The sequence below is a fragment of the Telluria mixta genome, assembly GCF_029223865.1.
In the GTDB taxonomy this organism is placed as follows: Bacteria; Pseudomonadota; Gammaproteobacteria; order Burkholderiales; family Burkholderiaceae_D; genus Telluria; species Telluria mixta.
Genome location: NZ_CP119520.1, coordinates 3082823 through 3140493, shown reverse-complemented (window position 1 = coordinate 3140493; position 57671 = coordinate 3082823). Strand labels below are relative to the sequence as shown.

43 protein-coding genes (2 of these 43 running past the window's edge) are annotated in these 57671 nt (G+C 66.7%); 22 read left to right on the top strand and 21 right to left on the bottom strand.

Annotation, left to right across the window (positions count from 1 at the left end; all coding sequences use genetic code 11):
- Nucleotides 1–721, bottom strand: the 5' end (the start) of a protein-coding gene (locus tag P0M04_RS14010; RefSeq protein ID WP_259449868.1) for a TonB-dependent receptor. Its footprint begins 2153 nt before the window's first position; 721 of the gene's 2874 nt are visible here — the first part of the coding sequence; its start codon is at nucleotides 719–721; the stop codon falls past the left edge of the window.
- Between the two features lie 528 nt (nucleotides 722–1249).
- Between P0M04_RS14010 and P0M04_RS14005 the strand changes: the two genes are divergently transcribed.
- From P0M04_RS14005 to P0M04_RS13995, 3 genes are all read left to right on the top strand, one after another.
- Complete coding sequence (locus P0M04_RS14005) at nucleotides 1250–3079, top strand: glycoside hydrolase family 13 protein (RefSeq protein WP_259449867.1); 1830 nt, start codon at nucleotides 1250–1252, stop codon at nucleotides 3077–3079.
- Between the two features lie 116 nt (nucleotides 3080–3195).
- Complete coding sequence (locus P0M04_RS14000) at nucleotides 3196–6120, top strand: MGH1-like glycoside hydrolase domain-containing protein (protein ID WP_259449866.1); 2925 nt, start codon at nucleotides 3196–3198, stop codon at nucleotides 6118–6120.
- On the top strand, nucleotides 6120–7193 hold the full coding sequence (locus P0M04_RS13995; RefSeq protein WP_259449865.1) for an alpha/beta hydrolase: 1074 nt from the start codon (nucleotides 6120–6122) through the stop codon (nucleotides 7191–7193). The genes P0M04_RS14000 and P0M04_RS13995 overlap by 1 nt, the downstream gene beginning before the upstream one ends.
- 1 nt (nucleotide 7194) lies before the next feature.
- Here the strand turns inward: P0M04_RS13995 and P0M04_RS13990 are convergent, their stop codons facing one another.
- The 4 genes from P0M04_RS13990 to P0M04_RS13975 all read right to left on the bottom strand — a co-directional run bounded on the left by P0M04_RS13990 (nucleotide 7195) and on the right by P0M04_RS13975 (nucleotide 11421).
- Nucleotides 7195–8844 carry a methyl-accepting chemotaxis protein gene (locus tag P0M04_RS13990; protein ID WP_281042415.1) on the bottom strand — a complete coding sequence of 550 codons (1650 nt, stop codon included), beginning with the start codon at nucleotides 8842–8844 and terminating at the stop codon, nucleotides 7195–7197.
- Nucleotides 8845–8954: 110 nt separating this feature from the next.
- Nucleotides 8955–9470 (bottom strand): GNAT family N-acetyltransferase, encoded by a 516-nt coding sequence (locus P0M04_RS13985; protein WP_259449864.1) that lies wholly within the window; start codon nucleotides 9468–9470, stop codon nucleotides 8955–8957.
- A complete protein-coding gene (locus tag P0M04_RS13980) occupies nucleotides 9470–9952 on the bottom strand; it encodes a GNAT family N-acetyltransferase (protein ID WP_259449863.1) in 483 nt (160 codons plus the stop codon). The genes P0M04_RS13985 and P0M04_RS13980 overlap by 1 nt, the downstream gene beginning before the upstream one ends.
- Nucleotides 9953–10131: 179 nt before the next feature.
- Entirely contained in the window at nucleotides 10132–11421 is a 1290-nt protein-coding gene (locus P0M04_RS13975; RefSeq protein WP_259449862.1) for an amidohydrolase family protein, read from the bottom strand.
- Nucleotides 11422–11632: 211 nt separating this feature from the next.
- On the opposite strand from P0M04_RS13975, the gene P0M04_RS13970 reads away from it, so the two are divergent.
- The 4 genes from P0M04_RS13970 to P0M04_RS13955 all read left to right on the top strand — a co-directional run bounded on the left by P0M04_RS13970 (nucleotide 11633) and on the right by P0M04_RS13955 (nucleotide 18389).
- Nucleotides 11633–12490: a phasin family protein gene (locus P0M04_RS13970; RefSeq protein WP_259449861.1), complete on the top strand. Its 858-nt coding sequence runs from the start codon at nucleotides 11633–11635 to the stop codon at nucleotides 12488–12490.
- Nucleotides 12491–12594: 104 nt separating this feature from the next.
- On the top strand, nucleotides 12595–14346 hold the full coding sequence (locus P0M04_RS13965) for an ABC transporter ATP-binding protein (protein ID WP_259449860.1): 1752 nt from the start codon (nucleotides 12595–12597) through the stop codon (nucleotides 14344–14346).
- Nucleotides 14336–16138, top strand: a complete 1803-nt coding sequence (locus P0M04_RS13960; RefSeq protein WP_259449859.1) for an ABC transporter ATP-binding protein — start codon at nucleotides 14336–14338, stop codon at nucleotides 16136–16138. The genes P0M04_RS13965 and P0M04_RS13960 overlap by 11 nt, the downstream gene beginning before the upstream one ends.
- 244 nt (nucleotides 16139–16382) lie before the next feature.
- Entirely contained in the window at nucleotides 16383–18389 is a 2007-nt protein-coding gene (locus P0M04_RS13955) for a diguanylate cyclase (RefSeq protein ID WP_259449858.1), read from the top strand.
- 139 nt (nucleotides 18390–18528) lie between these two features.
- Here the strand turns inward: P0M04_RS13955 and P0M04_RS13950 are convergent, their stop codons facing one another.
- The 3 genes from P0M04_RS13950 to P0M04_RS13940 are packed head-to-tail and all read right to left on the bottom strand — an operon-like array spanning nucleotide 18529 to nucleotide 20080.
- Nucleotides 18529–18882: a hypothetical protein gene (locus P0M04_RS13950; RefSeq protein WP_259449857.1), complete on the bottom strand. Its 354-nt coding sequence runs from the start codon at nucleotides 18880–18882 to the stop codon at nucleotides 18529–18531.
- On the bottom strand, nucleotides 18879–19154 hold the full coding sequence (locus tag P0M04_RS32780) for a hypothetical protein (RefSeq protein ID WP_307727173.1): 276 nt from the start codon (nucleotides 19152–19154) through the stop codon (nucleotides 18879–18881). The genes P0M04_RS13950 and P0M04_RS32780 overlap by 4 nt, the downstream gene beginning before the upstream one ends.
- A gap of 23 nt (nucleotides 19155–19177) precedes the next feature.
- Complete coding sequence (locus P0M04_RS13940) at nucleotides 19178–20080, bottom strand: LysR family transcriptional regulator (RefSeq protein ID WP_259449856.1); 903 nt, start codon at nucleotides 20078–20080, stop codon at nucleotides 19178–19180.
- Between the two features lie 90 nt (nucleotides 20081–20170).
- On the opposite strand from P0M04_RS13940, the gene P0M04_RS13935 reads away from it, so the two are divergent.
- Together P0M04_RS13935 and P0M04_RS13930 are read left to right on the top strand one after the other, a co-directional pair.
- Complete coding sequence (locus tag P0M04_RS13935; protein WP_259449855.1) at nucleotides 20171–20590, top strand: PACE efflux transporter; 420 nt, start codon at nucleotides 20171–20173, stop codon at nucleotides 20588–20590.
- Nucleotides 20591–20691: 101 nt separating this feature from the next.
- Nucleotides 20692–22482, top strand: coding sequence for an FAD-binding oxidoreductase (locus P0M04_RS13930; RefSeq protein ID WP_259449854.1), 1791 nt, complete (start codon nucleotides 20692–20694; stop codon nucleotides 22480–22482).
- Here the strand turns inward: P0M04_RS13930 and P0M04_RS13925 are convergent.
- The 6 genes from P0M04_RS13925 to P0M04_RS13900 form a co-directional block, all read right to left on the bottom strand.
- Nucleotides 22463–23302 (bottom strand): hypothetical protein, encoded by an 840-nt coding sequence (locus P0M04_RS13925; RefSeq protein ID WP_259449853.1) that lies wholly within the window; start codon nucleotides 23300–23302, stop codon nucleotides 22463–22465. The two genes, P0M04_RS13930 and P0M04_RS13925, sit on opposite strands and share 20 nt — an antisense overlap.
- Before the next feature lie 9 nt (nucleotides 23303–23311).
- On the bottom strand, nucleotides 23312–27037 hold the full coding sequence (locus tag P0M04_RS13920; RefSeq protein ID WP_259449852.1) for a tubulin-like doman-containing protein: 3726 nt from the start codon (nucleotides 27035–27037) through the stop codon (nucleotides 23312–23314).
- Nucleotides 27038–27055: 18 nt separating this feature from the next.
- Nucleotides 27056–27553, bottom strand: coding sequence for a hypothetical protein (locus P0M04_RS13915; RefSeq protein WP_259449851.1), 498 nt, complete (start codon nucleotides 27551–27553; stop codon nucleotides 27056–27058).
- Complete coding sequence (locus tag P0M04_RS13910) at nucleotides 27550–29025, bottom strand: hypothetical protein (protein ID WP_259449850.1); 1476 nt, start codon at nucleotides 29023–29025, stop codon at nucleotides 27550–27552. Before P0M04_RS13910 ends, P0M04_RS13915 begins: the two co-directional genes overlap by 4 nt.
- Complete coding sequence (locus P0M04_RS13905) at nucleotides 29022–30518, bottom strand: hypothetical protein (protein WP_259449849.1); 1497 nt, start codon at nucleotides 30516–30518, stop codon at nucleotides 29022–29024. The genes P0M04_RS13910 and P0M04_RS13905 overlap by 4 nt, the downstream gene beginning before the upstream one ends.
- A gap of 135 nt (nucleotides 30519–30653) precedes the next feature.
- On the bottom strand, nucleotides 30654–31136 hold the full coding sequence (locus tag P0M04_RS13900) for a DUF3828 domain-containing protein (RefSeq protein ID WP_259449848.1): 483 nt from the start codon (nucleotides 31134–31136) through the stop codon (nucleotides 30654–30656).
- Between the two features lie 101 nt (nucleotides 31137–31237).
- Here P0M04_RS13900 and P0M04_RS13895 point away from each other — a divergent pair, with 101 nt between their 5' ends.
- Genes P0M04_RS13895 through P0M04_RS13885 form a run of 3 tightly spaced genes read left to right on the top strand, consistent with a single transcriptional unit; the run spans nucleotide 31238 to nucleotide 36631 of the window.
- Nucleotides 31238–32275, top strand: coding sequence for a M29 family metallopeptidase (locus tag P0M04_RS13895; RefSeq protein WP_259449847.1), 1038 nt, complete (start codon nucleotides 31238–31240; stop codon nucleotides 32273–32275).
- 43 nt (nucleotides 32276–32318) lie between these two features.
- Nucleotides 32319–35726 carry a hybrid sensor histidine kinase/response regulator gene (locus P0M04_RS13890; protein WP_259449846.1) on the top strand — a complete coding sequence of 1136 codons (3408 nt, stop codon included), beginning with the start codon at nucleotides 32319–32321 and terminating at the stop codon, nucleotides 35724–35726.
- Complete coding sequence (locus P0M04_RS13885; protein ID WP_259449845.1) at nucleotides 35723–36631, top strand: response regulator; 909 nt, start codon at nucleotides 35723–35725, stop codon at nucleotides 36629–36631. The genes P0M04_RS13890 and P0M04_RS13885 overlap by 4 nt, the downstream gene beginning before the upstream one ends.
- A gap of 3 nt (nucleotides 36632–36634) precedes the next feature.
- On the opposite strand, the gene urtE is transcribed toward P0M04_RS13885, so the two are convergent.
- From urtE to P0M04_RS13855, 6 genes are all read right to left on the bottom strand, one after another.
- A complete protein-coding gene (gene urtE, locus P0M04_RS13880) occupies nucleotides 36635–37333 on the bottom strand; it encodes an urea ABC transporter ATP-binding subunit UrtE (protein ID WP_259449844.1) in 699 nt (232 codons plus the stop codon).
- A 2-nt stretch (nucleotides 37334–37335) separates the two neighbouring features.
- Nucleotides 37336–38124, bottom strand: a complete 789-nt coding sequence (gene urtD, locus P0M04_RS13875) for an urea ABC transporter ATP-binding protein UrtD (protein ID WP_259449843.1) — start codon at nucleotides 38122–38124, stop codon at nucleotides 37336–37338.
- On the bottom strand, nucleotides 38121–39245 hold the full coding sequence (gene urtC, locus P0M04_RS13870) for an urea ABC transporter permease subunit UrtC (RefSeq protein WP_259449842.1): 1125 nt from the start codon (nucleotides 39243–39245) through the stop codon (nucleotides 38121–38123). Before urtC ends, urtD begins: the two co-directional genes overlap by 4 nt.
- Nucleotides 39242–40828, bottom strand: coding sequence for an urea ABC transporter permease subunit UrtB (gene urtB / locus P0M04_RS13865; RefSeq protein WP_259449841.1), 1587 nt, complete (start codon nucleotides 40826–40828; stop codon nucleotides 39242–39244). The genes urtC and urtB overlap by 4 nt, the downstream gene beginning before the upstream one ends.
- Nucleotides 40829–40976: 148 nt before the next feature.
- The gene (urtA, locus tag P0M04_RS13860) at nucleotides 40977–42233 is read right to left on the bottom strand and encodes an urea ABC transporter substrate-binding protein (protein ID WP_259449840.1); all 1257 of its coding nucleotides are present in this window, start codon (nucleotides 42231–42233) and stop codon (nucleotides 40977–40979) included.
- Nucleotides 42234–42261: 28 nt separating this feature from the next.
- Nucleotides 42262–43371 carry a porin gene (locus tag P0M04_RS13855; RefSeq protein ID WP_259449839.1) on the bottom strand — a complete coding sequence of 370 codons (1110 nt, stop codon included), beginning with the start codon at nucleotides 43369–43371 and terminating at the stop codon, nucleotides 42262–42264.
- 151 nt (nucleotides 43372–43522) lie between these two features.
- On the opposite strand from P0M04_RS13855, the gene P0M04_RS13850 reads away from it, so the two are divergent.
- The 5 genes from P0M04_RS13850 to P0M04_RS13830 all read left to right on the top strand — a co-directional run bounded on the left by P0M04_RS13850 (nucleotide 43523) and on the right by P0M04_RS13830 (nucleotide 48643).
- Nucleotides 43523–44362 (top strand): phytanoyl-CoA dioxygenase family protein, encoded by an 840-nt coding sequence (locus P0M04_RS13850; protein ID WP_259449838.1) that lies wholly within the window; start codon nucleotides 43523–43525, stop codon nucleotides 44360–44362.
- A 49-nt stretch (nucleotides 44363–44411) separates the two neighbouring features.
- Nucleotides 44412–45692: a type II toxin-antitoxin system HipA family toxin gene (locus P0M04_RS13845; protein WP_259449837.1), complete on the top strand. Its 1281-nt coding sequence runs from the start codon at nucleotides 44412–44414 to the stop codon at nucleotides 45690–45692.
- Nucleotides 45693–45694: 2 nt separating this feature from the next.
- Nucleotides 45695–46255: a helix-turn-helix domain-containing protein gene (locus tag P0M04_RS13840; RefSeq protein ID WP_259449836.1), complete on the top strand. Its 561-nt coding sequence runs from the start codon at nucleotides 45695–45697 to the stop codon at nucleotides 46253–46255.
- Between the two features lie 62 nt (nucleotides 46256–46317).
- The gene (locus P0M04_RS13835; protein ID WP_259449835.1) at nucleotides 46318–47181 is read left to right on the top strand and encodes an NmrA family NAD(P)-binding protein; all 864 of its coding nucleotides are present in this window, start codon (nucleotides 46318–46320) and stop codon (nucleotides 47179–47181) included.
- Nucleotides 47182–47368: 187 nt separating this feature from the next.
- Complete coding sequence (locus tag P0M04_RS13830; RefSeq protein ID WP_259449834.1) at nucleotides 47369–48643, top strand: glucan 1,4-alpha-maltotetraohydrolase domain-containing protein; 1275 nt, start codon at nucleotides 47369–47371, stop codon at nucleotides 48641–48643.
- Between the two features lie 14 nt (nucleotides 48644–48657).
- Here P0M04_RS13830 and P0M04_RS13825 read toward each other — a convergent pair whose 3' ends face one another.
- Nucleotides 48658–49863 carry a GGDEF domain-containing protein gene (locus P0M04_RS13825; RefSeq protein WP_259449833.1) on the bottom strand — a complete coding sequence of 402 codons (1206 nt, stop codon included), beginning with the start codon at nucleotides 49861–49863 and terminating at the stop codon, nucleotides 48658–48660.
- 379 nt (nucleotides 49864–50242) lie between these two features.
- On the opposite strand from P0M04_RS13825, the gene P0M04_RS13820 reads away from it, so the two are divergent.
- From P0M04_RS13820 to P0M04_RS13800, 5 genes are all read left to right on the top strand, one after another.
- Nucleotides 50243–52603 carry a M1 family metallopeptidase gene (locus P0M04_RS13820; RefSeq protein ID WP_259449832.1) on the top strand — a complete coding sequence of 787 codons (2361 nt, stop codon included), beginning with the start codon at nucleotides 50243–50245 and terminating at the stop codon, nucleotides 52601–52603.
- Between the two features lie 70 nt (nucleotides 52604–52673).
- Nucleotides 52674–55007, top strand: a complete 2334-nt coding sequence (locus P0M04_RS13815; RefSeq protein ID WP_259449831.1) for a M1 family metallopeptidase — start codon at nucleotides 52674–52676, stop codon at nucleotides 55005–55007.
- Entirely contained in the window at nucleotides 55004–55489 is a 486-nt protein-coding gene (locus P0M04_RS13810; RefSeq protein ID WP_259449830.1) for a DUF6702 family protein, read from the top strand. The genes P0M04_RS13815 and P0M04_RS13810 overlap by 4 nt, the downstream gene beginning before the upstream one ends.
- Entirely contained in the window at nucleotides 55489–57477 is a 1989-nt protein-coding gene (locus P0M04_RS13805; RefSeq protein ID WP_259449829.1) for a TonB-dependent receptor, read from the top strand. The genes P0M04_RS13810 and P0M04_RS13805 overlap by 1 nt, the downstream gene beginning before the upstream one ends.
- A gap of 41 nt (nucleotides 57478–57518) precedes the next feature.
- A protein-coding gene (locus P0M04_RS13800; RefSeq protein ID WP_259449828.1) for a 2OG-Fe dioxygenase family protein crosses the window boundary here: on the top strand, nucleotides 57519–57671 show its start. 609 nt of this gene lie beyond the right edge of the window; the window shows 153 of its 762 coding nt (coding positions 1–153); it begins with the start codon at nucleotides 57519–57521; its stop codon lies off the right edge, out of view.

The following is a 57671-nucleotide window of genomic DNA, read 5'->3' as shown; positions in this document are numbered from 1 at the left end:
GGCCCAGGGCCACGCCGACGGTACGGTTGGCGAACTGGTCGATGTAGGTGATCGTGCTGCGGTAGCCCTTGCCGGTGCCGCCGCCTTCGGCTTCGTTCTTCTCACCGGTCCAGATGCGCTTGTAGCCGACGGCCACGGTGCGCTTGCCGAAGTCCAGCGGCAGCACGGTGCGCTGGTCGATCGTCGATGCGACGCCCTGGCCCATCAGCGTGGCGTCCGGCGACTTGTACACGGTGATCGTGCCCAGCATTTCTGCCGGATACAGGTCGAAGCGCACGCCGCGGCTGTCGCCGGCGGATGCCTGCTCGCGGCCGTTCAGCAGCGTGCCGTTGAAGTCCGGCGACATGCCGCGCACGGAGATCGCTGCGGCGCGGCCCGTCGACGGGTCGCGCTGCGCGGTCACGCCCGGCAGGCGCGAGATCGACTCGGCGACGGTCGCGTCCGGCAGCTTGCCGATGTCTTCCGCCGAGATCGCTTCGACGATGGAATTGGAATTCTTCTTGATGGAGATGGCCGCCTCGATGCCGCGGCGGATACCGGTCACGGTCACCTGGCTGACCGGCTTGCCTTCGGCATCCGTTGCCTGCGCGACGGTGGCGTCCTGGGCGTACACGTTGGTGCCGAGCGCCGACAGGAACACGACGCAACCGGCTGCAACCGGGCTCAGTTTGAACACAAGGGCGCCGTTGTTACGCGCATGCTTGCCATTAAAAGTCTTCATTTGTCCCCTCAAATCATCAGATCTCATTGTTTTTCCCGACGACGGCAGCGTGAGCCCGCACCCGGGAGCCAGAAAGCAAACGTTTTCTATAAGTACGTACGTTTCTTCAGGAATTCTGTATTAAAACTAGATTTCGTGTCAACGAGAGTTGCTCCTCATTACAGGAATGTAGGGGTTTTACGCAGTTTTGATTAAAAAACAGGCTTTCTCGTTGTATTCGAGCTACAGAACAGGTACGTTGGCCTTGTAGTCGCGCTACAAATTGGTTTCCTTGCACCATTTATCGACACGCCCACCCCGTTTTGGGGCGAATTCCCGTAGTAGCTTTACAGAACGTTGGAATTTGCCCACATATGGACTTGAATTCACTGTGGAAACATGTGTAGCAAAACTAGAGATTCGCGGTACTGAGTGCGTTGCTGCACTCAATCCTATGTAGTATTCTCCGAGCAATAATGTAATAAGCGCATTACTCTTGAGCAACAAATGAGTATATCGCTGTAGTTCGACTACGCCCCGGAGACCACAATGCGCATCCCTACCCGCCTCGCCGCCCTGCTGATCGGCAGCCTCTTCCTGACGGGCGCAGTCGCAGCACCCGCCGCCATCGACCACATGGACCCGCCGTTCTGGTGGACGGGCATGCAGGACCGTCACTTGCAACTGATGGTGCACGGCCCCGCCATCGCCGACCTGGAACCGGCCATCGCCTACCCCGGCGTGCGCATCGCAGCCGTTACCCGCGTCGCCAACCGCAACTACCTGTTCATCGACCTCGACATCGCGCCAGACACTCCACCCGGCGACGTCGCCATCGACTTCCGCGGCGCGCATCCCACCCGTTATTCCTACCGCCTGCTCGCGCGCAGCGCCGGCTCGGCCGAACGTAAAGGTTTCGGGAAGGCCGACGCCATCTACCAGTTGATGCCGGACCGCTTCGCCAACGGCGATCCAAAGAACGACAGCGTGCCCGCCCTCGCCGATAAACTCGACCGCAAGCTCGGCCACGGCCGCCACGGCGGCGACATCCAGGGCATCATCGACCACCTCGACTACATCGCGGGCATGGGCTTCACGCAGCTGTGGCCCACGCCGCTCGTCGAGAACGACATGCCGGCCGCGTCCTACCACGGCTACGCCGCCACGGACCACTACCGGATCGACCCGCGCTACGGCAGCAACGACGACTACGTGCGGCTGTCGACCGAAGCGAAGAAGCATGGCGTCGGCATCATCCAGGACGTCGTGCTGTCGCACATCGGCCTGAATCACTGGTGGATGAAGGACTTGCCGACGCCGGACTGGATCAACCACAACGACGGCAAGTTCGTGGCGACGATGCACCACCGGACGGCCGTGCAGGATCCGTACGCGTCGAAGGAAGACGCGAGCAACTTCACGACGGGCTGGTTCAGCCCTGGCATGCCCGACATGAACCAGACGAACCCCTTCGTCGCCAACTACCTCATCCAGAACAGCATCTGGTGGATCGAGTACGCGGGCCTGTCCGGCCTGCGCATCGACACGTTCGGCTATTCGGACGGCGCCTTCCTCGCGCAGTACACGCAGCGCGTGCTGGCCGAGTATCCGCACCTGAACATGGTGGGCGAGGAATGGAGCAAGCTGCCGCCCGTCGTCGCGCACTGGCAGCGCGCCCCGACCTCGATGCCCAGCATGATGGACTTCCCGCTGACGGAAGCGATGCGCACGGCGCTGTCCGACAAAAACAATCCCAACGTCTTCAACGACGTGTACGAGACGCTGTCGCTCGACGCCCAATATCCCGACGCTTCCAACCTCGTGCTGTTCGAAGGGAACCACGACATGGCGCGTTTGTACAGCGTCGTCGGCGAGGATGTCGACCGCTGGAAGATGGACCTCGCGTTCATCATGACGATGCCCCGCATCCCGCACTTCTACGTGGGCGACGAGCTCCTGATGACGAGCACCGTCGGCACCCGCGACGACAGCAGCTACCGCCGCGACTTCCCGGGCGGCTGGGCCGGCGACAAGGTCAATGCCTTCACGGGCACGGGCCTCACGCCGCGCCAGCGCGAGGCGCAGGACTTCGTGAAAAAACTCGTCAACTGGCGCAAGGGCGCGGCCGTCGTACACGACGGGAAGCTGATGCAGTACGGGCCCGAGAACAATACGTGGGTCTACTTCCGCTACGATGGCCGGCACAAGGTCATGGTCGCGTTCAATGCGAACGCGAAGGAAGCCGTGCTGCCGTCCGCGCGCTTCCATGAGATGCTGTCGGGCGTTGCGGCCGGGACCGACGTTTTGACCGGCAAGCGCTTCGACCTGGGCAAGGAGATCCGCCTGCCTGCGAAGTCAGTTGTCATCCTCGAACTCTGAACCACCCTACCGTCGTCCCCGCGCAAGCGGGGACCCATGCTGAAGGTCCGAAGTCAGTCAGCATGGATTCCCGCTTTCGCGGGAATGACGAGAAATGATTTAGCGAGCCACACACGATGAAAACAGCCCTCCTCGCCGCCGCCCTGTTCGCCCAATCCCTCGCCGCCGTCGCGGCGGAGGCCCCGCCGCTGCGCTACGACATCTACGTGCGCGGCGCCTTCAACGGCTGGGGCACCGACAATGTCCTCGTCCATCAGGGCAAGGGAATCTACCAGGCCGACATCCTCGTCAGCCCCGGCAACCACGCCTTTAAAATCGGCAGCAAGGACTGGGCCGCGGAGTGGGTCGCGAATCCGGCCGCCAGCGTCACCGTGAAACCGGGCGACGCCTATCCGCTCGTGACGGAAGCGGGACCGGAAGACTATCTGTTCACGAAGAAGACGGCCACGTTCCGCTTCCGCGTCGACGTGTCCGATCCCAAGCGTCCCGTGTTGACGGTCGCGCAGGTCGACACGCCCACGGCCGCCGCGGCCGCCGACCCGCACGCGGGCGCCGGTGCGACGGCCACCCTCACCTTCCCCACGTGGGACGGCAAGGAAGAATCCGCGCGCTTTTCCGTACGCGACCCGCAGGCGCCGCTGCGCAGCTACGCGCATTCGACGACGATGCAGTTGCGCGACCCCGGCCCGCAGGCGACGACGTACGAGGAAGACGCCGCGCTGCCCGTGGTTCGCAGCGGCAACCTCGCGTTCGATGCGCTGTTCGCGCTGGCCGGCCACGAGATGAAGCTGGATTCGGTAAAAGAGATCCGCGACGGGAACTACAACGGCGGCGCCGCGATCCCGTGCGACTGCTTCGAGACGGGAGAAAAGTGGCATTACGTGTGGACACGCGACCTGTCGTATGCGGCGGACCTGGGCCTCGCGATGCTCGACCCGCAGCGCGTGCGCAATTCTCTGCTTTTTAAACTGTCCGGCTGGCGCGCGGGCTTGACGAAGGCGCCGCAGGTCGCGGGCACGCCCGACGGCCTGCAGGTCGTGCAGGACACGGGCAGCGGCGGCAGCTGGCCTGTCAGCACGGACCGCATCACGTGGGCCTTCGCGGCCGAGGAAGTGCTCAAGACGCTGCCGGCCGACGAGCGCGCGGCATTCGCGACGCAGGCCTTGCACGCGCTGGCGAACACGATCGAGAACGACCGCATCGCCGCCTTCGACAGGACGACGGGCCTGTACACGGGCGAGGAATCGTTCCTCGACTGGCGCGACCAGACGTACGCGAAGTGGATCACCGACGACCTGGCGGCGATGGCCAGCAGCAAGGCGTTGTCGACCAACGTCGGCCACTACAAGGCCCTCACGCTCGCCGCGCAACTGGCGCGCGAACAGGGAGATAAAGCACGCGGCAAACGCTACGAGACCTGGGCGCGTGAACTGAAACGCGCCATCAATGCGCGCCTGTGGCTGGACGACGCCGGCATGTACAGCAGCCTCACGGCCCCACACTTCGACGGCGCCCCGCTGCACAAGTTCGACTGGCTGGGGCAGTCGCTCGCCGTCGTCACGGGCGTCGCGGACGGCGCGCGGGCGCAGAAGATCCTCGCCAGCTATCCGCACGGCCCGATGGGCGCACCCGTCATCTGGCCGCAGCAGCAGGACCTGCCCGTCTACCACAACCGCGCGATGTGGCCGTTCGTCACGGGATACGGCCTGCGCGCCGCCATCACGGGACGCAACGTCGCCGTCGCGGATGCCGCGTACGACACGCTGATGCGCGGGGCGGCGCTGAACCTGTCGAACATGGAAAACCTCGAGTGGCTCTCGGGCCAGCCGGTGCTGCTGGACGAGGCGCATCCGAACCTGATCGGCCCCGTCATCAATTCGAAACGCCAGCTGTGGTCCGTGGGCGCCTATCTCGGCATGGTGATCCGCGACGTGTTCGGCGTCTCGACCACGCGCGACGGCATCGAGGTGAAACCCTTCGTGACGGCGAAGCTGCGCGGCGGCGTGTTCGCGGGCGGCGACAGCATCGCGCTGTACAACCTGCGCCTGCAGGGCCGCGCCGTCAATGTGAAACTGCGGCTGCCGCCCGTGCCGGCGGCAGGCAGCAGCGGCTATTACGCCGTCGAGCGCATCCTCGTCGACGGCAAGCCGGCTGGCAGCAGCATCCCCTGGAGCGCGCTGGATGCGCACAGCGACATCGAGGTCCAGCTGGGCAAGCTGGTCGAAGGCAGCACCGCCATCCGGCGCGTGAACGCCGATCCGTATGCGGAAACGCCGGCCGTGTTCGGACCGCGCGAACCGCGCATCGAGGGCGTCGCGCGCGCGGGCGGGACCACGACGGTGACGATCGCGCCGGCCGACCGGCAGGCCGGCATCACGTACAACGTCTACCGCGACGGCAAGCTGGTCGCAGCGAACGTGCCGGCCGGCGCGTGGACCGACAAAGATAAAAGCGGCGCGGCGTGCTATGCCGTCGAAGCGCAATACACGGCGTCCGGCAACCGCAGCCACCACAGCGTGCCGCGTTGCGGAGGCGCCAGCGTGGCGATCGCCGCGACGGACCCGCGCGTGCAGGCCGGCGTGGCCATCGCGCCGGCCAACGCGCGCTTCGCCGAACCGCATCTCGCGAACTGGGGCCAGCCGGCCGACCGCTTTGCCGTGCGCGACGTGCGCGTGACGCAAGCCGGCGACTACGCCGTGCAGGTCCGCTATCACAACGGCGCCAACCAGATCAACCTGGGCATCAGCGGTGGCGTAAAATGGCTGGCGCTCAAGGATGAGTCGGGCAAGATCGTCGCGCAAGGCGTCGTGCAACTGCCGCACGCGCGCATCGAGAAGGCGAACACCCCGACCGTGTATTCGACCCCGCTGGCGGCGCGCCTGAAGGCGAACGTGGCGTACCGGATCGAGATGAGCGACTTCTACAACATGAGTTACCTGGACAGTAACCGCAGCTTCAGTGCGGCCGGCGGCGTCGACGGCCCGTCGAACCGCTTCGATATCTACGGCGTACGGCTGCTGCGCACCAACGGAATCAAATGATGAAACGACTCGCAATCGCGGCCGCCGCGACCATGCTGCTGGCACAGGCCCACGCCACCACCGTGCGCATCCACTACGCCGCCGGCAAGGAGACGATCCAGATCCGCGCCGACAAGGGCGCCGCCGGCTGGTCGCAGGGCGTGCCCGCGAAACCGGAAGGCGGTCCGCTGAACCTGTGGACGTTCACGTGGCCGGACGCGCTGGGCGACATCCAGATGAAGCCCACGCTGGGCGCGGACAAGGTATCGATCGGCGGCGTGTATAAACTCGCGGCCGGCAGCACGGTCGACATCTACCCGTTCTTCGGCCACCCGTTCGGCAAGGTGACGATCGTGAAGGATTTCGCGTCGCCGCAACTGGACAACAAGCGCGCGCTGCGCATCTATCTGCCGCCCAGCTACGGCGAGAACGCGGCGAAGCGCTACCCCGTGCTGTACATGCACGACGGCCAGAACCTGTTCGACGCGAAGACCGCATCGTACGGCGTCGAATGGGCCGTCGACGAGACGATCAACCGTCTCGTCGCGACGGGCGTGATGGACGAGGTGATCGTCGTCGGCATCGACAACACGCCGGAGCGCATCCCCGAATACACGCCCTGCTGCGATCCGAAGTACGGCGGCGGCAAGCTGAATGCGTACGACTCTTTCATCGTGGAGACGGTGAAGCCGTACGTCGACCGCACGTACCGCACCTTGCCCGGCAAGGAGACAACGGCGATCATGGGCTCCTCGCTGGGCGGCATCGCCTCGGTGCTGATCGCGCAGCGCCATCCGGACATCTTCTCGAAGGCGGGCGGCGTCTCCAGCTCGTTCTGGTGGAACAACGGGACACTGCTGGCGAAGGTGCCGGACCGCGTGCCGGTGAAGTTCTACCTCGACGCCGGCACGCGCGACGACGGCCTGGACGACACGACGAAGATGCGCGACGCCATGCTGGCCAAGGGTTACCGCGACAGCGAAGACCTGATGTTCTACAAGGCCGAGGGCGGGCGCCACAACGAGGCGTCATGGGCCGCGCGCGTGGACAAGCCGCTCACGTGGTTCTTCCCGTGGGGCTCGACCCGCCAGTGATTTAAGACGTTACCGGTGCCTGCAAGGCCTTGCGCAGGGGCGCGCGCGAGGTCGGGGCCGGGGCAGCCGCTCGGCCCCCATCGTCCGCCAGGCGGAACACGCCGACTGCCTCCGCCAGCGCCTGCGCCTGCTGCTGCAGGGCGTCGGCGGCGGCCGCCGCTTCTTCCACCAGCGCGGAATTCTGCTGCACGGCGCCGTCCATCTGGCCCATCGCGGTGTTGACCTGCGAGATGCCGTTGCTCTGGTGCGTGGCGGTGGCCGTGATCTCCGCGATGATGCCGGTCACGCGCTGCACGCTGTCCACCACGTCGCGCATCGTGCTGCCCGCTTCGCCCACGAGGCGCGTCCCCGCCTGCACCTTGTCCACCGAATCGCCGATCAGTGCCTTGATCTCTTTCGCCGCGCCGGCCGAGCGCTGTGCCAGGGTGCGCACCTCCGATGCCACGACGGCGAAGCCGCGGCCCTGCTCGCCGGCGCGCGCCGCTTCGACGGCCGCGTTGAGCGCGAGGATGTTGGTCTGGAACGCGATGCCGTCGATGACGCCGATGATGTCGACGATTTTCTTCGACGACGCGTCGATTTCGCCCATCGTGTCGACCACCTGCGCCATGGCCTCGCCGCCGCGGGTGGCGACGCCGGATGCCTCGTCCGCCATACGGCGTGCGCGGTCGGCGCTGTCCAGGCTGCTGCGCACCATCGACGTCAGCTGGTCCATCGACGCCGCCGTCTCCTGGATCGAGCTGGCCTGTTCCTCCGTGCGCGCCGCCAGGTCCTGGTTGCCCTGCACGATCTCGCCCGTCGCGACGGCGATGCTGTCGGTGCCGCTGCGCACATGCGCGACGATGCCGGACAGGCTGTCCTGCATGTGCCGCAGCGCGTCCAGCAACAGGCCGATTTCATCCTTGCGGTCGACGACGATGGGATGCGTGAGATCACCCGCGGCGACGGTGCGCGCGATGGTCACCGCGGCGTCGATCGGGCGCGTGATGCTGCGCGCCAGCCAGGTCGTGACGGCGACCGCCACGAGCAGCACCGCGGCGAAGGAGACAATGGTGAGGCGGGCCTCGGCCTGCTCGTTGGCTTCCTTCTCCTTGCGGATGGCGTCCACGGTCGCCTTCTCGTAAGCATGGATGTCGGCGACGATGTCGTCGATCGCCTTCGTCGGCGCGCGGTCCATGCCCTTGACCTGCTGGTCGACCAGTTTGTAGCTCTCCGGGTTTGCGCCGTCGTACGTCTTCAGTGCGGTGTGATAGCGGCCGTCCAGCTCGCGCAACGCCGCCTGGGCTGCATCCACCTTGTCCGTCGCGACACCTTGGGCGGCCAGCGCCGTCTTCAGCTTGTCGAGTTCAGCCAGGGTCGTCGCCGCGCTCTTTTCGAAACCGTCCCGGTATTTCGTGAACTCGGCAGGATCGCCACCCCGGATCAGGATATTTTTCCACTCCTGCACCTGGGTCTTGAATTCGACCTGGGCACCGCGCGCCACGTCCGCCGCCCGGGCCAGCGCTTCGATGCGGGCCATGGTCTCGGTGGCGCGCGCATTGCTGGCCTCCATGGCACGCCAGTCGTACAGGCTGATGAGCGTGATGACGAGCAGAAAAAAACCACCCAGCAGGGCCAAGCGGACTGAGATCTTGAGATTGTCGAGTTTCATGTTGGTCGTAATGGTCTGTACAAATGAAATGATGACCAAAAGAAACTGAAAAACCAACCATGTCGTTACATTTTGCGAAAATTCGTATCCACCAAGCAACGTTATCTGAGCTATTCGATATCGAGACTGTACAAATTGCTACCGGCATCGCCCGGCACGAGATGGACGAACCGTTCGAAGCGCAAGCCCATCTTGCGCAGCAGGCCGTTCGACGCGAGATTGTTGGGCGACGTGATGGCCAGCACGCGCCTGAGGCCCAGCGCGGGCGCGAGGGCCAGGACGGCCATGCCGGCCTCGTACGCATAGCCGCGGCCGCAGTAAGGCGCCAGGTAGGCGTAGCCGATGTCGACGCCGTCCAGCGTCTCGCGCTTGATCAGGCCGCACATGCCGATGGGCGCGCCGCTGTCCTTCAGTTCGACGACGTAGAGCGAGTGGCCGCGCACGTCCTGCATCGCGATCGGGCCCTCGAGCAGGGCCTGCACGGCGTCCTCGCGCGTGCGGATGCCGCGGTCGCCGATGTGCTCCAGGAAGCCCGGATCGTTGACGAGGGCGAGATAAAAGTCGGCGTCGTCGCGGTCGGCGGTGCGCAGGCGCAGGCGCGGGGTCGCGAGGATATCCACCGCCATCAGTCTTCGTCCGGCAGCGGCCAGCGCGCGGGGTCTTCCAGCAGTTTGTACATCACGTACGCATCGACGTAGCCGAGCCGGCGATGGCGGTACGACTTAGGCAGGGTGCCGACGATGGAAAAGCCGAGCCGCTTCCACAGGTGGATCGCGGGATTGTTCGTGCTGACGACGAAGTTGAACTGCATGGCCAGGTAGCCCTTGCGGCGGGCCTCGCCGATGCTGTGCTCGCCAAGCAGATGCCCCACGCCGACGCCCTGCGCGTTCGGACTGACCATGTACGACGCATTGGCGACGTGCGCGCCGCGTCCCACGTGGTTCGGCTGTAGCTTGTACATCCCGAGGATCCGCTCCTCGCCGCGCACCGCGACATAGGTTGACGCCTCGGGTGCGAACCAGTAATCGTAGGTATCTTCGCGGCTCGTGCCGGCGTCCTGGGCATAGGTTTCGCCCTCGGCCGCGTGCGCCTGGAAAATGGTCCACATAGCATTGAAATCAGTTTCAGTAGCTGGACGAATCTGGATATCTTTCACTGCGTGACCCGCTGGGATGGTAACGAAAGCGCAAGATTCTACCTTGGCTTTCGGGTGCACGGCTGCCGATCCGGTAACTGGACGTAGAAAATTTCCGTTGAATAAAGGTAGGAAAGACTTCGTGCCGCCCGTTACTGCCCGGCTTGCCTGGATCGTTCCAAACGGAAATCAACCGACGCCTCGCGACCCGGCAGATGCAGGGTCGCGCGCGCCGGTGGCGCCTCGCTGACGACCTGGCCGGCGCGCAGCACGAGCCTTCTTGCCGCGCGCAGGCGGATCGCCTCGACGGAGTCGCCCGCATCGAGCCAGACGAGGTCCGCGCGGCAACCCGGCGCGATGCCGTACCCCTGCAAGCCGAGGATGCGGGCCGGCGTCTCCGTGACGGCCTGGAAACACTGGCGCATCGCGGCCTGCCCCGTCATCTGGGCGACATGCAGGCCCATGTGCGCGACTTCCAGCATGTCGCCGGAACCAAGGCCGTACCACGGGTCCATCACGCAATCGTGGCCGAACGCCACCGGCACGCCGGCCGCCAGCAGTTCCGGCACGCGGGTCATGCCGCGCCGTTTCGGGTACGTGTCGTGGCGGCCTTGCAGCGTGATGTTGATGAGCGGGTTTGCAATCGCGGCCACGCCCGATTCCGCCATCAGCGGCAGCAGCTTGCTCACATAATAGTTGTCCATCGAATGCATCGACGTCAGATGCGAGCCGGCGACCTTGCCTTGCAAGCCCAAGCGCAATGTTTCGGCGGCAAGCGTCTCGATATGGCGCGACAGGGGATCGTCGCTCTCGTCGCAATGCATGTCGACCATCAGGCCCTGCTCCGCCGCGAATTCGCACAGCAGGCGCACGGATTCGGCGCCGTCGGCCATCGTGCGTTCGAAGTGTGGAATACCGCCGACGACGTCCACGCCCATCCGGATCGCGCGTTTCAAATTGTCAAACGCGGTCTTGCTGCGCAGCAGGCCGTCCTGCGGGAACGCGACCAGTTGCAGGTCGATGTAAGGCGCGACCTGGCGCTTGACGTCGAGCAGCGCTTCCACGGCGAGCAGGCGGTCGTCGCAGATGTCGACGTGGGTGCGGATCGCCAGCAGGCCGCGCGCCACGGCCCAGTCGCAGTAGCGCAACGCCCGTTCGACGAGCGCCTCCTGTGCCAGCTGCGGCTTCAGCTCGCCCCATAGCGCGATGCCTTCCAGCAAGGTGCCCGATTCGTTCACCCGCGGCAAGCCGTAGCTGAGCGTCGCATCCATGTGGAAATGGGCGTCGACGAACGGCGGCGTCACGAGGTCGCCGCCGACGTCGATCTCGCGCGCGCCACGTTGCGGCAAGGCGGGCTCGACGGCAGCGATGGTGCCGCCGGCGATGGCGATGTCGACCAAGCGGCCATCGGCCAGGGTGGCGTTGCGGAGAACGAGATCCATGCGCGGGGCTCCTGATCGGTTAAAACGCCATCAGATTACCACGGTGATCATCTTGTCAATGATATATATCAAACCACAATGCTGCACCGCAAGATTTCCTTATAAAAACAACATAGAATTCCCTTTTCATCCCGCATGAACCCCTTTACACTAGACTTATTGCAGTGCGTCATAAACCGAATGGTTACAACCTGAAAGACAAGGAACCCAGATGACTTCATTCTCCGAACAGTTGTCCGCCGTCCGCAAGTCCCAATGGGAAGCCCAGCTCGACGTGTTCCGGGCATTGAGCCAACGCGCACTCGACAGTGCCGAACAGCTGATTGCGCTCAACATGAAGACCTCCCGCGCGTCGGTCGAACAAGCCACGGGAACCTTCAAGCAATTGCTCGAAATTACCAACCCGCGCGACCTGATCGCCATCGGCTCGTCGGCCCAGGGTCAATGGCAGCAATTCTTTTCCTACGGCCGTGAACTGCTGGGCATCGCCGCCGGCACGCACGAGCGCAGCTGGAGCACGCAGGCGCCGCTGCAACTGGTGCCCGCCGCCACCGCGAACATCCCGACGTCCGTGCCGCAGATCCTGGAGCAGGCCGCCATTGCGACGGCTGAAGCCACGACCGTGAGCAGCGAGATCGCCCGCGCCGCGGCCGACACCGGCAGCGCGCTGGCCGAAGCGGCGCTGGATGCGGGCAAGCAGGCTGTCGCTGCCGTCGAAGCTGCGCCGGCGGCGCCGCAAGCCGAAGCCCAGAGCGAGCTGAAAGCGCCCGAACCGATCACGACCACCGTGACCGAAGCGGTGGCTGCGGAACCGGAAGCCCCGGCTGCCGATCCGGTCGAAACGGCCATCGCCGACGACGTGCCGCACGCGAAGGCCAAGCCGCTCGCGAAAGCGCTGAACAAGGTTGCACCGAAGCCGGCCGGCGCCGAGCATCCGATCGCATCGACCGTGCCGCTGGAAGCGGGGCCGCACGTGGAACTGCCGATCGTCACGCCGACCGAGAGCACGCCGCCGCTGCGCGTCGTGACCCACGGTGGCAAGACGTCGCGCACGCCGCGCAAGAAATAAGCGGTAGCACGGCTGCCTGCAAGCAGGTGGCAAACCTAGTAAATTAGCGGGCCTTGGCCCGCTTTTTCTTTTTTCACTCACCAACAACAAGAACAGGATCTTCAATGGGTTTGGCAAAGCTGATCGGCGGCTTCGTGCGCCGGCACTGGCGTTCCTATGCGTCGTCGGCGGTGATGCTGTTCGGCGTGGCCCTGTGTACCGTGCTCGTGCCGCGCAAGGTCGGCGCGATGATCGACGGCCTCGCCGCGCACCGCCTCGGCGGCCACGACCTGCTCATCCAGATCGCGCAACTGCTGGGCCTCGGCCTCGCGATCTACGGCCTGCGCGTGGCGTGGCGCCTGCGCCTGTACTCCGCCTCGTACCGGCTCGGCGTGGAACTGCGCACGAAACTCTATGACCGCCTGTCGGCGCAGGGCCCGGCCTTTTTCCAGCGCCAGCGCACGGGCGACCTGATGGCGCTCGGCACCAACGACATCGACGCCATCGAGCAGGCCGCCGGGGAGGCGATGCTAGCCGGCTTCGACGGCACGCTCACGCTCGTCATGGTACTGGGTATCATGTTCCTCGGCGTCGACTGGCGCCTGACGACGATCGCCCTGCTCCCGTTCCCCCTGATGGCGCTGGCGTTCTGGCGCATCTCGAGCCACATCCACACGGCGTCCACGGATTCGCTGAAGCGCTTCTCGGCCCTGAACGACCACGTGCAGGAAACGCTGTCCGGCGTGCGTACGCTGCGCGCCCTCGGCCTGGAACAGCGCAGCGCCGACCAGTTCGCGCAACTGGCCGCGCGCGCCGCCGATGCGAGCCTCTCGGCGCAAAAATGGGAAGCCGCATACGAACCGGCCGTCGGCCTCACGCTCACCGCCGCGACGGGCCTCACGCTGGGCCTGGGCGGCTATCTCGTGTGGCAGGGCCAGATCACGATCGGCAGCCTCACGAGCTTCACGATGTACCTGGGCCAGCTGATCTGGCCGATGTTCGCGGCCGGCTGGGTGCTGTCGCTGATCGAGCGCGGACGCGCCGCCCTCGCGCGCCTGCAGCCGCTGCTCGATGCGCCGCTGACCGTCGACGACCGCGGCACGCTGGAGACGCTCGCGCGCGGCCCGCTCGTGCTGGACCACGTGCGCTTCAATTACAGCGCCGACGCGCGCCCCGCGCTGGACGACGTCTCGCTGCGCCTCGAACCGGGCAAGACGCTGGGCCTCGTCGGCGCCACGGGTGCGGGCAAGTCGACCTTGCTGCGCGTGCTGCTGCGCCAGGCCACGCCGCAGCACGGCAAGGTCACATGGGGCGGCCATGCCCTCGACGAGTACACGCTCGCCACGCTGCGCGCGCACATCAGCTGGGTGCCGCAGGAATCCTTCCTGTTCTCCGCATCGATCGCGGAAAACATCGCCCTCGGCCACCCCGGCGCGTCGCGCGCGGAGATCGAGCAGGCGGCAAAAATGGCCGCGATCCACGACGACATCCTCCGGTTCCCAGATGGATACGACACGCCCGTCGGCGAAAAGGGCATCACGTTGTCCGGCGGGCAGCGCCAGCGCGTGGCGATCGCGCGCGCGCTGCTGGCAGACAGCGCCCTGCTGCTGCTCGACGACGCCCTGTCCGCCGTCGACACGGGCACGGAAACGAACATCCTCGACCATCTCGACGACGTGCGCCGCGAACGCCCGGAACTGTCGGCGATCATCGCCAGCCACCGCCTGTCGGCCGTCGTGAAGGCGGACCTGATCGTCGTGCTGCGCGAAGGCTGCATCGTGGAACGCGGCACGCACGACGAACTGCTCGCCCTGGACGGCTGGTATGCCAGCCAGTGGCGCTACCAGCAACTGGAGGCCAGCCTCGATGCCATCTGAAGACGTCAAAAAGAGTGCGAATAAGAGCGTAACCGCGGCACAGGCGCGCCAGGCGACAAGCCTGCTGCGCCGCGCCGCCCATCCGGACCGCGCCCACCTCGGCTGGGCCACGCTGTGGCTGATCCTCGCGGCCGGCCTGGAAGTGGTCGGCCCCCTGCTGGGCAAGAAGCTGATCGACGATCACCTGCTGCCGCACCATCTCGACTGGACGCGCATGGCATGGCTGCTGGCCGGCGTCGTCGTCACGGGAATGGCCGCGTCGTGGCTGCGCTTTTTGCAGCTCGTGCGCCTGTCCGGCATGGCGATGCGCGCCGTGCAGCGCCTGCGCGAATGGGTCTACGGCCACGTGCTGCGCCTGCCGATGGCGTTCTTCGACCGCGCCATCACGGGCCAGCTCGTGAGCCGCGTCACCAACGACACCGAGGCGGTGAAAACCCTGTACATCCAGGTGCTGTTCGTGATCCTCGATTCCAGCATCGTCCTCGTCGGCACGTCGATCGCGATGGCGTGGCTGGACTGGCGCCTGATGGTGATCGTGCTGGCGCTCGTGCCCGCGGTGCTGGGCATCGTGTGGCTGTACCAGCGGCTGTCCGCGCCGGCGGTCACGCGCGCGCGCGCGCTGCGCAGCGACATCAACGGCCAGATGGCGGAATCCATCGGCGGCATGAGCGTACTGCAGGCGAACAATGCGCAGCACCGCTTCGGCCAGCGCTTCGCCCACACCAACGACCAGCACTACACGGCCCGCGTGGCCGAGCTGCGCGCCAACGCCTTCCTGCTGCGGCCCGCGCTCGACTTCCTCAACGTGGTCCTGCTGGCCGTCGTCATCTACAGTTTCGGCCAGCGCAGCATGAACGCTGTCGAAGTGGGCGTGCTGTACGCGTTCATCAGCTACATCGCGCGCGTCGTCGAACCGCTCATCCAGATCACGATGCAGTTCTCGGGCCTGCAGCAGGCCGTCGTCGCGACGGCGCGGGTGGCCGCGCTGCTCGACGAAGCGGGCGCCGCGGAACACCAGGCCGGACGCATCACGTCCGAGCGCAAGCCCGTGGCGGCCGACGTGCCGGCAGTGCGCGTGCGCGACCTCTCCTTCGGTTACGTGGAGGGCCAGACCGTGCTGCACGACCTGTCGCTGGACATCCCGCAGGGCGCCTTCTTCGGCATCGTCGGCCACACGGGCAGCGGCAAGTCGACCCTGCTGTCGCTGCTGCTGCGTTATTACACGTTCGAACACGGCACGATCACGCTGTTCGGCGAACCGCTGGCGACGATCGGCAACGAGCGCTTCCGCGCGGAAGTCGGCCTCGTGCCGCAGGATCCGTTCCTGCTCGCGGCGTCCGCGCGCGAGAACATCGACATGGGCCGCGGCCTGTCGCAGGCAGCCATCGAGGCGGCCGCGCGCGCGGCACATGCGCACGAGTTCATCGCCCGGCTGGAGCAAGGCTACGACACGCCGCTGGGCGAAGGCGGCTCGCGCCTGTCGTCCGGCCAGAAGCAGCTGATCGCGATCGCGCGCGCCCTCGCCGGCCGGCCCCGCATCCTGCTGCTGGACGAGGCCACGTCGCGCATCGACAGCCAGACGGAGCAGATCGTGCAGCAGGCGCTGGACGAGTTGCGCGGCCAGGTCACGATCATCGCCATCGCGCACCGGCTGTCGACGATCCGCGATGCCGACCGCATCGTCGTGCTGAACCACGGCCGCATCAGCGAATCGGGCAGCCATGACGACCTGATGCGCATCGAAGGGGGCCTGTATCAGCGGCTGTATTTACTGCAGCAGCTGAGCGTTTGACAGTTGCTTTTAGTGAAACTTTGTTAGTTAAACATTATTTTTGTAAGGCGCGGCTTTTTGGATACGAAACCTGTGTCTTTTACGCATAATCGTTCCATTAATTGATCTTTCTCATTTGCAAGAGCCTATAATCGAGTATGCAGATGTCCTAAATTAAGGGACTACACTTCCTCGGGGAGGCATGTTGGCAGGTCTATACCGTGCAGCGCAGCACCGACGCAGCCTTGCGCTGCTGGCTCTGCTATTGCTCGTTTCCGGAGGTACGCTGGCCGCGGAAGTTCCGGATGCGCCCGTGCGCGCCCGCTATGCCGAACTCGGGGAAATCATCCGCGTCACGCCCCAGCGCGCCGTGCCGCTGCTGGCGGGACTGGCAGCCCAGGCGCGCAACACGCCCGCCGAACACGCCCGCCTGCTCACGCTGTCCTGCGACCTGAGCCACCGCCTCGGCAAGCACGAAGAAGCCGTCCAGCTGTGCGAACAGGCGCTGCAACTGGGCCGCCAGGTGCACGACGACAGCCTCGTCGCGCGCGCCCTGCTGTCCAAGGCCTACGCCCTGTTCGGCCTGAGCGAGATGAGCCAGTCGCACCAACTGGTCTGGGAAGCGGAACGCCTCGCCGCCGCCAGCGCCGACGTCGACCTGCGCATCCTCGTGCAGATCTCGTCGGGCGAATCGTTCGCCGAGGAAGGCAACTTCCCCGTCGCGCTGACCAAGATGCAGGGCGCCGTGACGCTCGCGCGCCAGAGCGGCGACAAGCTGCAGCTCGCCGTCGCGCTCAAGTCGCTGGCCTACCTGTACAACCAGATGCGCGAATTCGACAAGGGATTCGAGGCGATCGGCGAAGCGGAACAGCTGGCGGAAGCGATCGATTCGCCGGGCCGCCTTGCGATCTTCAAGACGACGGAATACATCCTGGCCGCGAACAGCGGCGACATGGAGCGCGGCACGAAGGCCCTGCTGTCGGCGCTCGCGCTGGAACGCCGCATCGGCGCCGACGCCATGATCGCCAACACGCTCGTCAACCTGGCCGACTCGTACCTGAAGCAGCAGGACTGGCGCCGCGCGCTCGCGTACGCGCAGCAGGCGCTGGAGCAGGCGCAGAAGCTGCACGACGACGCCCTCGCCGCCACGGCCCGCGTCAACGTGGGCCAGGCCTACCTCGGCATGGGCCGCCTGGCCGAGGGCAAGAAGCACATCGAACAGGGCATGGACTGGTATCAGCGCTCCGGCAACAAGCCCGACCAGCAGGGCGTCCTCGTCGAATACGGCGACGCGCTGGAACGTGCCGGCGACCTGCCGGGCGCGCTGGCCGCGTATCACCGCGAGCGCGCGCTGTCGAACGAATTGTTCGAGACGCGCCGCCAGAAGGCGATGATGGAGCTGCAGGAAAAATACGAGGCCGACAAGCGCCAGCGCCAGATCGAGATGCTGCGCCAGGAAAACCAGGTCAAGTCGACCGAAATCGACAACCGCCGCCTGCAGCAGCGCATCTGGTGGCTGCTGGCGCTCGTGTTCGCGCTCGCGTCGGTCATCGTCGGCATCCTGTACCGCAAGGTGCGGCACGCCAACGCCCAGCTCGAAGTCAAGAACCAGGAACTCAAGCAGCAGAGCGCGCGCGATCCGTTGACGGCCCTGTACAACCGCCGCCACTTCCAGGAATTCATGCGCTCGCACCAGGAGATCGAGCGCAGAGGGGCCGGCACGAGCGGCGAGGACATGGTGAGCGCCATGTTCCTGCTCGACGTCGACCACTTCAAGCACATCAACGACACGTACGGCCACGGCGCCGGCGACGCCGTGCTGCGCGAGATCGCGGAGGCGCTGCGCGAGATCCTCCGCGAAACCGACATGATCGTGCGCTGGGGCGGCGAGGAATTCCTCGCCTTCCTGCCGGCCGTGCCGCGCAACAGCCTGGACGAGGTGGCGCGCCGCCTGCTGGCCGGCATCCCGGCCCGCACGATCGATTACCAGGGCACGCGGCTGTCGGTGAACGTGTCGATCGGCTTCGCGCCGTTCCCGCTCGTGCCGGGCACCGCGCTCTCGTGGGAACGCGCGATCAACATCGTCGACATGGCGCTGTACCTGGCCAAGGGCCACGGCCGCAACCGCGCGTATGGCGTGTGCGGCGTGTCCGGCCTCGATCCGGCGTCGCTGGACGAAGTCGAGCACGACATCGAGAAGGCGTGGCGCGCGGGGCTCGTCGATCTGTCGATCGTGACCGCGCACGTGCCGGAATTGCGGATGGCGTCGTAAGAACACCGTCATTCCCGCGCACGCGGGAATCCATTCTGAGCTTCCGAAGCCCGGCATCAAGAATATCGCGGCGCTTCTGACGTACCGAATCCGGTTGCTCAGTATGGGTCCCCGCTTTCGCGAGGACGACGATGTGCGGTTATTTAGCCGCCTGCTGCATCTTTTCCCCGGCCTGTTCCACCTTCTCCCCGACCCGCTCCGTCGCTTCCTTCGCGCCTTCGCGCGCCTCGCGCACGGCCTGGTCGGCCTTCTGGACCTGCGCCTGGACCTTGTCCTCGACCTTCTCGTTGATCCGGTCGATCTTGTCGTTCACGTGGTCGAGCTTTTCCTGCACGCGCGCACCGGCCGCGTCGACCTTCGCCTGCGCGCGGGCGCCCGCGTCGTCGATGGCCTTGCCGGCCTGCTGGGCGGGACCCACGCCGTCGGTGCCACGGTTGCACGCCGCCAGGAGACAGCCCGCCAGCAGCGCGCCGATGATGGATATCCGATTCATCTTGCACCCTCCTTTGTTGCCGAATATACACCTGCCCCACGCGCCGCGGCGGACGCTTCGAACGGTGCATCCGTCAAGGTACGCAGGAACGCGACGATAGCGTCGATGTCCGCATCGTCGAGAGCCGGCTTCATCCCCTTGCGGCGGTTGTACGGCATGGTGGCCACGTCGTCGAACAGGCGGCCGTCCTTGTACCGGCGCTCCGGCTCAGGGCCCGGCCGTTCGATCCGATCATCTGTATATCCCTTCGTTCGTGATTCAAATCGAAACACGATAGGGATGCAATGTGACCCGGCTATGACATCCGCCAGTCCTCGCGCATGAGCTCTACGTAGCGGCTTGCCCCCAGGCCCAGCGGCCGCTCGCGCGACCACACGACGTCGACCCACAGGCGCAGCGCGTTGCTGATGTTGTCGAACCCGATCTCGACGAGGCTCCCCGCCGCCACGAGCGGCTGCACGAGGGCGCGCGGCAGATACGCCCAGCCGAGGCCCGCCTGCACGAGGTTCAGGGTGGCGAGGTGGCTGTCGACGCGCCACACGTCGCGCGCGTGCACGAAGCGTGGATCGCGTCCCGCGCAGTTCTGGTCCACCTTGCTGCGCCCCGCCACGACGATTTGACGCGCATCGATCAGGTCTTCCAGACGCGGTGCGCCGTCGGCCAGCAACGGGTGTCCCGGCGCCACCACCGCGACGAGCAACTCGCTGCCCACTTCCTGGAACGCCTCGCGATCGTCCAGCCGTTCGCGCTCGAACACGAGGGCCAGGTCGATGCTCCCGTCGTGCAGCAGGCGCAGCGCATCGGCCTGCGGCGCCGACAGCACCTCCACTTCCAGCGAGGGGAATTCGCGCGCCAGCACGGCCAGCGGCGCGCTCCAGCGGCCCGCGATCAGTTCCGGCACGACGGCCAGCGTCAAACGCCGTTCCAGCCCGCCGTGCAGCGCGAGCACGTCCGCCTGCAGCCGCCGCAATTCGCTGGCGACGTGGCGCGCGCGCGGCTCCAGTGCCCGCGCGGCGTCCGTCGGCCGCGGGTCGCGTCCGGACCGGTCGAACAGCGTCAGGTCCAGCTCCGCCTCGAGCTGGGCGATGGCCATGCTGACGGCCGACGGCACCCGCCCCAGCGCACGGGCCGCCGCCGAGAAGGAGCCGTGGTCGAGCACGGCCAGGAAGATACGCATGCTGTCGCTGGTGAAGGCCATGATCTTTCAATAAAGTTGATAGATCCTGACTTTATACATCAACTTGGTCGACATATCCTTGCCCCATCGGTATTTTATGGAAGCAGGACCATGCAAGGCATCCAACGCAAGATCGTCTATGTCGCACTGTACGAAGCCATCGCCATCGCGAGCACTACGGCCGGACTGGCCGGCCTCGCGGACCATGACGCGGGCGCCGCCGGCATCGCCGCCGTCCTCGCGTCGGCGACGGCCGTCGTCTGGAACCTCGTCTACAACACGCTGTTCGAAGCGTGGGAAGCACGCCAGGCCAGGCGCGGACGAAGCCTGCTGCGGCGTGTCGTCCACGCCATCGGCTTCGAGGGCGGCCTCGTGCTCGCCATCGTGCCGATGTTCGCGTGGGCGCTGCACACGTCGCTCGTCGACGCCTTTCTGCTCGACATCGGCCTCGTCGTGTTCTTCGTCGTCTACAGCTTCGCGTTCAACTGGGCGTTCGACCTCGTGTTCGGGTTGCCGAAGGCGGCGGCCTGAATCCGGCTCGCCCCGTCCGTCTCCCGATTCGCCACATTCCGCTCGCCCGCGTGTCCGCGCCGGCGTAGCCTGAGCGGCATTCGATCCAGTCAGGAGACACCGTGAAACGACGATTCCTTCTCAAGGCCGCGGCGACGCTGCCCTTCGCATTCGCAGGCATGACGACCGCCGCACCGCTACGCCGGCGCGTGCGCCCGGGCGATGCTCTCTGGCCGTCCGCTGCCGCGTGGGACGACCTGAAACGCGGCGTGGGCGGCCGGCTCGTCAAGCTGGACGCGCCGTTCGCCGGCTGCGCCGCGGGTGCGGAGGCTCCAGCCTGCACGGCCGCCCTGGCGCGGTTGAAGAACGGCTTCGACATGGGCGACCAGCCGAACTTCACTCACACGAGCGGCTGGCTGGACGCGTGGTCGTCGCAACCGAGCGCGTACGCAGTCGCGGCGCGCACGACGGCGGACGTCGTCGCCGCCGTGAACTTCGCGCGTACCCACGACCTGCGCCTCGTCGTCAAGGGCGGCGGCCACAGTTACCAGGGCACGTCCGACGCGCCGGACTCCCTGCTCGTCTGGACCCGCCACATGAACGACGTGCACCTGGAACGCGCCTTCGTCGCGCGCAACTGCGGCGGCGCGCCGCAGCCGGCCGTCACGGTGGGCGCGGGCGCCATGTGGATCGATGCCTACGATGCCGTGACGACGCGCGCCGGCCGCTACGTGCAGGGCGGCGGCTGCACGACGGTCGGCGTGGCGGGCCTCGTGCAGAGCGGCGGCTTCGGCAGCTTTTCCAAGCGCTACGGCACGGCGGCGGCGGGCCTGCTGGAGGCGGAAGTCGTGACCGCCGACGGCCAGGTCCGCATCGCCAACGCCTGCACGAACGCTGACCTGTTCTGGGCATTGAAAGGCGGCGGGGGCGGCAGCGTTGGCATCGTCACGCGCCTCACCTTGCGCACGCGCGAGCTGCCGGCCATGTTCGGCGCCGTCTTCTGCAAGATACGCGCGGCCGACGATACGGCGTTCCGCACGCTGCTCGGCAAGCTGGTCGAATTCTATGCGCGCGACCTGTTCAATCCGCACTGGGGCGAGCAGATCGCCATCCACGGCGACAACACCGTCGACGTCTCGATGGTGTTCCAGGACCTCGACGAAGCTGCGGCCTCCCGCACGTGGGCGCCGCTGCTCGACTGGCTGCGCAGCCGCCCCGGCTACACGTTCGAGAAGCCGTTCCAGGTGCTGGCCCTGCCCGCGCGCCACATGTGGGATGCCGCGTTCTTCCGCGAGCATGCGCCCGGCTTCATGGTCGCCGATCCGCGTCCGGGCGCGCCTGCGCACCACGTGATCTGGAAAGGTGACACCGACCAGGAAGGCTGGTTCATCCACGGCTACAAGTCGGCGTGGTTGCCGGCGGGGCTGCTCGATCCGAAACGCCAGGCCGGCCTCGCCGATGCGCTGTTCCAGGCAAGCCGGCACTGGAGCGTGGGCCTGCACTTCAACAAGGGGCTGGCCGGCGCGCCGCAGGCGGACATCGACGCGGCGCGCGACACGGCAACCAACCCCGCCGTACTCGACGCCTTCGCGCTGGCGATCATCGCGGGCGGCGACGGGCCGCGTTTCCCCGGCATGCCCGGTGTCACCGTCGATGCGGTCCGCGGGCGCGGGCACGCGCAGGCGATCGGCAAGGCGATGGATGCGTTGCTGGCGGTGGCGCCGAGGGCCGGCGCATACGTCGCGGAAAGCGATTACTTCCAGGCCGACTGGCAGGACGCCTTCTGGGGCGCCAACTATCCGCGGCTCGCGCAGGTCAAGCGCAGGTACGATCCGGACGGGCTGTTCTTCGTGCGCCACGGCGTGGGCAGCGAAGGATGGAGCGACGACGGTTTTACACGTCTGGCGGGATAGCCAGCGGATGCTCGGCGCGCGCGGCATCGATGCGCGCCTTGAGCGCGCGCGTGTTGTCGTCCTCGCCCCAGCGCTTCGTGAACGCCTGCAGGCGGGAACGGGCCCGCTCGACGCTGCCGGAGGCCAGCGCGGATTCGATCGGGCCGCGCGCGTCCGCCCACGCGCTCGCACGCTGGCGCTTGCGCGTGCACGCGCTGGACGCCTCGTTCAGTCCGCGCTGCAGGCGCTCCAGCTGCTGCGGCGTGGCGCGGCTGCTGCGCAGCGCGATCAGCTCGTCCTGCGCCTGCTTGCCCTGGCAGGCTTGCGCCAGCGTGATGGCGGCGTCGATGCGCTTGTCGATCTTCTTCGCCGACGGCTTGGCCCACAGCCACACGCCCCACAGCACGGCCAGCGCGACGATCCACCAGCGCAGGCGGATCGGCTGGCGGCCGGCAGGCTTCGGGGCAGGCGGCGGCGTCGGATGCGGCGACCACGGGATGCCGCGGCCCCGCTCCGGCGGCGGCACAGGGTCGGCCTCGACCGGGCGGCCGCTGCGGCCAAAGGCAGTCGCGGACGGTGTCGCGTTGGGCGGTGGCGGGGGTGGTGCCGCCTCCTGCACGGTATCGGGCGCGTCCGACCAGCCCGACAATCCGGCCACGGCCTCCGCCCCGGCCGTCGCGGCAGCAGCGACGGCGGCATCGCGGCGTACGCGTTCATCGTCCGGCGGTGGCGGCGCCCCCGTCTGCTGGGCCGTCCCGCAATACGGACAGTAATTCACGCGACGCGGCATGCCGCGCGCGCAGGCGGTGTTGATGCAGCGGTAGATCGCTTCGTCCTGCACGGTGCGTCCTTATTCCGGGTCCGGGATGCCGTCGTCGTCCGGATCGGGAATCGCGGCACCGGCGGCCGCCATCAGTTCCGGGATGTCGCCGACCGTCTTCCACTTGTCCGTGCGCGGATTCCACTGCATGTTCCAGATGCGCGTGCCCGCGTCGATCTCGCCGCGCGTGAGCTGCTGCACGACTTCGTCGAGCGCGAACGGCCCGCGCTGGGTGCCGCCCACAAACAGCTTGTAGCGCGCGGGGATCGGTGTCGCGCCGACGACGTACGCGGCCGGCCCAAGGCTCGGCGCAGGCACCGCATCCGGTGCGCCCGGCGTCGGTGCGACGACGGTCGGCGCGGCCGGCGCGTACTGCGCGGACGGCATGACCGGATTTGCCGCCCGGCGTTCCAGCGCCTGCGCGGCGCGCGCGTCGGCCGACAGGAACTCAGGCCGGATCACGCGCTTGTCCGTGGGCCGCTCGACTTCCCACGCGTACGCATCGGAGGCGGAATCGGGCACGGTCTCCGTCCACGTGTCGAGCTGCGCGAGCGCCGCTTCCACCTGTGCCGGCGACAGCTGCGGATCGATCGAGACCGCGCGCCGCATCCACTGGTCGTACAGGCGCCGCGCCGTGATGTAGGGGAGCGACGGCGACGGCAGCTGGGCACCCGTCTCGTCCACTTCCAGCTTCGGCTCGTACACCCGCAGTTGATAATGGCGCATCAGCGCGGCCAGCAGCGCCAGCTGGTGCGGGCCCATGGCGGCCAGGCGCTGGCGCGTCGCCGCGATCACCTGCTCGCGGTAGTACGGCGGCAGGCCGTTGGAGCGGATCGCGTACTCGTTGCCGATCTGGAGCCACTCGCCCGCGCCCTGCTCGACCTCGAACAGGTATTGCCCGCGCGGCTGGAACGCGGCCTCGCGATCGCCCGCGTCCTGCTTGCGGCGCAGGACGCCCAGCGCGATGGCGGCGAGGAAGAATTCGTAATCGTCGGCCAGGCGATTCAGCTCGTCCATCGACGGCGAGATCGGATGGCGGAAGCGCGTCGAATCGAAGTGCAGGTGCGTGGGGATCTTCGGGTTCTCGATCTGGTAGCTGGCGCGCCACGTCGGCAAGCCGCGCAGCACCGTCATCGGGTAGCCGGACAGCTCGATGTAGCAGACGGCTCGTCCAGGCACGCCCGTGTTCACGACGGACACGAGGTCGCCGTGGAAGAAGCCGGTCGGCACGGCCGCGCGGATCTCCCCTTCCAGCTTGCGCCACGCGGCCGGGTCGCCCACGCCGATGAAGCACTTGAACTGGTCGGCGCTGGGAGTGAACTCGGCCGAGAAGCGCGCGTTAATCCACGGCATGGCGCTCTTGATCCACTCGGAGAAGATGCGGTGCCGCTCCTGCGGCGACATCGCGCCGAGACGCTCCACGAGCGGATCGGGCAGCTCGGCCACGGCCTGCTCGCCCGACAGCTGCAACTGCGCGCGCCGGAACAGTTTTAACAGCAGATCGGAACGCAGTCTCTCGTCGCCCAGTTGCGGGAACAGGCGCGCGGAGCCGCCGAATTCCAGCAGCACGTCTTCGCTCCACGCACTCACGTCGCCCGTCAGCCGCACGGGTTCCGGCAGCACGTCGCTCGCCAGCTTGATATAGGTTGCGTGCTCCTGGCGCGCATCGGCACGCAGCTGGCCGATGCGCTGGTCGACGGCGGCCAGCATCGCGCCCACGTTACGCCGCCCTTCCTGGAATTCCCCAGCCACGCCGCTCCAGCGCACTTGCCCGTGTTCGTCCGGCGCCTGCGGTTCGCCCAGCCAGCCGGACAGGCTTTGCATCACCTCGATGGATTGTCCCGCCGCGACGGCGAGCAGGTGGAAGCGCAGGTAGTCCGCGATGTCGCGCTTCAGGTGGTTCATGATTTCGCGCGCCTGCGCATCCTTGCCGAACAGGCGCCCCGCAGCCTGCGTCAGGTTGTTCAGCGATTCCTCGACCTGGCGCGTGCGCAACGCGTCGCGCACGTCGCGATAACGCTTGCCGTTGCGCTGGACGTTGGCCAGGTCGCGCTGCGCGAGACGTGCCTTCACCTGCTCCAGCAGCGACAGCACGAATTCGAGGCCGCCCTGCTTGCGGTCGTCCAGCAGCATGTACAGGCGGCCGCGCACGTTCAGGCGCAACTGCGCGAGCAGTTCACCGGTGTGGCGCTTGATGCGGTCCTCGCTCGTCTCGGCCGTGGCGCCGGCTTCGCGGATGGCGTCGCGCTCCAGGTTCGGCAGCAGCTCGACGACCTTCTCGCGCCAAAGCTTCAAGTCGTACGAGGCCATGATGCGGTCCATCTCCAGCTGCACCTTGCTCTCGACGCGCTCCAGCAGCGAACGCTGGTCCTTGTCCAGCAGGAGCATGTCCGTCAGCGCGTATTCCGGGAACGGCGTGACGTCGACGGTGCCCTTCTTGAAATCGGGGAACTCCGCGAACGGGTGCTCGGCCATGCCCATCTGCTCGCGCATGAAGGCGTCGCGTTCCTGGTCGGTGGCGCGCCGCGCGGCCGTGCCGTCGACCGCGACGAGGCCGAAGAACGCCTTCACCATCAGCGCCGCCAGTTCATACGCGCGGATGTCTTCGCGCAGGCTTTGCTGCGTGTCGAGGACGGACTGGCCGAACGCGGAATACACCTTCGAGTACGACAGGCGCATGTCGCCGAAGCGCTGCTCCGGCACGCGCGGGTTGTACGGCCCGAGCTTGTGCTGCTGCTGGTTGACGGCGACGGAGCGCTTGCGGTTGGCGAAATCGGCCGACGCGAAATCCTCGAACAGCGTATCGGCCACCATCTGGTACACGTCCTTCACGTCCTGCGTGGCCTTGTTCGCGAGGTTCGCGGTGTCGACGAAGTACACGTCGTCGAACGGCGTGCCGCGGCCGACAATGCTGTCCGGCTCCATCCACTGCACGCGCGCATTCATGTCGCGCATGCCCGTCTCCAGCTCCATCATGGTGGCGTACGCATTCGCCTCCGTACGCTCCTTGTTCGCCTTCGCGTAGCCGGACGGCAGGAACATCACGAGGTCGACCTGGCTGTCCGACACTTCCTGGCGTGCGACGGCCTTCGCGATCCAGCCCAGGTCAATGGCGCTGCCCGCGCCCGTGCCGCCCGCGTTCGACGCGATGACGACGATGCGGAATTTGGACGTGTCGACCTGCAGGCCGAGGCGCTGGTAATTCTCCTTGCGCTCGATGCCCGCGTTACTGCTCAGGAAATTCAGCGCGCCCTTGATGCGGCCGCGCAGCTTCGGGTATTTGTCGAACAGGTACAAGCGTGCCAGCGCACGGATCTGGCCCGCGCCCTTGGACGGGTCGATGCCCAGCGAGCGCAGTTTTTTGGGACGCAGCGGCATCCAGTTTTCGATCAGCGGGAAGCGCGCGAGGCTGTCGTCCGACTCGTGGTACTGCGGCAGGTCGAGCGGTTCGACGAGGCGTTCTTCGTCGGACAGTTTGACCAGCTCGAACCACGGGTCGGTGCGCTGCGATTTACCTTCGTCGATGACGGCGTTCGCATCGAGGTCGAAATGGAGGAAGCGCGCGACGGGGAAGTCGGCGATGGAGTCGACGCGGGTCGGATGCCGGCGGTTCCACACGGCCGCGAGGATGCGGCGGCGGATGCGCATCATGACTTCCATGCCGGTGCCCCCGGCGCCGATGAACAAGGTCGGTCGCAGGTCGACTTTCAGCTCGGCTTTATTGCCGAGGGATGCGGGATCGGGAAAATCTGCCATGGTGTTCTCTTTGAAAGGTCAGCGGCGGCCGACGAAGAAGGCCGCGACCAGCGTCACGACGCCGACGACGACCAGCGGTCCGGTGATCGCCGGGGTCAGGTATTTGCTCGCGTTGACGACGGCCAGCACGACGGCGGCCGACAAAAAGCCCATGCCGACGAACAGCAGCCAGCCCGCGCTGCCAGCGGACGACGGCGCCACGCGCTTGACGACGAGGTGGTGCACGTAGGCGTTGCGCACGAAGAAGTAAATCACCAGCAGCACGACGAAGGCGACGGCGCCGATGGCCATGTCGCGCCCGGCCGTGTCGCGCAGCGGCGCCGCGCTCGTGTTGGTGGCGCCGCCGGGTGCGATCTCGACGGGCTGCGTGGCCGTGTCGGGCGTCGTCTTCGGCAGGCTGTCCTGCGGCGTGGTCGCCGTCTGGCCGGGCAATTTGAAACCCGGATCGGTGCCGGCGGTGTCGGGGGCGGGCTTGGTCTGGTCGTTCTGCATGGTGGAGGGTTCCCGTGGGTTCATCGGCCGAGCCGTACCTGCGCGCCTTCGCGCAGGTCCAGCAACTGGTGGCCGAACAAGGTCGTCTTCAGGCGGGCCACTTCATTGCCCGCCTTGTCGTAGATCGGTTGCGTGGCGCCCGCCCGCGTATGCACGGTGCGCAGTTCGTCTTCCACGACGAGCTGCACCCGGCGCGGCCGGCCGTACGCATACGCGGCGCCGGCGCCGGCCGCCAGCAGCGCGAGCCCGCCGGCGAGCAGCGCGACGAGCGGCCCCGAGCCGTAGTGCACGTGCACCTCGACGGGCAGCACGGCCGTCGATGCCTGGATGTCGGCGGGCGGTGTGAAGATGTCCGGCAACGGGTCGCCGGGGAACAGCGCCGCCATGCGCTCGCGGAACGCCTGCGACAGTTCCAGCCGCTGGCCCTGCAGGTGCAGCTCGATGCGGCCCGGCAGCACGTACGCGGAGCCGGCCGATTTCAGTGCCGCCATCGACCATTTACCCGGAAGCTGCGCGACGGGCAGTTGCACGGTCGACGCGAGCGGCTCCGCACGGCCCGGCGCCAGCCGCGTGACGGTATTCGTCTTCAACGCGATCGGATGGCTCTCGCCGCCGAGCATCGAGCGCGCGGAGATCGTCGCGCCCGCGATCGTGTACGGGTACATCGTGTTCTGCAGCTGCCACTGGATCGTCGCGCTGGGCGTGCGCGCATCCGGGGCAACGTCGGCGCGCAGGCGGCCCGCCGCATCCATCGAGAACTCGACGCCGGGCGCGTTCTCGACCTTGCGCGGCACGAGCCGCACCGTGTCGCGGTCGAGCGGTTTCAGGCGCGCGGGCGGCTCGGTGATCACGCGCTGCACGCGGGCGAGCAGCGCGTCGAGGGCGCGGGCGCCTTCCGGCCCGACCGCGAACACGTACACCATCAGGCCGTTCGCGTGGTAATGCTGGCCCTGCACCGGCATCCGCAACGGGAACGCGAGCGCCTTCGTGATGGCGGGGCCCTTGTGGATCAGCGCATAGAATTCGCGGTTGCGCTGCGCGGTGGCCTGGTCGTTGTTCGGGCTGTTGCGGTTGTTCGTCACGAGCCAGACGAGGCCTGCCTTTCCGCCCAATACCTTGGTGACCGTCGTCTCCATGGCCTCGCCCAGGTCCGTGTCGGCCAGCGCGGTGCCGCCGGGTTTGCGGGCCGTCTGCAGGCCCGCCAGCGCGGCCTGCACGTGCGCAGGCGTCTCCTTCGTCACCTGCTCGGACAGCAGCGCGCGCGGCGATGGCGCGCCGGGCCGCGACTGGTTGAACGCGGCCAGCACGAGCGCGTCGCCCGGCTGCGCGACATTGCCGGCCAGCGCAGCCACCAGCGGCTTGAAGGGCGATTGCGGGTCGGTGTAGAACGGCTCCATCCAGCCCGAGTTCTGCACGAGCACGACCTGCGGCACGGCCCAGGCGGGGGCGATGCCGCACAGCGCCAGGAGGAGGACGAACAGGCGGGCGGCCGTCACGTCGGCGCTTCCAGATTCCAGCCGCGGATCCGGTTCCAGTCTGGGTGGTGCAGCCACAGGCGGTTGGCGTAAACGAAGGGCACGCACTCGAGCGGCCGCGCGAGGCGCGCCACCTCGTCCAGGATCACGTTGCGCCGGCCGATCCACTCCACCGTGGTGCGGGCGATCACGCGGTTGGCCAGCGCCTCTTCGGCGCGGCCGGTGTATTTGTGAAAGCGCAGCACGAGCCCGCTGGGCTGGCTGCGGTTATTGTTGAAGCTGCGCAGCAGCGGCAGGACGAGGGAATCGTCCTCGTGCTGGTCCTCGACGTGCTCGCCGGACCACGGTTCGTCGACGACGGGATGGCCGCGCCGGAACAACAGATTCGCGAAGCCGAGGCGCGCGCCGTCGATCGGTTCGCGCTGCGGATGGTCGCTCCCCAGTTCGAGGAACGAATACGACTGGCCGTCATGCCCGATCAGCCACATGCGGCCGTCGCGGCTCAGGGTGGGGCCGCCGAGGTCGAGGCTGGGCAGCCATGTGTCCGGCCACGCAAGCCAGCGCGGTGCTTCGCCCGGACGCCACACGAGCTGCCCCTCGCCGTGCAGCCAGAACAGCTGGCCGTCGTAGCCGATGGGCCGCGTCCAGCCGGTCAGCGGCAGCGCGCCGCAATCGAATTGCGGCCCGGGCGACAGGTCGGCACCGAGACCGCACAGGCCCAGCGTGCCGCCCGGATTGCGCACGAGGACGCCCAGCTGGCGCCGCATCAGGCCCGGCGCGGCGACGACCGGCGCGGCCAGCACGGCCTCCGTGCGGCACGTCTCGCTGACCGGGTTGATGGCGAGGCGGTACAGGCCGCGCGCCGTGGGCACGAGCGCGACATCGCCGCGGCGCGCCGGCACCTGCAGGTGCGCTGTCGGCAGCCAGCCATAGTCGGACGCGCCGAACGCGAGATCGGCCGCGCCCTCTTCCGGCAGCAGCACGTGCCAGACTTCCGCCAGCGGATCCCAGTACTGCAGCACGCCCCGCCCCGGCGCCAGCGCGAGCAGGCGCTGTTCGGGAAAGCCGAAGGTGGCGGCGGCAAACACGCAATGGGCGTTCGGCGGCGGCGGCATCGCGGCGTCGAAGCGGCCGACCTCCGGCGCGGGCGGCCGTTCTTCGAGGCTGTCGCCCAGCGCCAGCGACGTCACGGGTAACCCATGCGGCACGTGCCGGGGCAGCAGCGCATCTGCATGGGGGCCCCACCAGTCGGGGCGATGTTCGGGCACGGCGCCGAGACGTTCGAGCGGGCGGCCGCAGGTCGGGCAGAACGCGAATCCCTCGGGATAGATGGCGGCATGGTCGCAGGATTGCGGCAGCGAGGCGCCGAGCAGGTGCGCGCAATCGGCCAGGCGGCCGCGCGCGGCGGCCTGCCAGTCGATCCGGCCCAGCCCGTCGCTGGACGCCAGCTCGAACTGCCCGCTGTGCTCGTCCTCCAGCCAGATACTGGCCGGCGTTTCCCATCGGTATGCCATGCGCTCCACCGTCGATTCGTCAAAATCGATCGCGGCCCGCTCAAACTCGGGGCCGTTATCGTTTTGGAATCATAGCGCCGGGATCAAGGCGACGGCGCCCTGTTCACGGAGTAGCACGTGGCTGTGCTTTACGGATCAAATGATGGGCTGGCTGGCGGAACTTTCGAGTGCCGCGCGGTTCACGTGGCGGATCTTCCACGCGCCGTTGTCCAGCACCATCGTCAACACCACGTCATGCTTCGCGTCGCCGTCCCCATCGAGCGTGACGAGGACGTCCGCGCTGCGCGCCTGGCGGCGCAGGGTGACGGCCTGCACGTGCCCGCGCAGCCAGGCGCCGTGGATGCGGGACGATTGCAGGAAGTAGTCGCCCGGCTGGAGGGTCTTCTCCAGCAGGCGCTTCACCAGCTGGTCGACGAGGGGCTTCGCGACGTATGCATTCAGACGGTCGTAGCGGTCGCTCAGGGGATCCTGATCGGCGTCCAGCGTCTGCAGGTACCAGCCATAGAATTCCGTCGCCACGGCTTCCGGTGCGCGCACTGCCGCTGCGGAAGACGCGAGACAGACCAGCAGCAGGCTGGCCAGAATGAACTTTAGGAAATTTCCTTTATGAATCAACATGATAGTCTCCCGACAGCCAGACTGTGCAGCATTCCGGCCCGGCAGGCCGTGACCTGCCGCAAGGGTATAATGCCGGGTTGTCCTCCCCCTTCACCGACGCCATGACGACCACCGACGCCCTGCCCGCCGCCGCCATCGACTCCGCCACCGCGCACCTGCGCAACGTGCTCGCGATCGCGCTCGAACACACGCCCGAGCGGCGCGCGCTGGTCGTCTTCGACACCCGCACGGCGCTGGCCCGCGCCCTCGTCGACGCGTACCGCGCGAATCTGCCAAAGGCGACCTTCATCGACTTCGACACGGTGGTCGCCAACGAGGTGCTGGCAACGTTCGACACGCTGGCGCCGCAGGACCTCGTCGTGCTCGTGCAGTCGACGAACTTCCGCCTGGACGGCTTCCGCCTGCGCGTGGAATTGTTCAAGCTGGGCCTGAAGGTGATCGAGCACGTGCACCTGTCGCGCATGCCAGGCGCGCAGGGCGAGCACTACATCGAGGCGCTGGCCTACGACCCCACCTACTTCCGCGGCGTGGGCCACGCGCTGAAGGCCCGCATCGACCGTGCCCGCCGCGCCGAGGTGCATGGCGGCGGCGCCGTCCTCACGTTCGACTCGCCGCTGGAAAGCGCCAAGCTGAACGTGGGCGACTACAGCGCGATGAACAATGTCGGCGGCCAGTTCCCGATCGGCGAAGTGTTCACGGAAGCGCGGGACCTGGAAGCCGTCAGCGGGCGCGCGCAGGTCCACGTGTTCGGCGATACGTCCTACCTCGTCAACCGGCCGGAGTCGCCCATCACGCTCGTCATCGACAAGGGCCGCGTCGTCGGCACGGAAAACGTCACGCCGGCATTCCAGGAAGTCCTCGACATCATCCGCCGCGACGAGGGCGAAGTGTGGGTGCGCGAACTGGGCTTCGGCATGAACCGCGCTTTCACGCGCGAGCGCCGCGTGGACGACATCGGCACGTACGAGCGCATGTGCGGCATCCACCTGTCGCTGGGCGCCAAGCACGGCGTGTATGCGAAACCGGGCTTCAAGCGCAAGGATGCGCGCTACCACATCGACGTGTTCGTCGTGACGGATGCGGTTTACCTGGACGACGAGCGCGTGTACGCGGACGGCGCCTGGACGGTCCGGGACTGATGCCGGCCGGGTGACGGGCCCGGATCTTGCTTAAGTTTTTGGCATGGATACCGTCACCCAGCCCCCCTCGCGCGACACCGAACCGCCGCTGCGCATCGTCAAGATCCGGCGCGACTACAACAAATGGGTCGCCGACGAGACCATCGAGGACTATGCGCTGCGTTTCACGCCGCGGTCGTTCCGCAAATGGTCCGTGTTCCGTGTCGCGAACACGGCGTTCGGCGCCATCTCCTTCCTCGTGCTGGAAGCGATCGGCGGCACCATCGCCGTCAACTACGGCTTCGCGAACGCGTTCTGGGCCATCGTCGCCATCGGCCTGATCATCTTCGCCACCGGCCTGCCGATCAGCTACTACGCCGCCCACCACGGCGTCGACATGGACCTGCTCACGCGCGGCGCCGGCTTCGGCTACATCGGCTCGACCATCTCCTCGTTCGTCTACGCCTCGTTCACCTTCATCCTGTTCGCGCTGGAGGCGGCCATCATGGCCTATGCGCTCGAGCTGTACTTTGGGCTGCCGCTGTATCTCGGCTACCTCGTCAGCGCGCTCGCCGTGATCCCGCTCGTGACGCATGGCGTGACGCTCGTGAGCCGCATCCAGATGCTCACGCAGCCCGTCTGGCTTGTCCTGCTCGCGCTGCCGTTCGTCGCCGTCGCCATCAAGCAGCCGGACCTGCTGACGCAGCTGCAGCGCTTCTCCGGCCAAGCCGGAACGCACGGCTTCGACATCCTGCAGTTCGGCGCCGCCACCGCCGTCGGCGTCGCGCTCATCACGCAGATCGGCGAGCAGGTCGACTTCCTGCGCTTCATGCCCGAACGGACGCCGGCCAACCGCGTGCGCTGGCACCTGGGCGTGCTGGTCGCCGGCCCCGGCTGGATCCTGCTCGGGATGGCGAAGATGCTGGGCGGCGCGCTGCTCGCGCTGCTGGCCATCGAGGGCGGCGCCAGCCTCGCCCAGGCCGTCAATCCGAACCAGATGTACCTGGCGGGCTTTCGCCAGGTGTTCGGCGCCGGCAGCCTGGCCGTCCTCGCGACGGCGCTGTTCGTCATCGTCTCGCAGGTCAAGATCAACATGACGAACGCCTATGCCGGCTCGCTCGCGTGGTCGAATTTCTTTGCGCGCCTCACGCACAGCCACCCGGGCCGCGTCGTCTGGGCCGTGTTCAACGCGCTGATCGCCGTGCTGCTGATGGAACTGGATGTGTTCCAGGCGCTGGAGCAGGTGCTCGGCCTGTACTCGAACGTTGCGATCGCATGGATCACGGCCGTCGTGGCCGACCTCGTGATCAACAAGCCGCTGGGCCTCTCGCCCAGGGGGATCGAGTTCCGCCGCGCCTACCTGTACGACATCAACCCGGTGGGCGTGGGCGCCATGCTGCTCGCGTCGACCCTGTCGATCGCCGCGTTCGCCGGCCTGTTCGGCGCGCATGCGCGGGCCTTTTCCGCCTTCATCGCGCTGGCGACGGCACTGCTGGCCGCGCCGCTGATCGCCTGGGCCACGCGCGGCAAATACTATCTCGCGCGCCCGGTCGCGGACCGGCCGGCGCCGGCGCGCACGCAGGTGTGCTGCATCTGCGAGAAGGAATACGAGACCGACGACATGGCGCACTGTCCCGCCTACCAGGGTCAGATCTGCTCCCTGTGCTGCTGCCTCGACGCGCGTTGCGGCGACGCCTGCAAGCCGCACGCGCGCTTCGCGCAGCAGTGGGAAACGGCGGCGAAGGCGCTGCTGCCCGTGTCGATGTGGCCCTACATGACGAGCCGCCTGGGCCACTACCTGCTGCTGATGGTCACGACGGCATCGTTCCTCGCCGGCCTGCTCGCCCTGCTGTACGTGCACGAACGCGGTGCGCTCGGCGCCGCAGCCGATCCCGTCATGGTGGACGCGCTGCGCCTGACCTTCGTGAAGGTCTTCGGCGCGCTGGTGCTGGCCGGCGGCATCGTCGCGTGGTGGCTCGTGCTGACGAGCGAGAGCCGGCGCGTGGCGCAGGAGGAATCGAACCGCCAGACGAGCCTTTTGCAGCGCGAGATCGAGCTGCACGGCCGCACGGACGCCCAGCTCCAGCAGGCCAAGCGCCAGGCCGACCAGGCCAACCGCGCCAAGAGCCGCTACATCGCCGCCATCAGCCACGAGATCCGCACGCCGCTCAACAGCATCCTCGGCTACGCCCAGCTGCTCGACAACGACGCGACGATTCCCGAACCGCGCCGGCAGGCGATCCGCGTGATCCGGGGCAGCGGCGAGCACCTGCTGTCGCTGATCGAAGGCTCGCTCGACATCGCCCGCATCGAGGGCGGCAAGTTCAGCTTCGATATCCGCACGCTCGCCTTTCCCGACTTCCTTGGCCAGATCGTCCGCATGTTCGAGCAGCAGGCGCACGACAAGGGCCTCGTCTTCCGGTACGAGGTCGACGGCCCCTTGCCCGACTACGTGCGCGCCGACCGCAAGCGGCTCGGCCAGATCCTGATGAACATCCTGGGCAACGCCGTCAAGTTCACGGCGCGCGGCGAGGTCGTGCTGCGCGTGCGCTATGCGCGCGAGATGGCGTCGTTCGAGGTGCAGGACAGCGGCCCCGGCATCCCGCCCGACGAGATAGAACGGATCTTCGAGCCGTACGCGCGCGGCAGCGCCGGCGCCGCCGCCGGCGTGGCGGGCACGGGCCTCGGGCTGCCGATCAGCCGCATGCTCGTCCAGCTGATGGGCGGCCAGCTGACGGTCGACACGGCGCCGGGACGCGGCAGCACGTTCACGGTGCGCCTGCAACTGCCGCGCGTGCACCTGCCGGCGCCCGCCCGGGTCGCGCCGGCGTTCGCGCCGTCCGGCTACGCGGGCCCGCGCCGCCGCATCCTCGTCGTCGACAACGAACGCAACGACCGCGAGCTGCTCGTGAACATCCTGGCGCCGCTGGGTTTCGAGACGCTGCAGGCCGAGACCGGCGCCGACTGCATCGCCCTGCAGGCGCGCTTCCAGCCGGACCTGATCCTGATGGACCTCGCCATGCCCGGCATCGACGGCTGGGAAGCGAGCCGCATCCTGCGCCGCGACCTGCACGTGGAGGTGCCGATCCTGATCGTCTCCGCCAACGCCTACGACAAGAATCTCGACAATCCGGCCGGTATCGCCGCCGAGGACTTCATCGTCAAGCCCGTCAACGTGGCCGAGCTGCTCGAGCGGATCGGCGCGCGGCTCGGCCTCGACTGGGCGCTGCGGGACGCGCCGGTGCCTGCTCCCGTTCCCGACCGCACCGTGGCGCGCATCCCGCCCGCCGCGCAGCTGGCCGCGCTGCGCGCGCAGCTCGCGCTGGGCCACGTGCGCGGCATCGTCCGGGAGCTCGACGCGCTCGCCGCGCTCGATCCGGAATACGCCGCCTTCACCGGCACGCTGCGCAAGTTCGCCGCCCGCTTCGACCTGGAAGCGATGGCGGCCTACCTCGACCAGGAAACCTCATGACCATGCAATCTTTCGACCGCCACGCCGGCCAGGTGGTGTTAATCGTGGACGACGTCCCGGAAAACCTCGCCGTGCTGCACGATGCGCTGGACGAATCGGGCTACACGGTGCTCGTCGCGAACCACGGCGCGGCCGCGCTGGAACGCGTGCGCCACGTCGTGCCGGACGTGATCCTGCTCGATGCCGTCATGCCCGGCATGGACGGCTTCGAAGTCTGCCGCCGGCTGCGCGCGGACGTCGCCACGCGCGGCATCCCCGTCATCTTCATGACCGGACTGACCGAGGCGGAACACGTGGTGGCCGCGTTCGAGAGCGGCGGCACGGACTACGTGACGAAGCCCGTGCGGCAAAGCGAGGTCCTGGCGCGGATCGCGGCCCACGTCAACACGGCCCGGCTGATGAACCAGGCCCGCAGCGCGCTCGACGCGTTCGGCAACGCCGTGCTGGCCGTCACGCCGCACGACGGCCGCATCGTCTGGCAGACGCCGCTCGCGCGCCAGTGGATGCAGCGCTGGTTCGGCGCGGACGACGATGGCACGCCGGCGCAACTGGCGGCCTGGCTGGCCGCGGGTCCCGCGCAGCCGCTGACCGTGATCCGCGGCTCGGCGCGGCTCGTCTTCACGGCGGCCGACACCCGCTCGCCCGAACAATGGATGATCGTGCTGCGCGAGGAATCGGACACGGCCCGCGTGCAGGCGCTGATGGCCCTGTTCCGCCTCACGCAGCGCGAATCGGAAGTCCTGCACTGGGTCATCCAGGGCAAGACCAACCGCGACATCGGCGACATCCTCGGCATGAGCCCGCGCACCGTGAACAAGCACCTGGAACACGTGTTCGAGAAGCTCGGCGTCGAGACGCGCACGGCGGCGGCGACACTGGCCACCAACCGCCTGCGCGCGACGTAAACATCACACGGCGAGGTGGCGCCGGACGTGCTCCCCGTCCATCTCGTGGGCCCCGCCGCTGGCCACGACTTCCCCGCGCGACAGCACGACGAACTTGTCGGCCAGCGCACGCGCGAAATCGAAATACTGCTCGCACAGCAGGATGCCGATGTCCCCGCGCTCGCGCAGCAGCCGGATCACGCGCTCGATATCCTTGATGATGGATGGCTGGATGCCTTCGGTCGGCTCGTCGAGAATGATCAGCTGCGGGCGCTGCAGCAGTGCGCGGGCGATCGCCAGCTGCTGTTGCTGGCCGCCCGACAGGTCGCCGCCGCGCCGGCCCAGCATCTCCTTCAGGACGGGGAACAGTTCGTAGACCTCCCCGCTGATCCGCGCCGCCTCGCGCCGCGGCAAGGTGGCCATGCCCATCATGAGGTTTTCCTCGACCGTCAGGCGCGCGAAGATGTCGCGGCCCTGCGGCACGTACGCGATGCCGGCCTGCGCGCGGCGGTGCGGTTTATAACGCGTGATGTCGCGCCCGTTCCACGTGACGGTGCCGCGCGCGACGGGCAGTACGCCCATCAGGCATTTCAGGAGCGTGGTCTTGCCCACGCCGTTGCGGCCCAGCAGCGCCATGCACTGTCCCTTCTCCACCGCCAGCGACACGCCGCGCAGCGTATGCGACGAACCGTAGTACTGGTTCAGGTGTTCGACCTGCAGCATGCTTACCTCCCCAGGTAGACTTCGATGACGCGGTCGTCGGCCTGCACGTCGTCCATGCGGCCTTCCGCCAGTACGGACCCTTCGTGCAGCACCGTGACCTTGCCCTGTTGCGCGATCTCGGCCACGAATCCCATGTCGTGCTCGACGACCATGATCGAGTGCTTGCCGCGCAACTCGTTCAGCAGCTCCGCCGTGCGCGCCGTCTCGGCGTCGGACATGCCGGCCACCGGTTCGTCCAGCAGGATCAGCTGCGGCTCCTGCATCAGGAGCATGCCGATCTCCAGCCATTGCTTCTGCCCGTGCGACAGCAGCCCGGCCGGCCGGTCTTCGTGGCCGTGCAGGCGGATCAGGCGCAGGATCGCGCCGATGCGGTCTTCCTGTTCGGACGACAGCCGCGCGAACAGCGTCGGCCGCACGCGCTTGTCCATCTTCATCGCCAGCTCCAGGTTCTCGAACACGGTGTGCTGCTCGAACACGGTCGGGCGCTGGAACTTGCGGCCGATGCCGGCGTGGGCGATCTCGTATTCCGTCATCCGCGCCAGGTCGAACGTCTGGCCGAAGAACGCGCTGCCGGACGTCGGCCGGGTCTTGCCCGTGATGACGTCCATCATCGTCGTCTTGCCGGCGCCGTTCGGGCCGATGATGCAGCGCAGCTCGCCCACGGAGATGTCCAGCGTGAGCTTGTTCAGCGCCCGGAAGCCGTCGAACGACACGGTGACGTCGTCCAGGTACAGGATGGCGCCGTGGCGCGTGTCGACGCCCTCCGGCTTGATGCTCATGTCGAGGCTCATGCCGCTTCCTCCTTGGTGGCCACGACCGGCCGGCGGCCCGGCAGGAAGCGTGCGATGGCGGGCAGCGTGCCCAGGATCCCGCGCCGCATGAACAGCGTGACCAGGATGAACAGCAGGCCGAGGGCGAACAGCCACAGGTCGGGGAACGCGGCCGTGAACCAGCTTTTCAGCCCGTTCACCGCGAACGCGCCGACGATCGGGCCGACCAGCGTGCCGCGTCCGCCGATCGCCACCCACACCACCATCTCGATCGAATTCGCCGGCGACATCTCGGACGGATTGATGATGCCGACCTGCGGCACGTACAGCGCGCCCGCGACGGCGCACAGCACGGCGGACAGGGTCCACACGAACAGCTTGAACGCGAGCGGGTCGTAGCCGATGAACATCAGGCGCGATTCCGCGTCGCGCACGCCCTGCAGCACGCGGCCCAGCTTCGAGCGCACGATCCAGCGGCACAGCAGCAGCGCGCCGACGAGCAGCGCCAGCGTGGCGAGATACAGCGCGACGCGTGTGCCGGGCGCTGTGATCGACTGGCCGAGGATGCGCCGGAAGTCGGTGAAGCCGTTGTTGCCGCCGAAGCCCGTGTCGTTGCGGAAGAACAGCAGCATCGCGGCGTATGTCAGCGCCTGCGTGATGATCGAGAAGTACACGCCCTTGATGCGCGAGCGGAATGCGAACCAGCCGAACACGAAAGCGACGAGGCCCGGCACCAGCACGACGAGCAGCATGCAATACCAGAAGTGATCCGTGAACGCCCAGTACCACGGGTAGTCCTTCCAGTCCAGGAAGACCATGAAGTCGGGCAGCACGCTGCCGTAGCTGCCGTCGCGGCCGATGGCGCGCATCAGGTACATGCCGTGCGCGTAGGCGCCCAGCGCGAAGAACAGGCCGTGACCCAGCGACAGGATGCCGGTGTAGCCCCACACGAGGTCCAGCGCCAGCGCCGCCAGCGCGTAGCACATGAACTTCCCGACGAGGCCGACCGCGTAGCCGGAGACGTGCAGCGGATGGCCGTCCGGGAACGCCAGGTGCAGCACCGGCAGCAGCGCCGCCGCCAGCGTGCACGCGGCGAGGACTGCCCACGCGCGGCGCGAGAACAGGGATGACGTGCGATTCATTCGACGCTCCTTCCCTTCAGCGCGAACAGGCCCTGCGGCCGGCGCTGGATGAACACGATGATGACGACGAGGATGCAAATCTTGGCCATGACGGCGCCCGCGACCGGCTCCAGGAACTTGTTGATCTCACCGAGGCCCAATGCGCCGAGCACCGTCCCCGCCAGCTGGCCCACACCGCCCAGCACGACGACCATGAACGAATCGACGATGTACGACTGGCCGAGGTCCGGTCCGACGTTCCCCAGCTGCGACAGCGCGACGCCGCCGAGGCCCGCGATGCCGGAGCCGAGGCCGAACGTCATCATGTCGATGCGTCCGGTGGGTACGCCCACGCAATCGGCCATGCGCCGGTTCTGCATCACGGCGCGCACGAACAGGCCGAGGCGCGTCCTGTTCAGCACGAGCCACACGGCCGCCACGACGAGCGCGGCGAAGACGATGATGGCGATGCGGTTGTACGGCAGCACGAGCGACCCGAGCACGGTGACGCCACCCGACATCCACGCCGGATTCGCCACCTCGACGTTCTGCGCGCCGAACACGGTGCGCACGGCCTGCATGAGCATCAGGCTGATGCCCCATGTGGCCAGCAGCGTCTCCAGCGGGCGGCCGTAGAGCCAGCGGATCACGCTGCGCTCCAGCACGACGCCGACGGCAAACGCGACGAGAAACGCGGCCGGCAGCGCGGCCACCAGGTACCAGTCGGCCGCGCCGGGCAGGTAGTGGCGGAACAGCGACTGGCACACATAGGTCGTGTACGCGCCGATCATCAGGAGCTCGCCGTGCGCCATGTTGATGATGCCCATCAGGCCGAACGTGATGGCCAGGCCCAGCGCCGCCAGCAGCAGCACGCTGCCCAGCGAGACGCCGTAGAACAGGTTGCCGATCACCTCGTTGCGGGCGACGCGGCCGTCGATCGCGCGCAGGGTCGCGCCCGCGGCGGCGCGCAGCGCGGCGTCCGGCTCCTCCGTCAGCATCGCCTGCAATTGCGGACGCAGCGCTGCGTCGCCGCTGTCCGCCAGCGCGGTCACGGCGGCGAGGCGCGTGGCCGGATCGGACGACTCCAGGTCGGCGCGCGCGACCAGCTGCGCGAGCTGCGCCTTGATGTCCGTGTCGGTCTCGCGCGCGAGTGCCTGGCGCAGCAGCGGGGCCTGGGCCGGGTCGGCGTCCTGCGCCTGCAGGGAGTGTACGGCCGCCAGCCGTTCGTCGCGCGCCGGCGCGAGCAGCGCCAGGCCGGACAGCGCGGCCTGCACGGCGCCGCGCAGGCGGTTGTTGACGACGACGCCGTCCGCCCCGTCGGGCACGGGCAGCGCCTTGCCGGTGGCGGCGTCGATGGCCTGGTCGTCGCGGACGATCAGGACCTGGCCGGCCGGCGTCGCGACCAGGGCGTCGTCGAGCAGCGCCTGCAGCACCTGGCGTGCGTCGCTGCCGCCCGTGGCGGCGATGCGGGCCACGGCGGCGACACGGGCGTCGGGGTCGTCGCCGGCGAGCGGCTGCAGCAGTGCCGGGTCGAGGGCGGCGTTGGCCAGCAGGGGCAGGCACAGAGACAATGTGGCCAGGAGGTTTTTGAAGAGAGGCTTCATGGCGTATCCAGTCGAATCAGTGCGTCATTCCCGCGCAGGCGGGAATCCATACTGAGCAAAAAGAATCCGTTCATTGATGCAAACAGTATTCATCGAACGACTTCGGTAATTCAGCATGGGTCCCCGCTTTCGCGGGGACGACGGTGTTTTACAGGTTCTGCTTGCCCTCATTCCCCTTGATATACGGGCTCCACGGCTGCGCGCGGATCGCTTCCTTGCTCTTCCAGACGACGGAGAACTGGCCGTCGCCCTTGATCTCGCCGATCATCACCGGCTTGTGCAGGTGATGGTTGGTCGGGTCCATCACGAGCGTGTAGCCGGACGGCGCCTTGTAGCTCTGGCCGCCCATCGCCGCGATCACCTTGTCGGTGTCGGTCGATTTCGCCTTCTCGACGGCCTGCGCCCACATGTGGATGCCGACATACGTCGCTTCCATCGGGTCGTTGGTGACGGCCGTGGCGGCGTTCGGCAGGCGCTTGGCCGCGGCGTACGCCTTCCACTTCTTGACGAAGTCCGCGTTGGTCGGGTTCTTGACGGATTCGAAGTAATTCCAGGCCGCCAGGTGGCCGATCAGCGGCTTGGTGTCGACGCCGCGCAGCTCTTCCTCGCCGACGGAGAACGCCACCACCGGCACGTCCGTCGCCTTCAGCCCCGCGTTGCCCAGCTCCTTGTAGAACGGGACGTTGGAGTCGCCGTTGATGGTCGAGATGACGGCCGTCTTGCCGCCGGCCGAGAACTTCTTGATGTCGGCGACGATGGTCTGGTAGTCGGCGTGGCCGAACGGCGTGTACAGCTCCTTGATGTCGGCGTCCTTCACGCCCTTGCTATGCAGGTAGGCGCGCAGGATCTTGTTCGTCGTGCGCGGGTAGACGTAGTCGGTCCCGAGCAGCACGAAGCGCTTGGCGGCGCCGCCGTCCTTGCTCATCAGGTATTCGACGGCGGGAATCGCCTGCTGGTTCGGCGCCGCGCCCGTGTAGAACACGTTCTTCTCGAGTTCCTCGCCCTCGTACTGCACGGGGTAGTACAGCAGGCCGTTGAGCTCCTTCACGACGGGCAGCACCGACTTGCGCGACACCGACGTCCAGCAGCCGAAGATGGCGGTCACGTGATCCTTCGCGATCAGCTGGCGCGCCTTTTCCGCGAACAGCGGCCAGTTCGACGCCGGATCGACGACGACGGGCTCGATCTTCTTGCCGAGGACCCCGCCCTTGGCGTTGATCTCGTCGATGGCCATCAGGGCGACGTCCTTCAGCGACGTCTCGGAAATCGCCATCGTGCCGGACAGCGAGTGCAGGATGCCGACCTTGATGGTGTCGGCGGCGTGGGCGGACAGCCCGCTCGCGAGCAGGGCGGCGCCGGCGGCCACGCGGGTGAGGGACGAAACGAAATTGCGGCGGTTGGACATGGTGAGCCTCGCGAATGTGATGGGTTGATCAGTACTGGAGCTGGAGGGTGACGGCGAACTTCGACTGGTTGGGCGCGTTCGTCACCTTCGTGCGCGAATACAGCGCCGCCAGCTGGGCGTTGTAGCCGTCGATGATGTAGTTGACGCCGACGTCGCCCTGGCGCGTGTCGATGCCGGTATCGGCCGCGAACTTCTGGTAGCGCGCGAACGGCTGCAGGCGGTCGACGATGTAGCCCACGCCCACCAGCCATGCCCTGCCCTGTTCGGCCTTGACGACGTTGTCCGTGTCGTAGTCGTACCAGGCGCCTTCCAGCGACACGGCACCCGCGCCCGGCAGACGTTTTTCGAGCAGGAAGTCGACGTTCCAGGAGCGGTAGTCGCCGATGGCAGCAGGTGTCAGCACGCCGTCCTTCTGGCTGCGCGCGGCGATGCCGATCGCGAGGATGTCCTTCGTGCCCAGGTAGTTGCCGGTGCCGTAGTAGCCAGGCTCCGCGTCCCAGAAGTCGTACTGCAGGCGGCCCGCGACCATCGGCTTGTCGGATGCCTTGATGCCGGCGGCCTTCGCCTCGTTCTGCGTGAGCGAACCGATGCCGAACGTGTGGCCCTCGAACGCACCGACGGAATAGCCCAGTTTCCCGTCCAGCAGGTTGCCCCACACGACGGCACCGTCGTCGCGGCCGCGGAAGATGCCGCCGTTGTAGCCATAGCGCGACGCCACGCCGGCCCAGTAGCCGCCGCCCAGCGAGTAGTACGGTCCGGCCATGTTGGCGCGGTCGCTCGGTGACAGCAGGCGCCCGGCCCAGACGTTCAGTTCGGGAGAAATCGCGAACTGGCCGGCGGCGTCCAGCACGCGGATCTTGTCGCCATCCCACTCCGTGTTGAACATGCCCTTGATCTGCTTGTTCAGCGAGGCGCCCAGGTAGATGCGCGCGCTGTCCAGGTTGAAGTCGTTCGACCGCGAGCCGTCGGGCGCACCGTGTTCGGCGTTGGTATAGCTGGTGCGCATGCCGAAGCCCACGCTGACCGACTGGTCCGGCCCGATGTTCACGGTCGCGCCGGCCCGTGCCTCCAGTGCGGCAAAGCTTCCCGCGATCCCGATCAGGGCCAGCACCGCTGCCTTGTTCCCTAGTGACGTCATTCTTGTCCTCTCGTTGGGTGGTTGTCTTGTGGACATCATCGCCAGCGGGAGGCGGCAGGAACATACGTCAGGTTACGTAGTCGCGTTTGCGGCACAGCATTGTCGTAAGATGCATTGTCGTAAGATGTATAGGTGACTTCGAAAGGACATCATGCTCACTCCCGAACAACGCGACCGGTACCAGCGCGACGGCTTCATCGTCATCCCGAATTTCAAATCTGCAGATGAGATCGCGCGCCTGCGCGCCCGCGCCGGCGACATCGTCGATGCGTTCGATCCGGCGGAATCGCGCGCCATCTTCACCACGCGCGACCAGGCCAAAGCCAGCGACGCCTGGTTCCTCGGCTCGGACAACACGATCCGCTGCTTCTTCGAAGAGGAAGCCTTCGGCCCGGACGGCCAGCTGAAGCAGGCCAAGGCGCTGTCGATCAACAAGATCGGCCACGCCATGCACGACCTCGACCCCGTGTTCGAAGAGTTCACGCACGACGCGAAGCTGGCGGCCGTCGCGCGCGACCTGGGCCTGGAGCAGCCGCAGATCTGGCAGTCCATGTACATTTTCAAACAGCCGGGCATCGGCGGCGAAGTGCGCTGGCACCAGGACGCGACGTTCTTCGATTCCACGCCGATCAGCGTGACGACGTTCTGGTTCGCGCTGGAAGACGCGACCATCGACAACGGCTGCCTGTGGGTCGAGCCGGGCGGCCACCGCGGCCCGCTGCGCGAGCGTTTTCTCCGCGACGGCGATGCGATCACGATGGAAAAGCTGGACAGCACGCCGTGGCCGGACGACAGCACGGCCGTCCCGCTGGAAGCGAAGGCCGGCGACCTCGTCTGCTTCCATGGACTGCTGCCGCACTACAGCGCGCCCAATCGCTCGGCGGTGTCGCGGCATGCGTTCACCTTGCACGTGACGGATGCAAGGACCGCGTATTCGCCGCGTAACTGGATACAGCGGGATGCTGGTTTCCCGGTACGGGGCTTCGACTGATATACTTCTCCAGTATCTTTTAATGCACTTTTAGAACAATAAGCCGGGCATGGATTGTCACATCGAGATATTTCACGAAGGCCAGTGGCTGGAAGCCGCGCACGCAAGCTTTTCCGACGTAGTGCGCAATGGCTTCCGGCCCAACGATTGTGTGTTCGAGTACGATCTGCCCTACGCCTTCGGCGATGCACCGGCGCCGGTGTCGCTCGTGATCCCGGTAGATGCGGACCGTCACGTTCGCAAGACCTGGCCCACCTTTCTCTATGATCTTGTGCCGCAAGGTAACGGACGCAGGTTTCTGCTCGACCATCTGAAACTTCCCGACGCCCAGGCATCCGACCTGCCGTTGCTGTGCGCCGGCGCCTTCAATCCGATCGGGCGCTTGCGCATCCGGGAAGCCGTCCACTACTACGAACAGCATGTCGAGCGACATGAACTCGCTGCGGACGGCTTCACCTTCGACGAGTTGCTGGCGCGCTCGCCCGACTTTTACGAAATGATGATGGTGCACGGCATGCTGGCCGCGGGCGGCACAGGCGTGCAAGGTGTCGCCCCCAAATATCTGCTGACTCGAGGGCATGACGGCAAATGGCATCCCGACGCGGCCCTGCCCGACGACCAGGCCCAACGCCACTACATCATCAAGCGGCCACGCGGCCCCTCGGACGCCGATCGCAAGGTCCTGCGCAATGAAGCCCGCTACATGGAAGTCGCGCGGCGCTTCGGCATCCGTAGCTTCGACATACCTGTCCTGCACGCCGACATGCTGTTCATCCCGCGCTTCGATCGTCGCGCCCGCGATGGCCGGGTACAGCGTTTCCATCAGGAGAGCGTCGCGTCGATCGCGGGCCTGGCTGGCTTCGGCACCCAGGCCGACCAGTTCGAGTTGGTGAACGCGATTCGAAGCGTGGTCGACGTGCCGCTTGCCGAGACCATCGAGTTCATCCGGCGCGACGTGCTCAACCTCGCAATGCGCAACACGGACAACCATGCGCGCAATACGGCCGTGCAGACCGTCGACGGTGTCACGCGCCTCACGCCGCTGTTCGATTTCGCGCCGATGTACCTGGACCCCGAAGGCATTACGCGCTCGGCGCGCTGGTACCATCCGGACAGCCGCAAGGAACTGAAAAACTGGTCAGACATCCTGGTGCAGTTGTCCCTGCCCGATCAGGAGCGTGCACAGGTTGTCGAGGCGTTGGTACGGTTCGGCGAACAATTGACGACCCTCTCCGGATGCATGCGCGAGGTGGGCGTCGATAATGACATCGTCGATTTCGTCACGCCCAGCATCGAAGCGCAACGCACCCAACTTCTGGCACTGAGATAGTCATGAGCAAAAAAAAACCGTTGGATAAGGCAGAGGCCCGCGAGCGGCGTAACCGGATGCTGGAATCCGCCGCTGCGGCCAGGCTGTCGCTCACCGAAGGGGTGCGCGAAATGCGCGCGATTGCTGGCATGACGCAGGAAGAATTCGCGCGCCATCGCGGAGTGAGCGCGCGGGTGATCAAGGCGATCGAGCTTGGCCAGGCAAACCCCACCGTGGCGACGATGAACCGGATCGGACAGTTCTTTGGCCTGGAAGTGGCGTTCGTTCCGATCCAACGCGAGCTGCATGCTGACGAGCAGCCGCAGCCCGACAAGGACCGCATGCGCAACGGGAACGATGACGCGGACGCCCCGGAGGTCATACGCAAGGTCATCCAGGAGCGTTTAGATGACATCGTTCGCATGGCCGCTAAGCAGATCGACGCAGAACTGAACGCATTGAGTCAGGCGCACAAGGCACGGAAAACTACGCTCGACCCGGCGCCGGCATCGACCAAGGCTCCCGAGAATACAGCAGTAAGCGAAACTCGCAGCCGTACAAAAAGAAAACCGCGCGCCTCCTGACAAAAACTGTCAGGAACACTTTGTAAAATCTTCCCTTTCGCCGGACACGAAAGGAGAAGCTCATGCATATCATCATCGGAGGCACCGGCCACGTCGGCTCGGCCACGGCCCGCGCGCTGCTGCGCCGCGGCGAGCCCGTCACCGTCGTCACGCGCAATGCCGGCCATGCGGCCGGGCTGCGGGATGCCGGCGCGAAGGTCGCCGTCGCGGACGTGCGCGATGTCCAAGCTCTGCGTGCCATCTTGCGCACGGGCACGACCGCGCTGCTGCTGAATCCACCGGCCGCGCCGTTCACGGACACGGATGCCGTCGAGCGCGCGAATGCCGCCGCCATCGTCGACGCGGTGACGGGTTCCGGACTGCGCAAGGCGGTCGCGATTTCAACCTTCGGCGCTCGCGCCGGCGAGCCGTGCGGCGACCTGACCGTGCTGTTCGAATTCGAAGAGAAGCTCAAGGCGCAGGCCGTGCCCGTCGCGGTCAACCGCGGCGCCTACTACATGAGCAACTGGACCGAGATGCTCGACACGGTGCGCCATCGCGGCAAGCTGCCGAGCTTCTTTCCGGCCGATGCCGCGATCCCGATGGTCGCACCGCATGACCTGGGCGAAGCCGCCGCGCAGCGGCTGATGGAACCTGAGGACCGGACGGACACCATCTACATCGAAGGGCCACGCCGCTACACGCTGCGCGACGTCGCCGACGCCTTCGCGCAGGCGCTCGACCGGCCCGTCGACGTCGAGGTCATCCCGCGCCACGCCTGGGAGCAAACGTTCCGCCAGCTCGGCTTCTCGGCGGAAGCGGCGCGCAGCTATGTGTGCATGACCGGGACCGTGCTGGACGAGCAGGACCGGTGGCCGGACGACCCCGTCCGCGGATCAACGACGCTGGAAGATTTCATTTGCGCAAGCTCAAATCGCAAGTATTAAAACTACACACTTCATGCGAATTGGATTGACATAGAAATACGCATGGCTAACAATCTCCCCCGTCGGGCAAGAAAACACCACAGAATGATCGCTCGATACGTAGTAAAAGTACCTAGCTGAGCAACGGACTTTTGCACGACCTCCGTTGCCGGCCGGGACCTTACCCGTATCACATCGGAGGAGAAGCATGAAGAAGAGCACCATCGCCGCCCTGCTGGCAGCGGGCATGATCACGTCCATGGCCTCGGCAGGGGCCGCCACACCCGTCCAGCAGGCCGGCAGCAGCACGGCCGTCGTCCTGCAGGGCTTCCACTGGAACTCGGCCAATTACGCCGGCCCGGACTGGTACAACGCCCTGCTGAACAACGTCGGCGACATCAGCGCCATGGGCTTCACGCACGTGTGGTTCCCGCCGCCGTCGGATTCGGCGGCCAAGGAAGGCTACCTGCCGCGCCAGCTGAACAAGCTCGATTCCAAGTACGGCAGCGCGGCCGAGCTGACGAACGTCGTGAGCGCATTCAAGAGCAAGGGCGTCAAGTCGATCGTCGACGTCGTCGTCAACCACCGCGTGGGCAGCACGGGCTGGTCCGACTTCACGAATCCGAACTGGACCACTTATTCCATCGTCAACGGCGACGAGTGCAACTGCGGCCTCGGCAATGCCGACACGGGCACGGGCTATTCCGCCGCGCGCGATCTCGATCACAAGAACGTCGGCGAAGTCCAGAACGGCATCATCAACTGGCTCAACTACACGCTGAAGCCGGTGGGCTTCTCGGGCCTGCGCTTCGACTACGTGAAGGGCTTCGGCGCCAACTACGTGGGCCAGTATTCGAACGCGTTCGCGTCCGATTTCTGCGTCGGCGAGATGTGGCCGGATTCGTTCGACCTGAACAACCTGAACGCGAACCGCCAGGCGATCATGGACTGGATCAACGGCACCAGCAACAGCTGCGGCGCGTTCGACTTCACGACCAAGGGCATCCTCAACGACGCCCTCGCCAACGGCAATTACTGGCGCCTGAAGGCGACCGACGGCAAGCCGCAGGGCGCCATCGGCTGGTGGCCGGCGATGTCGGTGACGTTCGTCGACAACCACGACACCGGCCCGGCCGAAAGCTGCGGCACCGGCCAGAACCTGTGGGCCGTGCCGTGCGGCTCGGTACTGGAAGGCTATGCCTACATCCTGTCGCATCCGGGCATCCCGACCGTGTTCTACCCGCACATCTACAACTGGAACCTCAAGACGCAGATCGCGGCGCTGATGGCGGCGCGTAAGAATGCGGGCGTGAATTCGACGTCGGCCGTCGCCATCCAGCAGGCCACGCAGGGCCTGTACGCAGCCATCATCACCGGCACCACGCACCAGCTGGCGATGAAGATCGGCCCGAACAGCTGGAGCCCGGGCGCCGGCTGGACCCTGCAGACGTCGGGCAACAACTACGCAGTCTGGATGAAGTAAACAGAAGACGCGGCTCAGGCACCCACCGCCTGCAACCGCGTCACCTGGCCGCGGCCCGCGACGTCGCGGCCATGCACGCTGACGCGGTTGCGGCCGTTCTGCTTGGCGTGGTACAGCGCCTCGTCCGCGCGGCGCAGGATCTCTTCCCATTTGTGGTCGTGCGCATCCAGCGCTGCCACGCCCACGCTGACGGTCATCGCGACCGGCTTCCCCTCGACGGTCAGCGGCGCCGCGACCACCGCCTCGCGCAGGCGTTCGGCCATGGCGCACACGTTCCCCGCGTGTTCGCCGACGACCAGCACCGCGAATTCCTCGCCGCCGATGCGGAACACTGCGTCATACCCGCGCAGCACGCGCGCCGAGAGCGCCGTCACGTGGCAGATCGCCGCGTCGCCCACGCCGTGGCCGTAGCGGTCGTTGATGGGCTTGAAGTGGTCGATGTCGAACGTGATGAAGTACATGGCCGAACCGGTGCGGCGGCAGCGGCGGAAGTCGCGCGTGGCGATATCGTGCAGCGCGCGCCGGTTCAGCCAGCCGGTCAGCACGTCCGTCAGCGAGGCGCGGCGCAGCGCCAGCGTCTGCTGGTGGCTCACGATCAGCGCACAGCACATCGTCGCCAGCGACATGTACGCGAGCATCGCCAGCGCGCCCGACGTGCGGAAGAAATCGCCGCCCAGGAAGCCCGGCGGGTGGCCGTCGTACGCGAGCATAATCGCGACGCGCGCAGCCTGCTGCAGCGCGGACAGAACCTGCAGCACGATCAGCGGCAGGTGCGCCGCGCGCGCCTCGCGCTCGCTCCGGCGCCACAGCAGCCACGCGGCACCGAGGTTGAGCGCGCCGACGAAGGGTGTGAACAGCACGAGCCGGTACAGCGGCGCCTCGCGCACGGCCAGCAACCCGTGCGCCGCCAGCAGGCCGGCCATCAGGACGACACCCCAGTGCCAGCCCGGCGCCAGGTGGAGGTGGCGCCGCACGCCGGCCAGCATGCCGAAGTGGCCGCCGATGTGGAGCGCGTTGACGCAGGCGATGAACAGGATGGGGCTCGCCTGCTGGTGCAGGCCGATGGCGCCCAGCCCGTTGCTCAGGGCGAACAGTGCGGCGGCGACCGTCCAGTCGACGAGACAGGCCTGGCGCGCGCTGGCGAGGTACAACAGCCCCATGCTGGCCGCCATGGTCAATGCCGCCAGCGCGGCGGCCACGATGAGTGTGAAAGCGTCCATCCGTCCCCTGGCCAGCCGTACGCCGCTAACCTGTATAGATAATTCCTTAAGTATAAGACTCTTGTCTATATGCAAATCTCACCAATTGTCGCAATCCGAAAGTTTCTGTACTTACAAGCAAGGGAAACGGGCCTTCTGGCGGCTGTGATAGCCTGATGCCTGCCGGCCAGTCGATCGCCGTCCAGAATTTCAACGAGAACCTTGATGGTGTCCGCCCGCGGTGTCCGCTCAGTGTCCGATCCTGTGTCCGCATGTCCGACCGTATCGCACGCGCCACGCCCATCCGTATGTATCAGTCTTGTTACACATCAAATAAGGAAATGGCTGAACGCCAAGACTAGAATATTTTCCTTCTTTCAACCATGAATGCAGGGTAAATATGATACGTTTCCCGATCGGCCTGGCGGCGCTATGCCTCAGCTTGGGGGCAATCGCGGCGGAACCTTTCGACGACAAGTTCCGCCAGCTCGACGAATTGCTGCCCACCCCGACGACGATCCGCACCGCCTCCGGCGCCCCGGGACACGCCTACTGGCAGCAGCGCGCCGACTATGCGATCCGCGCCACGCTGGACGAAGGCAAGCGCGCGATCAGCGGCACCGAGACGATCACGTATCACAACAATTCGCCCGACACGCTGTCCTACCTGTGGGTCCAGCTCGACCAGAACATTTACAAGCGCGATTCCGACGCGCGCATGACGGCCACCGTCCCCTCGCGCGACGCCTGGGCCAAGGCGCGCGGGCCGGAAGACGGCTATAAATTCGACGCGCTGCGCTCCGTGCTGGAAAAGAGCACGTTCGACGGCGGTTTTAACATCGCCGCCGTAAAGGACTCCATCGGTCGTCCGCTGCACGTCGTCATCAACCGCACGATGATGCGCATCGACCTGCCGCAGCCCCTGAAACCGGGCGCGAAGGTCGCGTTCTCGATCGACTGGAGCTACAACATCAACGAGCAGAAGGTGCTCGGCGGCCGCTCCGGCTACGAAAAATTCGACGAGGACAAGAACGACCTGTTCGAGATCGCCCAGTGGTTCCCGCGCATGGCCGCGTACTACGACGTGACGGGCTGGCAGCACAAGCAATTCCTCGGCACGGGCGAATTCACCTTGGAATTCGGCGACTACGACGTGCAGCTCACCGTCCCCGCCGACCACATCGTGGCCAGCACGGGCGAGCTGCAGAACCCGGGCGACGTGCTGACCGCCGCGCAGCGCCAACGCCTGGAGCAGGCACGCACGGCGACGAAGCCCGTGATCATCGCGACGCAGGCCGAGGCCGAGGCGCGCGAAAAGACCCGCGCCAGCGGCACGAAGACGTGGCGCTTCCGCGCGAAAAACGTGCGCGATTTCGCATGGGCGTCGAGCCGCAAGTTCATCTGGGACGCGCAAGGCTTCAAGAAGGACGCGACCAACGTGCTGGCGCAGTCGTTCTACCCGAAGGAAGGCAACCCGTTGTGGGAAAAATACTCGACGGCCGCCGTGATCCACACGATCGCCGAGTACAACAAGTATTCGTTCGACTATCCGTATCCTGTCGCGATTTCCGTGAACGGTCCGGTCGGCGGCATGGAATACCCGATGATCTGCTTTAACGGCCCGCGTCCGACCAAGGACAAGAAGACGGGCGAGCTCACGTACTCCAGCCGCACCAAGTATGGCCTGATCGGCGTCGTGATCCACGAAGTGGGCCACAACTACTTCCCGATGATCGTCAACTCGGACGAGCGCCAGTGGACGTGGATGGACGAGGGCCTGAACAGCTTCCTGCAATACCTGGCCGAACAGGCGTGGGAAGAGCACTACCCGCAGTCGCGCGGCGAACCGCGCGCCATCGTCGACTACATGAAGAGCACCAACCAGGTGCCCATCATGACGAACTCGGAATCCATCGCCGCCCTCGGCTACAACGCGTACGCGAAACCGACGGCCGCGCTGATCGTCCTGCGCGAGACGGTGCTGGGCCGCGAGCTGTTCGACTTCGCGTTCCGTGAATACGCGCAGCGCTGGAAGTTCAAGCGCCCGACGCCGTCCGACTTCTTCCGCACGATGGAAGACGCGTCGGGCACGGACCTCGACTGGTTCTGGCGCGGCTGGTTCTACACGACGGACCACGTGGACGTCAGCGTCGACGGCATCAGCGAATACACGGTCGGCACGAAGGACCCGGCAATCGAAAAGGCGTGGAAGAAGGCGCAGCGCGAGGCGGAACCGATCTCGATCACGGACCAGCGCAACAAGGGCACCTTGCCGCGCCGCGTGGACTCCGAGCCGGAGCTGAAGGATTTCTATAACGAGCATGACGAGTTCACGGTCACGAACCGCGACCGCAACAAGTACAACGAAGCGATCGGCGAGCTGGAAGACTGGGAGAAGAACCTGCTCAAGGAAGGCAAGCATCTGTACCTCGTCGACTTCAGCAACCTCGGTGGCCTCGTGACGCCGCTCGTGCTGGAGATCACTCTGCAAAGCGGGAAGAAGTACGTCGAGCGCATCCCGGCCGAGGTGTGGCGCTACACGCCGAAGAAGATCACGAAGCTGATCATCACGGACGAGCCGATGGTCGCGCTGACGCAGGATCCGAATTGGGAGACCGCCGACACGGACACCAGCAACAACAGCTGGCCGCGCAAGGCGACCCCGTCGCGCCTGGAGTTGTACAAGACCGAGCATGACAAGGACAACCTCATGAGGGACTTCAACGAAAAACTGAAGACCAAGGACGACAAGGCGGAATAACACGCCCTACGTCTGCCCTCGGCAACGGCGCCCACGAGGTGCCGTTGCCGTTTTCACTTTAGACACCGACATGAAACGCCTGACCACCATCGCCCTGCTCGTCCTCGCCTCGGCCACCCACGCCCAGACCTTCGACGACAAATTCCGCCAGCTGGACGAACTGCTTCCCACGCCCACCGACACCCGCACCGCGTCCGGCGCGCCTGGCCGCGCGTACTGGCAGCAGCGCGCCGACTACCGCATCCGCGCCACGCTGGACGAAGCGAAGCGCGCCGTCACCGGTTCGGAGACGATCACGTACCACAACAACTCGCCGGACACGCTGGCGTACCTGTGGGTGCAGCTGGACCAGAACATGTTCCGCGCCGATTCCGACAACCGCCGCATCGCCAGTTACCCGTCGCGCGAGGCGTGGCGGTCGGGCGGTACGCCGTTCGAATCGGCCCGCTTCCTCGTCGAGAGCGCGAAGTTCCAGGGCGGCTTCGACATCACCTCCGTGACGGACCGCAACGGCCGCCCGCTGCGCACCACGGTCAACAAGACGATGATGCGCATCGACCTGGCCGAGCCGCTGAAACCCGGCGCACGCGTTGCGTTCGACATCGCGTGGAGCTTCAACGTGCCCGAGACGACCGTGCTCGGACGCCGCATGGGCTTCGAGCGCTTCGACAAGGAAGACAAGAACGACCTGTTCGAGATCGCCCAGTGGTTCCCGCGCATGGCCGCGTACTACGACGCGCACGGCTGGCAGAACAAGCAGTACGTGGGCGACGGCGAGTTCACGCTGGAATTCGGCGACTACGACGTCGAACTGACCGTGCCCGCCGACCATATCGTCGCCGCGACGGGCGAGTTGCAGAACGCCGGCGCCGTGCTGACTGCCACCCAGCGCGACCGCCTCGCGCGGGCGCGCACGGCCGACAAACCCGTCGTCATCGTCACGCAGCAGGAAGCGGCGGCGAACGAGAAGCAAAGGGCCGCGACGACGACGACATGGCGCTTCAAGGCGGCCAACGTGCGCGACTTCGCGTGGGCATCGAGCCGCAAATTCATCTGGGACGCGCAGGGTTTTAAAAAGAACGGGACGAACGTGCTGGCCATGTCGTTCTACCCGAAGGAAGGCAACCCGCTGTGGGAGCAGTACTCCACGCAGGCCATCATCCACACGATCGCCGAGTACAACAGGTACGCGTTCGACTATCCGTACCCCGTCGCGATCTCCGTGAACGGTCCGGTGGGCGGCATGGAATACCCGATGATCTCGTTCAACGGCGGCCGGCCCGTGAAGGACAAGAAAACGGGTGAACTGACATATTCGAAGAACACGAAGTATGGCCTGATCAGCGTGATCATCCACGAGGTGGGCCACAACTACTTCCCAATGATCGTCAACTCGGACGAACGCCAGTGGACGTGGATGGACGAGGGCCTGAACTCGTTCATGCAATTCCTGGCCGAGCAGGCGTGGGAAGAGCACTACCCGTCGCGCCGCGGCGAAGCGCGCAACATCGTCGACTACATGAAGAGCCGCAACCAGGTGCCCGTTATGACGAACTCGGAATCCGTCACGCAGCGCGGCAACAACGCGTACGCGAAGCCCGCGACGGCGCTGAACGTCCTGCGCGAGACGATCCTCGGCCGCGAGCTGTTCGACTTCGCTTTCCGAGAGTATGCGCAGCGCTGGAAATTCAAGCGCCCCACACCGGCCGATTTCTTCCGCACGATGGAAGACGCGTCCGGCACGGACCTCGACTGGTTCTGGCGCGGCTGGTTCTACACGACGGACAACGTCGACGTGAGCGTGGACGGCATCAGCGAATACACGGTCGGCACGAAGGATCCGGAAATCGAAAAGGCGTGGAAGAAGGCACAGCATGACCTTGAACCGATCTCGATCACGGACCAGCGCAACCAGGGCACCCTGCCGCGCCGCGTGGACTCCCGTCCGGAACTGAAGGACTTCTACAACGAGCACGACCAGTTCACCGTCACGAACCGCGACCGCAACACGTACAATGAGGCGCTGGGCGACCTGGAAGACTGGGAAAAGGCGCTGCTCAAGGAAGGCAAACATCTGTACCTCGTCGACTTCGGCAACGTCGGCGGGCTCGTGACGCCGCTCATCCTCGAGATCACGCTCGCGAGCGGCAAGAAATACGTCGAGCGGATTCCGGCCGAAGTGTGGCGCTACAGCCCGAAGAAGATCACGAAGCTGATCGTCACGGATGAACCGATGGTCGCGCTGACGCAGGACCCGTACTGGGAAACGGCGGACACGGACACCAGCAACAACAGCTGGCCACGCAAGGCAGTGCCGTCGCGGCTGGAGCTGTACAAGACCCAGCGTGACAAGGACAACCTGATGAGAGACCTCAACGAGAAATTGAAAAAGGTGGACAAGTGAAGCTGCGCCGCATCCTGGTGCTGCTGTGCGCGTGCGTATGCATCCACGCCTCCGCGCACCGCTTCCACGCCGGCATCACCGACATCAGCTACAACGAGCGCACGGGCAGCACGGAAGTCGTGCACACGTACATGGCGCACGACGTCGAGGCGCTGCTCACGGAACTGTACCAGCGCCAGTTCGACCTGTCCGACCCGGACGACCGGGCCGTGCTGCGCAAGTACGTGGAAAAGCAGTTCTGGCTGGCCGACAAGGACGGCCGCCGCCTGCCCTTGAACTGGGTGGGCTTGACGGTCGACACGGACAGCGTCGTCGTGTTCCAGGAAGCCGTGCGCACACCCGTGTCGAAGATCGAGACGATCCACGACGCCGTGCTGAGCGACTTCCTGCCCGACCAGCAGAACACCGTGAACCTGACGGCGAACGGCAGCGTGCGCACGTTCGGCTTTACCAGCAGCCGCACCGAACTCCCCGTCCGCTGATGCGCAAGATCGCCCTGCTGCTCGCCACGCTGTTCGTGCCTGCCTGCGCATGGGCGGACGATCCCGTGATCCAGCGCGTGCTCGTCGAAGGCGCGCGCACGAGCCAGCTGGGCATCGCGGATGCCGCCAGTGCAGGCACCGTCAACCAGAAGGAACTGGCGATGCGCACCGTGTACCGTCCCGGCGAACTGCTGGAAGCGGCGCCGGGCCTGATCGTCAGCCAGCACAGCGGCGAAGGCAAGGCGAACCAGTTCTTCCTGCGCGGCTTCAACCTGGACCACGGCACGGACCTGGCCACGTACCTGGACGACATGCCCGTCAACCAGCGCAGCCACGCGCACGGCCAGGGCTGGACGGACCTGAACTTCCTGATCCCGGAACTGACGGCGCGCCTGGACTACAAGAAGGGCCCGTACTCGGCACGCGAAGGCGATTTCGCGTCGGCCGGCAGCGCAGCTATCACCTACGCGAACCGCCTCGCGCGCAACGTGGCCACCGTCGGCATCGGCCAGGACGGCCATGCGCGCACGACGCTGGCCGCATCGAAGGAGATCGACGACGGCGTGCTGACGTATGCGCTGGAAGCCCTGCACAACGACGGCCCGTACACGCACCCGAACGATTACCAGAAGCTGAACGGCGTGCTGCGCTACAGCCGCGGCTATGCGAACAACGGGTGGAGCGTGACGGCGATGGCGTACCGGGGCCGCTGGAATGCGACGGACCAGATTCCCGAGCGCGCCGTGGCCGCCGGCCTGCTGGACCGCTTCGACGCGATCGACACGACGGACGGTGGAGAAGCGAAGCGCTTCAGCCTTTCCGGCGTATGGCGCCGCACGGGCCAGGACTCGGCGTCGAAGGTGAGCGCCTACGTCATCCGCAACCAGCTCGACCTGTGGTCCGACTTCACCTACTTCATGAACGACCCGGTGAACGGCGACCAGTTCGCCCAGCCGGACCGGCGCGTGACGGGCGGCGTCAACGCCACGCACAGCTGGCACGTACACCAGGGCGAGACGTCGACGTCGGACATCACCGTCGGCATGGAGGCGCAGAACGACAATGTCTTCAACGGCCTGTATCGCACGGCCGCGCGCAGGACCTTGTCGGTGACGCGTGCGGATCACATCGTCGAGACGAGCCTTGGTGCCTTCATCGAGAACGCCACGCGCTGGACCCCGTGGCTGCGCTCGACCGTGGGCCTGCGTGCGGACGACTACCGCTTCCGCGTGCGCACCAGTGGCGTGGACAGCAGCGATTCGCTGGCCAGCCCGTCCGCCAACGTCGTGTTCGGCCCGTGGCGCCAGACCGAGTTCTACATGAACTATGGTGAGGGCTTCCACAGCAACGATGCGCGCGCCACCTTGACGGCGCCGGGCCTCGTGCGCTCGCGCGGCATGGAGCTAGGCCTGCGCACCGAAGCGATTCCGAAAATGCAATCCGCGATCTCGCTGTACCGCCTGGACTTCGATTCCGAGCTGACCTACGTCGGCGACGAGGGCACGACCGAGGCCGGACCGCCCAGCCGCCGCATCGGCATCGAGTTCTCGAATTACTATAAACCGTATAAATGGTTGTCGGTCGACTTCGATGCCGCCTACGCGCATGCGCGCTCGCGCGGCGTCGCGCCCGGGCAGGACCGCATTCCGGAAGCGATCGAGGGCGTCGCCCAGCTCGCGCTGACGGTGAGCCAGGTCGGGCCGTGGGAAGGCGCGCTGCGCCTGCGGTACTTCGGGCCGCGGCCGCTTGTCGAAGACGACAGCGTGCGCTCGCGCGCCAGCACGACCCTGAACGGCCGCCTCGGCTACCGCGTGAGCCGCGACCTGCGGCTGGAGCTGGAAGGGTTCAATCTCACGAACCGCCGCGCATCGGCCATCGACTACTACTATGCGTCGCAGCTGAAAGGCGAAGCGGCGCCGCGCGAGGACGTGCACTTCCACCCGATCGAAGCGCGTTCGTTCCGGCTGACGCTCGTCAGGAACTGGTGATGGCCGGCACGGCCGCGCACAAAAAGTGCTAGGCTACCGGGATGACAACACCGCAACCACCCTATACCGATCCGGCCCGCATCGCCGATGCGCTGCGCGGCGACGGCTATGCGCTGCTGCGCCCGGCCGACGTGGCGCAGCTGGCCGGCTGTCCGCTCGATGAGCTGAAGGCGCTGGCGCCGAGCTGGGATCGC

Coding starts and splice junctions, on each gene's coding strand:
- P0M04_RS13895 (WP_259449847.1), top strand. CDS start 31,238: ATGACGACCACCGACGCCCTGCCCGCCGCCGCCATCGACTCCGCCACC.
- P0M04_RS13905 (WP_259449849.1), bottom strand. CDS start 30,518: ATGGCATACCGATGGGAAACGCCGGCCAGTATCTGGCTGGAGGACGAG.
- P0M04_RS13960 (WP_259449859.1), top strand. CDS start 14,336: ATGCCATCTGAAGACGTCAAAAAGAGTGCGAATAAGAGCGTAACCGCG.
- P0M04_RS13970 (WP_259449861.1), top strand. CDS start 11,633: ATGACTTCATTCTCCGAACAGTTGTCCGCCGTCCGCAAGTCCCAATGG.
- P0M04_RS13935 (WP_259449855.1), top strand. CDS start 20,171: ATGCAAGGCATCCAACGCAAGATCGTCTATGTCGCACTGTACGAAGCC.
- P0M04_RS13850 (WP_259449838.1), top strand. CDS start 43,523: ATGCTCACTCCCGAACAACGCGACCGGTACCAGCGCGACGGCTTCATC.
- P0M04_RS13855 (WP_259449839.1), bottom strand. CDS start 43,371: ATGACGTCACTAGGGAACAAGGCAGCGGTGCTGGCCCTGATCGGGATC.
- P0M04_RS13975 (WP_259449862.1), bottom strand. CDS start 11,421: ATGGATCTCGTTCTCCGCAACGCCACCCTGGCCGATGGCCGCTTGGTC.
- P0M04_RS13840 (WP_259449836.1), top strand. CDS start 45,695: ATGAGCAAAAAAAAACCGTTGGATAAGGCAGAGGCCCGCGAGCGGCGT.
- P0M04_RS13835 (WP_259449835.1), top strand. CDS start 46,318: ATGCATATCATCATCGGAGGCACCGGCCACGTCGGCTCGGCCACGGCC.
- P0M04_RS13990 (WP_281042415.1), bottom strand. CDS start 8,844: ATGAAACTCGACAATCTCAAGATCTCAGTCCGCTTGGCCCTGCTGGGT.
- P0M04_RS13915 (WP_259449851.1), bottom strand. CDS start 27,553: ATGAACCCACGGGAACCCTCCACCATGCAGAACGACCAGACCAAGCCC.
- P0M04_RS13900 (WP_259449848.1), bottom strand. CDS start 31,136: ATGTTGATTCATAAAGGAAATTTCCTAAAGTTCATTCTGGCCAGCCTG.
- P0M04_RS13885 (WP_259449845.1), top strand. CDS start 35,723: ATGACCATGCAATCTTTCGACCGCCACGCCGGCCAGGTGGTGTTAATC.
- P0M04_RS13920 (WP_259449852.1), bottom strand. CDS start 27,037: ATGGCAGATTTTCCCGATCCCGCATCCCTCGGCAATAAAGCCGAGCTG.
- P0M04_RS14000 (WP_259449866.1), top strand. CDS start 3,196: ATGAAAACAGCCCTCCTCGCCGCCGCCCTGTTCGCCCAATCCCTCGCC.
- P0M04_RS13830 (WP_259449834.1), top strand. CDS start 47,369: ATGAAGAAGAGCACCATCGCCGCCCTGCTGGCAGCGGGCATGATCACG.
- P0M04_RS13815 (WP_259449831.1), top strand. CDS start 52,674: ATGAAACGCCTGACCACCATCGCCCTGCTCGTCCTCGCCTCGGCCACC.
- P0M04_RS13980 (WP_259449863.1), bottom strand. CDS start 9,952: ATGTGGACCATTTTCCAGGCGCACGCGGCCGAGGGCGAAACCTATGCC.
- urtA (WP_259449840.1), bottom strand. CDS start 42,233: ATGTCCAACCGCCGCAATTTCGTTTCGTCCCTCACCCGCGTGGCCGCC.
- urtC (WP_259449842.1), bottom strand. CDS start 39,245: ATGAATCGCACGTCATCCCTGTTCTCGCGCCGCGCGTGGGCAGTCCTC.
- urtE (WP_259449844.1), bottom strand. CDS start 37,333: ATGCTGCAGGTCGAACACCTGAACCAGTACTACGGTTCGTCGCATACG.
- P0M04_RS13940 (WP_259449856.1), bottom strand. CDS start 20,080: ATGGCCTTCACCAGCGACAGCATGCGTATCTTCCTGGCCGTGCTCGAC.
- urtB (WP_259449841.1), bottom strand. CDS start 40,828: ATGAAGCCTCTCTTCAAAAACCTCCTGGCCACATTGTCTCTGTGCCTG.
- P0M04_RS13820 (WP_259449832.1), top strand. CDS start 50,243: ATGATACGTTTCCCGATCGGCCTGGCGGCGCTATGCCTCAGCTTGGGG.
- P0M04_RS13845 (WP_259449837.1), top strand. CDS start 44,412: ATGGATTGTCACATCGAGATATTTCACGAAGGCCAGTGGCTGGAAGCC.
- P0M04_RS13985 (WP_259449864.1), bottom strand. CDS start 9,470: ATGGCGGTGGATATCCTCGCGACCCCGCGCCTGCGCCTGCGCACCGCC.
- P0M04_RS13805 (WP_259449829.1), top strand. CDS start 55,489: ATGCGCAAGATCGCCCTGCTGCTCGCCACGCTGTTCGTGCCTGCCTGC.
- P0M04_RS14005 (WP_259449867.1), top strand. CDS start 1,250: ATGCGCATCCCTACCCGCCTCGCCGCCCTGCTGATCGGCAGCCTCTTC.
- P0M04_RS13825 (WP_259449833.1), bottom strand. CDS start 49,863: ATGGACGCTTTCACACTCATCGTGGCCGCCGCGCTGGCGGCATTGACC.
- urtD (WP_259449843.1), bottom strand. CDS start 38,124: ATGAGCCTCGACATGAGCATCAAGCCGGAGGGCGTCGACACGCGCCAC.
- P0M04_RS13950 (WP_259449857.1), bottom strand. CDS start 18,882: ATGAATCGGATATCCATCATCGGCGCGCTGCTGGCGGGCTGTCTCCTG.
- P0M04_RS13890 (WP_259449846.1), top strand. CDS start 32,319: ATGGATACCGTCACCCAGCCCCCCTCGCGCGACACCGAACCGCCGCTG.
- P0M04_RS13995 (WP_259449865.1), top strand. CDS start 6,120: ATGAAACGACTCGCAATCGCGGCCGCCGCGACCATGCTGCTGGCACAG.
- P0M04_RS13965 (WP_259449860.1), top strand. CDS start 12,595: ATGGGTTTGGCAAAGCTGATCGGCGGCTTCGTGCGCCGGCACTGGCGT.